The organism is Kitasatospora sp. NBC_01300 (assembly GCF_041435235.1).
In the GTDB taxonomy this organism is placed as follows: Bacteria; Actinomycetota; Actinomycetes; order Streptomycetales; family Streptomycetaceae; genus Kitasatospora.
Genome location: NZ_CP108408.1, coordinates 5,322,501 through 5,380,171, shown reverse-complemented (window position 1 = coordinate 5,380,171; position 57,671 = coordinate 5,322,501). Strand labels below are relative to the sequence as shown.

General features: G+C 72.4%; 49 protein-coding genes, 1 tRNA gene and 2 rRNA genes (2 of these 52 cut by a window edge). 29 read left to right on the top strand and 23 right to left on the bottom strand.

Annotation, left to right across the window (positions count from 1 at the left end; translation table 11 throughout):
- The 3 genes in view from OG556_RS23890 to OG556_RS23880 are tightly spaced (at most 18 nt apart) and all read right to left on the bottom strand, a layout consistent with a single transcriptional unit that may run on beyond the window.
- A protein-coding gene (locus OG556_RS23890) for a DUF397 domain-containing protein (RefSeq protein WP_371519135.1) crosses the window boundary here: on the bottom strand, positions 1–13 show its 5' end (the start). The gene continues 179 nt to the left of window position 1, outside the view; only the first 13 of its 192 coding nucleotides appear in the window; the start codon lies at positions 11–13; the stop codon falls past the left edge of the window.
- An 18-nt stretch (positions 14–31) separates the two neighbouring features.
- Positions 32–163, bottom strand: coding sequence for a DUF397 domain-containing protein (locus OG556_RS23885; RefSeq protein WP_371519133.1), 132 nt, complete (start codon positions 161–163; stop codon positions 32–34).
- Entirely contained in the window at positions 126–1,073 is a 948-nt protein-coding gene (locus tag OG556_RS23880) for a helix-turn-helix domain-containing protein (protein WP_371519131.1), read from the bottom strand. The genes OG556_RS23885 and OG556_RS23880 overlap by 38 nt, the downstream gene beginning before the upstream one ends.
- Positions 1,074–1,235: 162 nt before the next feature.
- Between OG556_RS23880 and OG556_RS23875 the strand changes: the two genes are divergently transcribed.
- A complete protein-coding gene (locus tag OG556_RS23875; RefSeq protein WP_371519129.1) occupies positions 1,236–1,688 on the top strand; it encodes an ATP-binding protein in 453 nt (150 codons plus the stop codon).
- Between the two features lie 13 nt (positions 1,689–1,701).
- On the top strand, positions 1,702–2,277 hold the full coding sequence (locus tag OG556_RS23870; RefSeq protein ID WP_371519127.1) for a hypothetical protein: 576 nt from the start codon (positions 1,702–1,704) through the stop codon (positions 2,275–2,277).
- 163 nt (positions 2,278–2,440) lie between these two features.
- Here the strand turns inward: OG556_RS23870 and OG556_RS23865 are convergent, their stop codons facing one another.
- The gene (locus OG556_RS23865) at positions 2,441–2,902 is read right to left on the bottom strand and encodes a nuclear transport factor 2 family protein (RefSeq protein WP_371519126.1); all 462 of its coding nucleotides are present in this window, start codon (positions 2,900–2,902) and stop codon (positions 2,441–2,443) included.
- 288 nt (positions 2,903–3,190) lie between these two features.
- On the opposite strand from OG556_RS23865, the gene OG556_RS23860 reads away from it, so the two are divergent.
- Complete coding sequence (locus tag OG556_RS23860; RefSeq protein WP_371519125.1) at positions 3,191–3,709, top strand: hypothetical protein; 519 nt, start codon at positions 3,191–3,193, stop codon at positions 3,707–3,709.
- A gap of 126 nt (positions 3,710–3,835) precedes the next feature.
- Here the strand turns inward: OG556_RS23860 and OG556_RS23855 are convergent, their stop codons facing one another.
- Both OG556_RS23855 and OG556_RS23850 read right to left on the bottom strand, forming a co-directional pair.
- Complete coding sequence (locus OG556_RS23855) at positions 3,836–4,633, bottom strand: SDR family oxidoreductase (RefSeq protein WP_371519123.1); 798 nt, start codon at positions 4,631–4,633, stop codon at positions 3,836–3,838.
- Positions 4,634–4,779: 146 nt separating this feature from the next.
- Complete coding sequence (locus OG556_RS23850; protein WP_363618807.1) at positions 4,780–5,310, bottom strand: hypothetical protein; 531 nt, start codon at positions 5,308–5,310, stop codon at positions 4,780–4,782.
- A gap of 168 nt (positions 5,311–5,478) precedes the next feature.
- Here OG556_RS23850 and OG556_RS23845 point away from each other — a divergent pair, with 168 nt between their 5' ends.
- Positions 5,479–6,399 carry a sigma-70 family RNA polymerase sigma factor gene (locus OG556_RS23845; RefSeq protein ID WP_371519121.1) on the top strand — a complete coding sequence of 307 codons (921 nt, stop codon included), beginning with the start codon at positions 5,479–5,481 and terminating at the stop codon, positions 6,397–6,399.
- Between the two features lie 133 nt (positions 6,400–6,532).
- Here the strand turns inward: OG556_RS23845 and OG556_RS23840 are convergent, their stop codons facing one another.
- Complete coding sequence (locus OG556_RS23840) at positions 6,533–7,108, bottom strand: nucleosidase (RefSeq protein WP_371519119.1); 576 nt, start codon at positions 7,106–7,108, stop codon at positions 6,533–6,535.
- A 373-nt stretch (positions 7,109–7,481) separates the two neighbouring features.
- Between OG556_RS23840 and OG556_RS23835 the strand changes: the two genes are divergently transcribed.
- From OG556_RS23835 to OG556_RS23790, 10 genes are all read left to right on the top strand, one after another.
- Complete coding sequence (locus OG556_RS23835) at positions 7,482–8,975, top strand: hypothetical protein (protein ID WP_371519117.1); 1,494 nt, start codon at positions 7,482–7,484, stop codon at positions 8,973–8,975.
- A gap of 16 nt (positions 8,976–8,991) precedes the next feature.
- On the top strand, positions 8,992–9,966 hold the full coding sequence (locus OG556_RS23830) for a transporter substrate-binding domain-containing protein (RefSeq protein WP_371519115.1): 975 nt from the start codon (positions 8,992–8,994) through the stop codon (positions 9,964–9,966).
- Positions 9,967–10,158: 192 nt separating this feature from the next.
- Positions 10,159–11,514: a hypothetical protein gene (locus OG556_RS23825; protein ID WP_371519113.1), complete on the top strand. Its 1,356-nt coding sequence runs from the start codon at positions 10,159–10,161 to the stop codon at positions 11,512–11,514.
- A gap of 5 nt (positions 11,515–11,519) precedes the next feature.
- Positions 11,520–14,120: a tetratricopeptide repeat protein gene (locus OG556_RS23820; RefSeq protein WP_371519111.1), complete on the top strand. Its 2,601-nt coding sequence runs from the start codon at positions 11,520–11,522 to the stop codon at positions 14,118–14,120.
- Between the two features lie 3 nt (positions 14,121–14,123).
- Positions 14,124–15,458, top strand: coding sequence for a protein phosphatase 2C domain-containing protein (locus OG556_RS23815; RefSeq protein WP_363632523.1), 1,335 nt, complete (start codon positions 14,124–14,126; stop codon positions 15,456–15,458).
- 122 nt (positions 15,459–15,580) lie between these two features.
- On the top strand, positions 15,581–16,939 hold the full coding sequence (locus OG556_RS23810; RefSeq protein WP_063349411.1) for a VWA domain-containing protein: 1,359 nt from the start codon (positions 15,581–15,583) through the stop codon (positions 16,937–16,939).
- A 73-nt stretch (positions 16,940–17,012) separates the two neighbouring features.
- On the top strand, positions 17,013–18,248 hold the full coding sequence (locus OG556_RS23805; protein WP_371519108.1) for an FHA domain-containing protein: 1,236 nt from the start codon (positions 17,013–17,015) through the stop codon (positions 18,246–18,248).
- A gap of 143 nt (positions 18,249–18,391) precedes the next feature.
- Positions 18,392–19,309, top strand: a complete 918-nt coding sequence (locus OG556_RS23800) for an ABC transporter ATP-binding protein (protein ID WP_363588618.1) — start codon at positions 18,392–18,394, stop codon at positions 19,307–19,309.
- Positions 19,306–20,454, top strand: a complete 1,149-nt coding sequence (locus OG556_RS23795; RefSeq protein WP_363588617.1) for an ABC transporter permease — start codon at positions 19,306–19,308, stop codon at positions 20,452–20,454. The genes OG556_RS23800 and OG556_RS23795 overlap by 4 nt, the downstream gene beginning before the upstream one ends.
- A 98-nt stretch (positions 20,455–20,552) precedes the next feature.
- Positions 20,553–20,957 (top strand): globin, encoded by a 405-nt coding sequence (locus tag OG556_RS23790; protein ID WP_363588615.1) that lies wholly within the window; start codon positions 20,553–20,555, stop codon positions 20,955–20,957.
- A 48-nt stretch (positions 20,958–21,005) separates the two neighbouring features.
- Here OG556_RS23790 and OG556_RS23785 read toward each other — a convergent pair whose 3' ends face one another.
- From OG556_RS23785 to OG556_RS23765, 5 genes are all read right to left on the bottom strand, one after another.
- Complete coding sequence (locus OG556_RS23785; RefSeq protein ID WP_363588613.1) at positions 21,006–21,698, bottom strand: hypothetical protein; 693 nt, start codon at positions 21,696–21,698, stop codon at positions 21,006–21,008.
- 33 nt (positions 21,699–21,731) lie between these two features.
- Positions 21,732–22,175 (bottom strand): thioesterase family protein, encoded by a 444-nt coding sequence (locus tag OG556_RS23780; protein ID WP_063349408.1) that lies wholly within the window; start codon positions 22,173–22,175, stop codon positions 21,732–21,734.
- 109 nt (positions 22,176–22,284) lie between these two features.
- On the bottom strand, positions 22,285–23,949 hold the full coding sequence (gene ettA, locus OG556_RS23775; protein ID WP_079135893.1) for an energy-dependent translational throttle protein EttA: 1,665 nt from the start codon (positions 23,947–23,949) through the stop codon (positions 22,285–22,287).
- Positions 23,950–24,162: 213 nt separating this feature from the next.
- The gene (locus tag OG556_RS23770; protein WP_363632518.1) at positions 24,163–25,656 is read right to left on the bottom strand and encodes a Cys-Gln thioester bond-forming surface protein; all 1,494 of its coding nucleotides are present in this window, start codon (positions 25,654–25,656) and stop codon (positions 24,163–24,165) included.
- 353 nt (positions 25,657–26,009) lie between these two features.
- Entirely contained in the window at positions 26,010–26,609 is a 600-nt protein-coding gene (locus tag OG556_RS23765; RefSeq protein WP_371522850.1) for a single-stranded DNA-binding protein, read from the bottom strand.
- A 643-nt stretch (positions 26,610–27,252) separates the two neighbouring features.
- On the opposite strand from OG556_RS23765, the gene OG556_RS23760 reads away from it, so the two are divergent.
- Positions 27,253–27,328 (top strand) — tRNA-Arg (locus tag OG556_RS23760).
- A 382-nt stretch (positions 27,329–27,710) separates the two neighbouring features.
- Here OG556_RS23760 and OG556_RS23755 read toward each other — a convergent pair.
- Positions 27,711–28,328 (bottom strand): TetR/AcrR family transcriptional regulator, encoded by a 618-nt coding sequence (locus OG556_RS23755; RefSeq protein WP_371519104.1) that lies wholly within the window; start codon positions 28,326–28,328, stop codon positions 27,711–27,713.
- Positions 28,329–28,437: 109 nt separating this feature from the next.
- Between OG556_RS23755 and OG556_RS23750 the strand changes: the two genes are divergently transcribed.
- Positions 28,438–28,986: a GNAT family N-acetyltransferase gene (locus OG556_RS23750; RefSeq protein ID WP_371519101.1), complete on the top strand. Its 549-nt coding sequence runs from the start codon at positions 28,438–28,440 to the stop codon at positions 28,984–28,986.
- Between the two features lie 162 nt (positions 28,987–29,148).
- Here the strand turns inward: OG556_RS23750 and OG556_RS23745 are convergent, their stop codons facing one another.
- Positions 29,149–30,615 (bottom strand): MFS transporter, encoded by a 1,467-nt coding sequence (locus OG556_RS23745; protein ID WP_371519099.1) that lies wholly within the window; start codon positions 30,613–30,615, stop codon positions 29,149–29,151.
- A gap of 175 nt (positions 30,616–30,790) precedes the next feature.
- Between OG556_RS23745 and OG556_RS23740 the strand changes: the two genes are divergently transcribed.
- The 3 genes from OG556_RS23740 to OG556_RS23730 all read left to right on the top strand — a co-directional run bounded on the left by OG556_RS23740 (position 30,791) and on the right by OG556_RS23730 (position 33,097).
- Positions 30,791–31,480 carry a TetR/AcrR family transcriptional regulator gene (locus tag OG556_RS23740; RefSeq protein WP_371519097.1) on the top strand — a complete coding sequence of 230 codons (690 nt, stop codon included), beginning with the start codon at positions 30,791–30,793 and terminating at the stop codon, positions 31,478–31,480.
- Between the two features lie 35 nt (positions 31,481–31,515).
- Complete coding sequence (locus tag OG556_RS23735; protein ID WP_079135891.1) at positions 31,516–32,325, top strand: enoyl-CoA hydratase/isomerase family protein; 810 nt, start codon at positions 31,516–31,518, stop codon at positions 32,323–32,325.
- Positions 32,326–32,494: 169 nt separating this feature from the next.
- Positions 32,495–33,097, top strand: a complete 603-nt coding sequence (locus OG556_RS23730) for a hypothetical protein (protein WP_063349403.1) — start codon at positions 32,495–32,497, stop codon at positions 33,095–33,097.
- A 100-nt stretch (positions 33,098–33,197) separates the two neighbouring features.
- Here OG556_RS23730 and OG556_RS23725 read toward each other — a convergent pair whose 3' ends face one another.
- A complete protein-coding gene (locus tag OG556_RS23725) occupies positions 33,198–34,424 on the bottom strand; it encodes an acyl-CoA dehydrogenase family protein (protein WP_363588595.1) in 1,227 nt (408 codons plus the stop codon).
- A gap of 127 nt (positions 34,425–34,551) precedes the next feature.
- On the opposite strand from OG556_RS23725, the gene OG556_RS23720 reads away from it, so the two are divergent.
- The gene (locus OG556_RS23720; RefSeq protein ID WP_371519095.1) at positions 34,552–35,172 is read left to right on the top strand and encodes a TetR family transcriptional regulator; all 621 of its coding nucleotides are present in this window, start codon (positions 34,552–34,554) and stop codon (positions 35,170–35,172) included.
- Positions 35,173–35,257: 85 nt separating this feature from the next.
- Positions 35,258–36,718: a cellulase family glycosylhydrolase gene (locus tag OG556_RS23715; RefSeq protein WP_371519093.1), complete on the top strand. Its 1,461-nt coding sequence runs from the start codon at positions 35,258–35,260 to the stop codon at positions 36,716–36,718.
- A gap of 27 nt (positions 36,719–36,745) precedes the next feature.
- On the opposite strand, the gene OG556_RS23710 is transcribed toward OG556_RS23715, so the two are convergent.
- Positions 36,746–38,770: a M3 family metallopeptidase gene (locus OG556_RS23710; protein WP_371519091.1), complete on the bottom strand. Its 2,025-nt coding sequence runs from the start codon at positions 38,768–38,770 to the stop codon at positions 36,746–36,748.
- A 155-nt stretch (positions 38,771–38,925) separates the two neighbouring features.
- On the opposite strand from OG556_RS23710, the gene OG556_RS23705 reads away from it, so the two are divergent.
- Entirely contained in the window at positions 38,926–40,653 is a 1,728-nt protein-coding gene (locus tag OG556_RS23705; RefSeq protein WP_371519089.1) for a bifunctional 3'-5' exonuclease/DNA polymerase, read from the top strand.
- Between the two features lie 25 nt (positions 40,654–40,678).
- On the opposite strand, the gene dhaM is transcribed toward OG556_RS23705, so the two are convergent.
- Entirely contained in the window at positions 40,679–41,071 is a 393-nt protein-coding gene (dhaM, locus tag OG556_RS23700; protein WP_371519087.1) for a dihydroxyacetone kinase phosphoryl donor subunit DhaM, read from the bottom strand.
- A gap of 157 nt (positions 41,072–41,228) precedes the next feature.
- On the opposite strand from dhaM, the gene dhaK reads away from it, so the two are divergent.
- Complete coding sequence (gene dhaK / locus OG556_RS23695; RefSeq protein ID WP_371519086.1) at positions 41,229–42,224, top strand: dihydroxyacetone kinase subunit DhaK; 996 nt, start codon at positions 41,229–41,231, stop codon at positions 42,222–42,224.
- Between the two features lie 13 nt (positions 42,225–42,237).
- Positions 42,238–42,918 (top strand): dihydroxyacetone kinase subunit DhaL, encoded by a 681-nt coding sequence (dhaL, locus tag OG556_RS23690; protein WP_371519084.1) that lies wholly within the window; start codon positions 42,238–42,240, stop codon positions 42,916–42,918.
- Between the two features lie 76 nt (positions 42,919–42,994).
- Here dhaL and OG556_RS23685 read toward each other — a convergent pair whose 3' ends face one another.
- On the bottom strand, positions 42,995–44,167 hold the full coding sequence (locus OG556_RS23685) for a PP2C family protein-serine/threonine phosphatase (protein ID WP_371519082.1): 1,173 nt from the start codon (positions 44,165–44,167) through the stop codon (positions 42,995–42,997).
- Between the two features lie 160 nt (positions 44,168–44,327).
- Here OG556_RS23685 and OG556_RS23680 point away from each other — a divergent pair, with 160 nt between their 5' ends.
- The 3 genes from OG556_RS23680 (at position 44,328) to OG556_RS23670 (ending at position 48,033) form a co-directional block, all read left to right on the top strand.
- On the top strand, positions 44,328–45,266 hold the full coding sequence (locus OG556_RS23680) for a PrsW family intramembrane metalloprotease (protein ID WP_371519080.1): 939 nt from the start codon (positions 44,328–44,330) through the stop codon (positions 45,264–45,266).
- A 38-nt stretch (positions 45,267–45,304) separates the two neighbouring features.
- The gene (locus OG556_RS23675; protein ID WP_371519078.1) at positions 45,305–45,634 is read left to right on the top strand and encodes a heavy-metal-associated domain-containing protein; all 330 of its coding nucleotides are present in this window, start codon (positions 45,305–45,307) and stop codon (positions 45,632–45,634) included.
- A gap of 86 nt (positions 45,635–45,720) precedes the next feature.
- Positions 45,721–48,033, top strand: coding sequence for a heavy metal translocating P-type ATPase (locus OG556_RS23670; protein ID WP_371519076.1), 2,313 nt, complete (start codon positions 45,721–45,723; stop codon positions 48,031–48,033).
- 79 nt (positions 48,034–48,112) lie between these two features.
- Here the strand turns inward: OG556_RS23670 and OG556_RS23665 are convergent, their stop codons facing one another.
- From OG556_RS23665 to OG556_RS23655, 3 genes are all read right to left on the bottom strand, one after another.
- Complete coding sequence (locus tag OG556_RS23665) at positions 48,113–48,832, bottom strand: SDR family oxidoreductase (protein WP_350885419.1); 720 nt, start codon at positions 48,830–48,832, stop codon at positions 48,113–48,115.
- Positions 48,833–49,368: 536 nt separating this feature from the next.
- The gene (locus OG556_RS23660; RefSeq protein ID WP_063349392.1) at positions 49,369–50,658 is read right to left on the bottom strand and encodes a citrate synthase; all 1,290 of its coding nucleotides are present in this window, start codon (positions 50,656–50,658) and stop codon (positions 49,369–49,371) included.
- A 225-nt stretch (positions 50,659–50,883) separates the two neighbouring features.
- Complete coding sequence (locus OG556_RS23655) at positions 50,884–53,118, bottom strand: ATP-dependent RecD-like DNA helicase (RefSeq protein ID WP_371519073.1); 2,235 nt, start codon at positions 53,116–53,118, stop codon at positions 50,884–50,886.
- 222 nt (positions 53,119–53,340) lie between these two features.
- Between OG556_RS23655 and OG556_RS23650 the strand changes: the two genes are divergently transcribed.
- Positions 53,341–54,132 carry a VOC family protein gene (locus tag OG556_RS23650; protein WP_371519071.1) on the top strand — a complete coding sequence of 264 codons (792 nt, stop codon included), beginning with the start codon at positions 53,341–53,343 and terminating at the stop codon, positions 54,130–54,132.
- 101 nt (positions 54,133–54,233) lie between these two features.
- Complete coding sequence (locus OG556_RS23645; protein ID WP_371519069.1) at positions 54,234–54,686, top strand: N-acetyltransferase family protein; 453 nt, start codon at positions 54,234–54,236, stop codon at positions 54,684–54,686.
- 77 nt (positions 54,687–54,763) lie between these two features.
- Here OG556_RS23645 and rrf read toward each other — a convergent pair.
- A 5S ribosomal RNA gene (gene rrf / locus OG556_RS23640) occupies positions 54,764–54,880 on the bottom strand.
- Between the two features lie 87 nt (positions 54,881–54,967).
- A 23S ribosomal RNA gene (locus tag OG556_RS23635) occupies positions 54,968–57,671 on the bottom strand; it runs 417 nt beyond the window's last position.

Here is a 57,671-nt window from a genome sequence, read left to right as displayed (position 1 = left end):
GCCAGGTCAACACAGCCGCCTCCTTGGAGACTTACGCTGGAAAGTCGCCCTCACGGACGGCCGACACGAAGGCTTCCCAGGCGGCCGCAGGGAAAACAAGGACCGGGCCATGCGGGTCCTTGGAGTCACGCACGGGGACGAGGCCGGGGAATCCGGGGGCCACCTCGACGCAGTTGCCTCCGTTGCTTCCGCTGTAGCTGCTCTTGCGCCAGGCGGTCACATCGAGCTCGTCCCTCGTCATTTCTGAACCCTTCCAGCGCATCGGCGATCAGCGCGAGCGAGTCAGCTACTGGCAGTGCCGCCTCGTGGAGCAGATCATAGCTCCAGCGATGCCGCGCAACGATCGCCGGATCATCGCTCGAGTGCCCGCGATCGAGGCTCTCGGAGTACACGCAGGTGCGGCCATCGGGCATCTCCAACATCACCATGGACTTGTCGGCGTTGGCCGGTCGACGCGTGAATGGCACAACCTGGATGATCACGTTCGGAAGCCTCGAGATGTTCAGCAGGTGCTGCATCTGACGTCTCATCACTTTCGGGCCGCCGACGACAGTCCGGATGGCGCTCTCGTCCAGAATCACCAGCAGAGTCGGGCCATCCAACTCCAGGAACCGCCGCTGCCTCGCCAGTCGAGCTGTTGCTCGCTCTTCGATCACTTTGGGCTTTCCAGCCGCATCACTGACCGCCAGCACTGATTCGGCGTATTCGCGGCATTGCAGTAGCCCGTTCATCACCCCAACCTCGAAGGCCCTGACGGCCAGGGCCTCGGACTCCATGTCGACGTGACTCTGAAACCAGTCCGGATGTTCAATCCCGGCGTTCCAGTCCACCCTCCCCCAGAGCCGCTTCAGCGCACCGCCCGTGTTGAGCAGTTCGTCGGCCTTCTCCACCAGTTCCGGCGGCATGCGGCGCTGACCGGTCTCGTACCGGGTGATGTTCGTCCGGCTGCAGTGCAGCAGCTTGCCCAGTTCCTCCTGGGTGTAGCTGGCCAGCTCCCGGTAGAACCGCAGCTCCTCGCCGAACAGTTCGGCCGAGCTGGCCGTCAACTCCCGCTTGAACCGCCGATGTGCCACAGCCGGCCCCCTCACGCACCACGTGCCCCTGGCACCCGATTTCGGCCATCACCGTACCTCTGGAACCTCGATGATTGACACCAGAGCGCAATCATTCGCATGCACAGCGTGATTTCGCACTACCTTCGCGCGCCCCCCATCCGCCCCCCGAGGTGCCCCGCCATGCTCAAAATCCGTACCGCCCACCGCCCCCGCACGTTCGCCGCGCGCCTGGACTCCCGCACCGAATCCACCCCCATCGCACGGCAGTTGCTCCGCGCCTACCTCGCCGCGCTCCCCACCGGCGACCGCTACCGCGACACCGCCGAACTCCTCCTCGGCGAACTCTTCGCCAACGCCGTCCAACACACCGCCGACGCCCCCACCGACCGCCTCATCGAAGTCCGCTTCGCCCTCACCGGCGACCACCGCCTACGCCTCGAAGTCCACGACGCCGGCACCGGCCGCCCCTCCCTCCACACCCCCACACCCGACGACGAGCACGGACGCGGCGTCCTCCTCGTCAACGAACTCGCCGAGAAATGGGGCTGCTGCCCCCGCGCCGGCGGGGTCGGCAAGTTCGTCTGGGCCCTCATCGCCCCCGCCCCCGCCCCCGCCACCCTCCTCACCGTCTGAACAGGCACCCACCATGCGACTCCCCCTCACCGCCCGCCACCTGTTCGACACCGGCTCCACCCCCGCCGACACCTACGCCACCCTCGCCCGCCGCACCCGCCAACCCCTGCGCTCAGCCCGCGCCGTCTGCACCGCCCTCGGCATCCCCGCCGCCGAAACCCAACGCCGCCTCGACGACTGCTACGACGCCCTCCTCGCCAACCCCCGCCCCGGCACCGAGAACGACACCGGCGAACTCCTCGAAGCCCTCGGCGTCTTCGACATCCCCAAGCCTCTCGACGCCACCGAACTCGCCGTTGTCGACCTCTTCCTGGCCGCCATCGACGCCATGGGTGGCATCCGCGCCGGCCACCAACACGGCCTGGCCCGCTGGTTCACCACCGGGAACCTCACCGCCGCCTACCTCTCCCTCGCAGCCGCCCGCCCCCGCCCCACCACCGGCAACCCCACCCACTACTGGACCACCCTCACCACCGCCGGCGAACTCCTCCTCACCACCACCCCCGACCCCCGCCTCAAACCCGCCCTCACCCACTGCCGCACCCAAGCCCAAGCCCAAGCCCAAGCCGCCCACACAACCCACCCATGAACACAGAAAGTCGACCCACCCGACTTCCGGCACAAAATCGACCGCCCCCGACTCCGCGCCCGGCTACCCGGCCTCCGGCGTCGTCGCCCTGGCCCCGCTGCGGCCCCTCGCCCTCAAGGCGGTCACCGACGAACCCCAGGCGAACGAGTCCGCACTCAGGGTTTCAGTGGCGGTCGCCGAGGCTCGCGACCACGGCGGCCAGCCGGTCCATGGCGTGGGCCACACCGAGCCCGTCCATGTAGTCGCGGACGTGCACGATCCGGCCGTTGCGGACCCGGATCACCAGGAGGCCGGGGATGCTGAAGGCCTGGCCGGTCGTGGTCACGGTCCCGGTGACGACCTGCTCGACGGTGATCACCTCGGGGTCGGTGCTCTCGTGTACGGCGACTTCGCGGATCTCCTGCGGTTGCACCGGGCTGGCGCCCCAGGCCGCCCGGTAGCCCGCGCGGACCTCTTCGCGTCCCTGGTAGCTCGCGGGCATGCCGGGGGAGAGGAACGGGAACTCGTGGACGGCGTCGACGGTGTAGAGATCGGCCAGGTCGTCCGCGGACTTGTCGAGCATCGCCCGCTGGTAGCGGGCCAGGACCTCACGAGGGCCAGGGCTGGCGGAGGTTGTATCCGACATGACGCTTGGGCTCCGTTCGGTCACCACGCGACTGAGCTCTTTCGAGCGATGGGCCGGGACTTCAGGCGTTCGGATGCGGCCATGGCCTCCAAGATCCGCTTGTGACACCCGACTTGGAGTCCCGCTTGACCGCACCTTACGTGAAGGTCGACGACGGGATCGGAGGAACGCGATGGATGGGGCGCCCGCCCCGGGGCGGGCGCCGGGCGGGAATTCACTCGTGCGCGGGCAGGTCGGGTCTACTGGTGACCCAAGAACCTTTTTTCACCGATCAGTTGGGGGATCCCTGTGTTCCGCAGCAGCGAGCCGCGCAAGTTCCACATCCCCACCGACCGCGAGACCGCCGAAGAATGGGGCGGGCGGATCGCCGTCCTGCGCGACGTGCCGCCCGAGTGGTTCGTCCTCCTCGGGCGGATGGGCAGCGACGGCTACCTCTGTCACATCGACCTGAACTACCACCTGAACCACGAGCTCATCGCGATCGTCCAGACCTCCCGGCCCGTCCCCGACGGCTTCCGGGTGAAGTCCCTGACCACCCCCGGGTCGCAGCTCTTCAACTTCCTCGGCAACTCCGGCCGCATCGACCCGCGCCACCACCTGGGCCCGCTCGACCCCGAATCCATCAGCGCCGGCGAGATCCGCCTGGACGGCGAGCCCGTCCCCGTCGAGATCCACCACAGCCACGGCTGCCGCAGCGCCCTGATCCCCCGCCTCCCCGGTCAGGAGGGCTACGTGATCGTCACCGCACCCGACGAGCACTGGGCGTCCGTCCTCGATCTGCTCCTTCAGCCCCCGTCGGCGTTCTGACGCTGCCTCAATACATCACCCCAAGGTGGGGTTTGGCTCAATGAACCCCACCTTCCGTGCCGAGAAGCGAACGGGGTGGCGGCGCTGAGGGCTGCCACCCCGCCGACCTTTCGACACCCAGAGGGATTACGCGGGCGGGATCGGACCGAGGAAGGTGCCGCCGGAGGCGTCGATGGTCTGGCCGGTCACCCAGCGGCCCTGCGGGCCCGCCAGGAAGCCCACCACGTCCGCGACGTCCTCCGGCTGGCCGATCCGGCCGAGTGCGGTGATCGATTCGAGCCCGGCCATCGCCTCGGGGACGCCCGTCCACTGGGACGTCATGTCGGTGAGGATCACGCCGGGGTTGACGGTGTTCACGGTGATCCCGCGCCGGCCGAGCTCGTTGGCGAGCGGTGCGGCGAGGGCCACCAGCGCCGTCTTGCTGACGGTGTAGCCGATCTGCACCGGGGAGCCGATCCGGGTGGCCGCCGAGGCCACGTTGACGATCCGCCCGCCGTCCCGCAGCAGCGGAATCGCCCGCTGGATCACGAAGATCGGCGTGCGCACGTTGATCGCCATCAACCGGTCGAACTCCTCCTCCGTGAGCTGCCCGATCGACCCGGCCAGGTGGATGCCCGCGTTGTTGACCAGGATGTCCAGGCCTGCCCCGCCGTCCCCACCGGGCTCGCCGTGCTCCGCCAGCCCGGAGGCGAGGCCCTCGAACAGCTGGTCCAGCGCGCCGTTCTCGCCGAACCGGGCCCGCACCGCGAACGCCCGGCCGCCTGCCTTGGCGATCAGCTCCACGGTCTCCGCGGCGGCCGCCTCGTTGCCGCCGTAGTGGACCGCGACCAGCGCCCCGTCGGCGGCGAGCCGCTGTGCCACCGCCCGCCCGATCCCGCGCGAGCCGCCCGTCACCAGTGCCGTCCTGCCGTCCAGTTCGCCCACGATCGCCTCTTTCCTCGTGCCGCCCCCGGTCGGATCCGGGGCCGGTCTCCCGCCGTCACGACCCGATGCCGGACAACCCTTCATGTATGCCCGGGGCCGGATAGCTGATGCCACCCGCCCGCACGACCACCCGCACGACCACCCGCTCAGGCCCGGAACAACGGCTCGTACGCGCCGCCCTCCTCGGCGTTGAGCAGGACGTACGCGGGCCCGAGTCCGACCGCGACCTCCCGCAGCCGGGCCAACGCCGCTGCCACGCCCGGGACTTCGAGGCCGAGCGCGGCGGCGGCCGCGTCCCGCTCCGCGTACAGGCCGGGCTCGTCCTCCAGGTACTCCTCCGCGGCCTCCGCGCTCTCCTCCACCGTCAGCCGCGGGCAGTCCCGCCACCACGGCACGGCCAGCAGCAGCCGGACCAGCTCCGGCAGCCCGACGGCCAGCACCGCCGCGCCGCCCTCCGAGTCGGCGTACAGGACGGGACGCTCCTCGCCGCCCTCCCCGCACAGGAAGAAGGTGCCGCCCGCGCCGTCCTTGGCCACCGGCTCCAGGGCCTCGCCGGAGGCGAGCACCACCTCCTCGACGTGCGGGTAGTGGTCGAGGCTGAGGTCGCCCGGCCAGGCCAGGTAGTCGAGGGCGGCGGGGTTGGCGCGGATCGCGTCGAGCAGCGGGGTCGTCGGCATGGCGGCCAGCCTAGAACTCGGCGGTGACACCCACGACGGCAGCCGATCGGGGGTGTTCGCCAGCCCTCGTCTCCGACTCGCCCCGGGTGGGGAGTTGATCTCCACGGCGCAGCCGTTGTTGGGTGGCTCCTGTTGCTCTGACCCCCAGCGGCGAAGGAATGTGACACGGTGGACGAGAAATTACCTCCGGACGAGCGGGCCGCACTGTTCGAGGCGCAGCGGCCCCGGCTGCGGGCCGTGGCGTACCGGATGCTCGGCTCGGTGAGCGAGGCCGAGGAGGCCGTCCACGAGGCCTGGCTGCGCTACGACCGCACCGACGCCTCCGACGTGCAGAACCTCCCCGGCTGGCTGACCACGGTGGTCTCGCGGGTCTGCCTCAACCTGCTGCGCGGCCGGGAGCTGCGCCGCGAGGAGCCGCCGGAGGCCGAGGCCGGTGAGCCGGGCCCGACGCGCATCCCGGACCCGCTGCTGCGGCGCGAGGGCGTGGCCGACCCCGGGCAGGAGGTGCTGCTCGGGGACTCGGTGGGCCTGGCGCTGATGGTGGTACTGGAGTCGCTGGCCCCGGCCGAGCGGGTCGCCTTCGTGCTGCACGACCTGTTCGCGGTGCCGTTCGCCGAGATCGCCCCGCTGATCGAGCGGACGGCGGCCACGACCCGCCGGCTGGCCGACCGGGCCCGCCGCCGGGTTCAGGACCAGGCACCGGCGCCCGACCCGGACCCGGGCCGTCAGCGGGCCGCCGTGGACGGCTTCTTCGCGGCCGCCCGCGCCGGCGACCTGGGCGCGCTGGTGGCCGTGCTCGCCCCGGGCGTGGTGCTGCGCTCGGACGGCGGCGCGGTGCGGTCCGGGCACCCGGTGGTGCTGGCGGGCGCGACCGCCGTGGCCGACCAGCCGGTGCTGTGGGGCGGGCTGTCGCCGTTCGCCCGCCCGGCGCTGGTCAACGGCGCCGCGGGCGCGGTGGCGATCGGCGAGGGCGGGCGGCCGCTGTCGGTCATGGCGTTCACCGTGGTGGACGGCGCGATCGCGGCGATCGAGGTGCTCACCGATCCGGAGCGGCTGGCGGCGCTGGACCTCTCGGCGTTCCGCGGCTGAACGCGGCGGGCGACGGTCCGCGGCTGAACCTGGCGGGCGAGGTTCCGCGACTGAACGCGGCGGGCGAGAGGGAGGCCGACCGCCCTCTCACCCGCCCGCGCCGGTCGGCGCCGCGCGTCCCCGGGACGCGCCGTCACCAGCCCTGCGCGACGATCCAGTCGGCGAGGTGGCGGGCGCAGGCGTCGACCGACTCGCGCCAGGTGTGGCTCGCGCCCTCGCCGGCCTCGTCGCTGACGTGCTTGACCAGGCGCACCGGCACCCCGAAGCGGTGGGCGACGGCGGCGACGGCGTAGCCCTCCATGTCGACCAGGTCGGCGTGCTCGGCGAGCCGGTCGCGGGCCGCCGGGTCGGAGACGAAGAGGTCGCCGGTGGCCAGCACCGGCCCGTCGCCCTTGCCGACCACCAGCGGGGCGCCGTAGCTGCGGCCGGTGAGCGCCAGCAGGGCCGGGGTGTCGAGGTCGTGCTGGATGACCTGGACGACGTGGTGGGTGCCCTCCCAGCCGGGGCGCAGCGCGCCGGCCGTGCCGAGGTTGATCACCTCGGACGGCTTCTCGCCCTGGGCGAGGACGGTGGCCAGCGCGGCGGTGGCGTTGATCTTCCCTATTCCGGTGAGCAGGACGGGCAGCCGGTCGTCGAGGTGGGCGGCTTCCTCGCGCACGGCGACGACGAGCAGCGGGCGGTCGGGCGTGATCGTTCCAAGCAGGCGCATGCCGCCCATCGTACGGAGGGTGCCCGCCGAAACCGGGTGCACCGACCGAGCCGGGGCCGGTGGCGTCACGGCGGGACCGCCCCCGCCGCCGGTCCTGGGGTCCGTCCTCGGCTCCCCGCGCGCCGACGCGGCAACCGGACCTCGCCGCTCCGGCCTGTCCGAGGAACCGCATAGGGTGCATCCCGCGTCGGACGGTTCACCGCCGGCCGCCGGGCGGCGGGGGCCCCGGAGGCGTGCGGGACCCATGCGGGGCACGTGCGGGGCAAGCTCAAGATCGGCGCAATTCGGGTGTGGCCACGGGGAGTCACGGCCATACTGCTGGCATCGGCCGGGCCCCGGACAGCGGGCCCGACCCCTGGGGAGGATGAGGCGGGTGGCAACACCAGTAGGTAACGGCGCACCGGGCGCCGTGGTCCCGGCACGGCCGAGCGGCCCGCCGGGCACGGCACCGGCCGTGCCGGGCGTCCGGGGCGTCCCGGTGTCCGGACCCGGCGCCGCGCCGGCCCGTCGGCCGTCGGCCGGGCCCGCGCCGCGCGGCCTGTCCGGCCTGCGGGCGCGGCTGGCGAACGCCACCCGGACGGCGCCGGGCCGGCTGCGACTGGCCGGGGCGGTGCTCGCGGTGCTGACCGTGGCCTTCGGCGCGCTGACCGCCTGGCAGTTGGAGACCAAGGCGGAGGCCGCCGACCGGGTGGTCCAGCACAGCCAGCCGCTGAGCAAGGACGCGGCCGACATCCACCGCCTGCTGGCCCGCGCCGACACCACGGCGGCCACCGGCTTCCTGCTCGCCGGGGCGGAGACGAAGACCGTGCGCGGCGACTACGAGGGCGATCTGGCCTCGGCCACCGACCTGATCACCAAGGCCGCCGCGCAGACCACCATCGGCTCCCCCGCGTACCAGAAGCTCACCGAGCTGAGCGAGCAACTCCCCGTCTACGCCGGCCTGGTGGAGACCGCTCGGGCGAACAACCGGCTGGGCCTGCCGCTCGGCGGCGCCTACCTGCGGTACGCCTCCGAGCAGATGCAGGGCACCCTGCTGCCGCGCGCCGCCGAGCTGACCGCCATCGAGAACGACGAGCTGGACAAGGACTACGCCGAGGCGAAGTCCAGCCCGTGGGCCGCGTACGGCCTGGGGGTGCTCACCCTCGGCGCGCTGGTCTGGGTGCAGCTGACGCTGTTCCGCCGCACCAACCGGGTGTTCAACCCCGGCCTGCTCGGGGCCACCGCCGCCGTCCTGGCCGGGGCGCTCTGGCTGGCCGTCACCGGCCTGACCACCAACGCCGCGCTCCAGCAGAGCTGGAAGCAGGGCGCGCAGCCGCTGCGGGCCCTCAACACCGCCCGGGTGCAGGTGCTTTCCGCCCGGCTGGCGGAGAACCTGAACCTCGTCGCCCGCGGCTCCACCACCGCGTACGCGGACCAGTGGACGACGATCACCCGGCAGCTCGCCGGGGGCGAGCCCGCGAACGTCCCGATGGAGCAGCACTCCGGCTCGCTGCGCCAGGCCCTCGACCTGGCCCCCGCGGACGCCCGGCAGCAGATCGGCGAGGCCGACCGGCAGTACGGGACGTGGCGCACCCGGCACGACGCGGCGCACGCCCTGGAGACCCAGCAGGCCGACTACCAGGGCGCGCTGCAGGCGACCGTGACGGCGGACCCGGCCGCCGAGGCGAACACCGCGGACGGCGCCTTCAAGGCCACCGACAAGGCGCTCGACCAGGCCGCCACCACCGAACAGGACCACTTCGAGCGCTCCGCCAAGGGCACCGAGGGCGACCTCCGGCTCGCCGCCCTCGCGGCCGCGCTGCTCGGCGTGGTGGCCGCAGCCGCCGCACTGCGCGGCCTGGGCCGCCGACTGGCCGAGTACCGGTAGAGGGGGGAACGGACACATGCGCAGGAGAACCGCAGGCACCAGGTCGGCCGCCGTGCTGGCGCTGCTGGCCGCCGGCGCGGCCGTGCTCGGCGGGGGCGGGCCGTCCGGCGCCGCGCCCGCGTCCGCCACGGGCGCACCGCAGGCCGTCCGGTCGACCGGGCAGGAACAGGCCGGGCAGGACCAGGCCGAGTCCTGCGACCTGACCAGCACCGTGCCGCCGAGCACCGTGGACGGCCCGGCGGTGAAGGCCATCAAGGCCAAGGGCACCCTGATCATCGGCGTGGACCAGAACAGCTACCGCTGGGGCGCCCGCAACCCGAACACCGGTGAGCTCGAAGGCTTCGACATCGACCTCGCGAGGGCGATCGGCGCGGCCGTCATGGGCGACCCGGCCAAGGTGGTGCTCAAGCCGGTGTCGACCGCCGGCCGGGTCGACGCCCTCACGGGCAACCAGGTCGACCTGATCGTCCGCACCATGACGATCAGCTGCGCCAACCTGAAGAAGGTCGCCTTCTCCCGGTCGTACTTCAACATCAAGCAGCGGGTCCTGGTGCCCCGGTCGTCCACGGCCAGGAACCTCGACGAGGCGATCAACGGCAGGACGGTCTGCGCCGCGGACGGCTCGGTGGCCAAGGACGTGCTGAACGCGAAGAAGAGCGCCAAGCAGCTCGTCCTGGTGACCAACCAGCTCGACTGCCTGGTCCGCATGCAGCTCGGCAAGGTCGACGCCACCATGACCGACGACGAACTGGCGGTCGGCCAGGCCGCGCAGGACCAGACGGTGAAGGTGGTGGACGGCTTCGAACAGCCGGAGACGATCGGTGTCGCGATGCGCCAGAACAGCACCGACCTCACCGCCCGGGTCAACCAGGTGATCTCCGACTACTACGCGGACAAGGACAAGGGCTGGCAGAAGTCGTTCGAGCAGTGGGTCCAGCCCTACCTGCCCGAGAACTCCAAGGACCCCGGCCTGTACTGGCCGGCCCGCTGACGCACCGGGCGGCGCACGGGCGTCAGCAGGCCGTTGACGCGGTCTTGACGCCCACCGCCCGCTCCGCCCGAACGGCCACCGGCTAGGGTTCGGGACGATCACCACGGGGAGACCGGTGGTGGGCACGGGGGATGTCGTGGGATCGCACGTCAGGTACGTCGGGATCGCACGCGAGGAAGGAAGGACACGGCGTTGGCGGCTTCGGCTGGCCCGGTACTGAGCCGGGAGGAGGTGGACCGCGCGCTGGCGCGCCTCGGCGCGGAGCGGGACGCGGTCGAGTCGGCGCTGCTCGCCCTCCAGGACCATCCGGGCCTGCGGCTGCTCGACGGCGCCGAACTGGCCGGGCGCACGCTGGAGCGCTGGTCCGTCGCCGGGAAGGGCCTGCCGCTGCTCTGGGCGCTGTTCGACCGCTACGCGGAGGCACTGGCCTCGGCGCGCGCGGTACGGGCCCGCAAGGCCAAGCCCGGCGCGCCCGAACTCGCCGAGCTGAGCGAACTGCTCACCGGCGACGCGGTGACCGTCCCCGGCGGCGCGCTGCCGGACGGCCCGCAGCTGCTCGGCGCGCCCGCCCGGCTGGTCGAGCGGATCAGCCTGGACACGCTGATGACCCGGATGAACTCCTGGTACGCCACCGTGCTGGAGGTGGTCAGCGCCGCCGACGCGGTCTGGTCGGCGCTGCCGGCCCGGATCGACCTGCTGCTGGCCGAACTCCACCGGGTGGGCAACCTCGCCGCCTCGCTCGGCGTGCGGGCCGGCGGCCACCCGCTCGCCGACGACCTGGCCGGGCTGGACGCCGACCTCACCGGGCTGCGCGCCGAGGTGCGCGAGGACCCGCTGGCGCTGTGGCGCCCGGCCCGGGTGCCCGCCCAGCGCGGCACCGTGCCGGAGGGCGGCGCCTTCGCCACCCCCGCCGGGGTGGTGGACACCGAGCGGTTCGACCGGGCCGGGCGGGCGCTGGACGGCGTCCGGCTGGAACTGGAGAACCTGCTGCGGCTGCGCGACGACGCCGAGGAGCGCCTCCAGGGCGTCGGCGACCTGCTCCAGCGGGCCGACGCCACCCTGGCCGAGGCCCGCCGGGCGCGCGGCGAGGTGCTGGCGAAGATAGCCTCCAGCGACGTCCCGGCGGTGCCCGGGCCTGCCTCGGCGCTGCGCGAACGGATCGTGACGGCACTGGAGTTGCGCCAGGGCGGCCAGTGGGGCCGGTTGGCGCCGCTGCTGGACACGCTGGAGGACGCCGCCGCCAAGGAGCTGGCCCGGGCCCGGCAGTCGCTCACCGAGGTGACCCAGCCGCTGGCCGTCCGAGCCGAACTGCGCGGCCGGCTGGACGCGTACAAGGCGATGGCCGCCCGGCTGCGGGTCTCCGAGGACCCGGAAGTGATCGAGCGGTACGAGAAGGCGCGCTGGCTGCTGTGGAGCGCGCCCTGCGACCTGCGGGCGGCGGCCGCCGCGGTGGCCCGCTTCCAGCAGTCGCTGCGGCCGGCGCAGGCCGAGGCCGCACAGGAGACGACCGGCCAGACGCCGGTCGACGGACAGGTCCAGGGGGGCTGAGGTTGATGGGCGGGACGTGCGTACGGCCGGAGTGCTCCGGCAACGGCAGGATCGACGCGGACGGCTACTGCGACGAGTGCGGGCTCGCCCCGGCCGCGGTGTCCTCCAAGGCTTCCGGGGCTTCCGGGGCCTCCAAGGCCACCGGGGCGCCGGCCGCCGGCCCCGGCGCGCCCTGCCCGAGGGACTGCTCCGGCACCATCGACGCCGACGGCTACTGCGACGAGTGCGGCCTCACCCCGCCCGGCGGCGACACCGGCGTCACCCAGCCCTACGTCCCGTCCTCCCGGCTCTCCACCGACTCGGCGCGCAGCGGCTCGATCCGCTCGACCCGCACCGGCTCGGCCCGCTCGATGTCCGGCCGCTCCCGCTCGCACCGCTCGACCCGCACCGGCAGCAGCCGCTCGGTCTCGGTGCGCAGCACCCGCGGCAGCGTCAGCGCGGGCACCCGCAACCGGCTGGGCGCCGGCCTGGTGACGGTGCCGACCGTCGAGACGGCCGATCCGTCGCTGGCGGTGCTGGAGAACCCGGAGGTCCCGGAGCGCAAGCGGTTCTGCTCCAAGTGCGAGACCCCGGTCGGCCGGGAGAAGAACGGCCGGCCGGGCCGCCCGGACGGCTTCTGCACCAAGTGCGGCACGCCGTACTCGTTCACGCCCAAACTGCGCCGCGGCGACCTGGTCGGCGGGCAGTACGAGGTGGTGGGCTGCCTGGCGCACGGCGGCCTCGGCTGGATCTACCTGGCGATCGACCGGCGGGTCAACGACAAGTGGGTGGTCCTGAAGGGCCTGCTGGACACCGGGGACGAGGACGCGCTCGCCGTGGCCGTCGCCGAGCGCCGCTTCCTGGCCGAGGTGGACCACCCGAACATCGTCCGGATCATCAACTTCGCCGAGCACCTGGACGTCGGCTCCGGCTCCACCGACGGCTACATCGTGATGGAGTACGTCGGCGGCAAGTCGCTCAAGGACATCGCCAACGACCGCCGCACCCCGGACGGCCGGCGCGAGCCGCTGCCCGTCGAGCAGGCGATCGCGTACGCGCTGGAGGCACTGCCCGCGCTCGGGTACCTGCACAGCCGGGGCCTGATCTACTGCGACTTCAAGATCGACAACGTGATCCAGAGCGGCGACGCGCTCAAGATCATCGACATGGGCGCCGTCTGCCGCCTCGACCACGACGGCCCGATCTACGGCACCGTCGGCTACCAGGCCCCGGAGATCGCCACCCACGGCCCCTCCCCCGCCTCCGACCTCTACACCGTGGCCCGCACCCTCGCGGTGCTCACCTTCGACTTCCAGGGCTACAGCACCACCTACCGGGACACCCTGCCCGGCCCCGAGGACGTCGAGGTCTTCGCCCGCTACGAGTCGTACTACCGCTTCCTGGTCCGCGCCACCGACCCGGACCCGGCCCGCAGGTTCTCCTCCGCCGACGAGATGGCCGACCAGCTCACCGGCGTGCTGCGCGAGATCCTCGCCCTCCAGGACGGCCGGGCCCGGCCCGCCCTGTCCACCCTCTTCGGCCCCGAACTACGCGTCGTGGACACCGAGTTGGTCATGCCCACCGAGCAGCCCGGACAGCTCCTGGTGACCGCCCTCGACCCGGCCGCCGCCGCCCTCGCGCTGCCCGTCCCGCGCGTCGACCCCGGCGACCCCAACGCCGGCTTCCTCGCCACCCTGCTCGCCACCGACCCCGAGGAGGCGCTCGCCGCCCTGGCCGGCGCGCCCGCCCTCTCCATCGAACGGCGGCTGCGCGAACTGCGCGCCCACCTCGAACTCGGCCGCCGCGCCGCCGCCGAGGAGGCCCTCGACGCCCTGGAACGGGAGTACCCGGACGACTGGCGGGTCGTCTGGTACCGCGGCCTGGTCGCCCTGGTCGGCGCCGTGCACGGGCTGCACGGCTCGGACGGCCCTGGCAGCTCGATCGCCCTGGTCGGCGCCGTGCACGGGCCGGACGGCCCGGACGGCCCGGCTTCGCCCGACGAGGCCGGGCTGCGCGCCGCCGCCGAGGCCTTCGACGCGGTCTACGACGCCTTCCCCGGCGAGGCCGCCCCCAAGCTGGCCCTCGCCATCTGCGCCGAGCTCCTCGGCGACGGCGGCGACGCCGCCGAGTTCTACCGACTGGTCTGGACCACCGACCCGGCCTACCTCAGCGCCGCCTTCGGGCTCGCCCGGGTCCGGCTGGCCGAGGACGACCGGCCCGGTGCCGTCCGCGTCCTGGAGTCCGTCCCGGCCACCTCCAACCAGTACACCGCCGCCCGGATCGCGGCCGTCCGCGCCCGGCTGCGCGAACGGCCCGCCACCGACCCGCTCGCCGCCGACCTCGGCGCCAGCTCCGACCAGCTGACCGCGCTGCGCCTGGACGACCGCCGCCGCGAGGAACTGGCCGTCGAACTGCTCGGCGCCGCCCTCGGCTGGGTCACCGCGGGCTCGACCGGCGCCCAGCAGGGCGGCGGCACCACGGTGCTGGGACGACCTGCGGTGGAGCGGGAACTGCGCTTCGCCCTGGAACAGTCCTACCGGGTACTCGCCCGGTTGGCCGACCGGGCCGAGACCAGGATCGAGATGGTGGAGCGGGCCAACCGCGCCCGCCCCAGGACGTGGGTGTAGCCGATGCCGCAGCAGACCGTGTGCCCGAGCTGTTCCGAACCGCTGGAGCCGGAGGACGCCTACTGCGGCGCCTGCGGCGCCAGCCGGGACGGCCGGACCGCCCCGGGCGCGATGCCCGCGAACTGGGCCACCGCCCGGGCCGAGGGCGTCCCGCCCCAGCACGGGCCGGTCTGCGCGCACTGCGGGCTGCCGCAGGTCACCGCGGACGGCTACTGCGAGGCGTGCGGCGGCGCCCAGCCGCGCCCGCGCGACCACATGGAGAAGTCCCTCGCGGGCGTCGCCGGGGTCAGCGACCGCGGCGTGCGCCACCACCGCAACGAGGACTCCTTCACCATCGCCGCCACCTCGCTGCCCGGCGGCGAGCCGGTCGTGGTCGCCGTGGTCTGCGACGGCGTCTCCTCCTCCGACCGGCCGGACGAGGCCTCCGAGACCGCCGTCGACGCCGCCTCCGAGTCGCTGCTGAGCGCCCTGGAGGCGGGCCGCGAACCCACCGCCGCCATGCGCCAGGCCATCGCCGACGCCGCCGGGGCCGTCGCCGACCTCGCCCAGGCCGGCCCCGGGCCCGCCCGGCCCGACCTCAACGCGCCCGCCTGCACCTACGTCAGCGCCATAGCCTCCGGCGGCCGGATCACCATCGGCTGGGTCGGCGACACCCGCGCCTACTGGATCCCGGACGACCGCGCCGGCGCCGAGCCCTTCCGGCTCACCCAGGACGACTCCTGGGCGGCCCGGATGGTCGAGGCCGGGCTGATGAGCGAGGCCGAGGCGTACGCCGACCCGCGCGCCCACGCGATCACCGGGTGGCTCGGCGCCGACGCCGAGGAGGTCGTCCCGCACACCCTCGACTTCACGCCGCACGTCCCCGGGGTGCTGCTGATCTGCACCGACGGGCTGTGGAACTACGCCGAGGCCGCCACCGACCTGGCGTACTTCGTCCGGCCGGACGCCCGCACCGAACCGCTCGCGGCGGCACAGACCCTGGTGAAGTTCGCGATCGCCGCCGGCGGCCACGACAACATCACCGTCGCCGTCCTGCCGATCGACCCGCCGGCCGCGGGCGCCGCTGCCGGCGTCGGTGCCGGTGCCGAGGACCAGGGCGAGGACGAGGACGACCCCCGGACCGCCACCGCGCTCGACCTGCCGCTGATCACCGCGGCGGGTGCCAGGCGCGCCGCCGAGGAGGACGAGGACTACGAGCCGACCCTGCCGGACCTCCCGGTGATCGGCTCCCCCGCCGCCCCGCTGCCCCCCGCCGCCCCGCCGGCGCCCCCCGCACCGCCCACCGCTCCCGCCGCACCCACCGTCCCCCCGCAGCCGCCGCACCCGCCGACGGCCTGACCGGACGCCGCCCGCCCGGGACCGACCCCGGCGGTCACCCGGCCCGCCGGCCCGCCCCCGACGCGGCCGGCCCCCACCGACCGATCCGTACCGACGACCCTTCCGACGGGAGCCACCGGCCCATGGCAACACTGGCGAAGCCGAACCTGCCCAGGTTCGACGTGGAGATCTTCCAGAACGAGTACCTTGCCGACGGCGCCCGCGAGGTCAACGCCATCGTCACGGTCACCGCGACCGGCGGCGGCACCTCCGGCGGCCGCCCGCTCGGCATCGCCGACGCGGGCGGCCCGCAGAGCGCCGACACCGCCGCGGCCGTGGTGATCCTGGTGGACTGCTCGGGCTCGATGGACTACCCCAAGACCAAGATCAACGGCGCCCGCGAGGCCACCGCCGCCGCCATCGACGCGCTGCGCGACGGCACCGCCTTCGCCGTGGTCGCCGGCACCCACGAGGCCCGCGACATCTACCCCGGCGACGGCACCCTCGCCACCGCCTCCGCCACCACCCGCGGCCACGCCAAGGAGTCCCTGCGCCGCCTCACCGCCGCCGGCGGCACCGCGATGGGCACCTGGCTGGCCAAGGCCGACAAGCTCTTCCTGACCCGCCGCGACATCGCCATCCGGCACGCCGTCCTGCTCACCGACGGCAACAACGAGCACGAGTCGGCGGTCGACCTGGAACGCGCCATCGAGCGGGTCACCGGACACTTCACCGCCGACTGCCGCGGCGTCGGCACCGACTGGCGGATCGACGAGCTGCGCAAGATCTCCTCGGCGCTGCTCGGCACCGTCGACATCGTCGCCGAACCCTCCGGCCTGGCCGAGGACTTCCGCTCGATGATGGCCGGCGCCATGGGCAAGCAGGTCGCCGACGTCGCGCTGCGGATCTGGACCCCGGCCAACGCCGCGGTCAAGTTCGTCAAGCAGGTCGCCCCCGCGGTCGAGGACCTCACCGCCCGGCGCGCCGAGGCCGGCCCCCGGGCCGGCGACTACCCCACCGGCTCCTGGGGCGACGAGAGCCGCGACTACCACGTCTGCGTCGAGGTCCCGGCCGCCTCCATCGGCAACGAGATGCTCGCCGCCCGGATCAGCCTGGTGCTGCCCCCGCAGGTCGGCAGCGGCACCCCCGAGGTGCTCTCCCAGGGCCTGGTCAAGGCGGTGTGGACCGACGACCTGGCCTCCTCCACCCGGATCAGCCCGCAGGTCGCCCACTACACCGGGCAGGCCGAGCTGGCCTCCTCCATCCAGGAGGGCCTGGAGGCCCACCGGGCCGGGGACGTCGACACCGCCACGTCCAAGCTGGGCGCCGCCGTCCGGATCGCGCACGCGACCGGCAACGAGGGCACCTACAAACTGCTGCAGAAGGTGGTGGACGTGGTGGACCCGAAGGAGGGTACGGTTCGGTTCCGTAAGAACGTGAGCGAGGCCGACTCGATGACCCTTGAGACCCGGTCGACCAAGACGGTGCGTGTGAAGAAGTGACCGCTGAAGACGTGACCGGGCCGACGACCCGGTGCGACGCCGCCCCAAGCCGGCTCGATGTGAGGGGGAACTGATGCCGATCTGCCCGAGGGGCCACGAGTCGCAGGCCGAGGACTGGTGCGACTTCTGCGGCTTCCCGATGACTCCGCCGGCCCCGACGCCGCCCGGAGCCCACCCGGGAGCCCACGGGGCCCACGGGGCCCACCCGGGGGCGTACGGCTCCCACCCGGTGCCCGGGGCACCCGCCTCGCCCGAGGCACCCGACTCGTTCGAGCAGTCCAGGCACCCGGACCACCGCGGCACGCCCTACGGCGCGCCGCTGTCGCCTCCGCCGATGCCGCCGGGGAGCGTCCCGCCGCAGCCCGGCGCGATGCCGCCGCCACCGGCCCAGGGCCACCCCAACCTGACCGAGGGCCTGACGGTCTGCCCGATCTGCCGCAGCCCGCAGACCGGACGGTTCTGCGAGGAGTGCGGGTACGACTACGAACTCTCCACCCCCTCGCGCCGCCAGCCGCCGCCGCTGAACATCCCGGCGGCGTACGGCGGCGCGCCGGCCGCACAGCCGCCGTTCGGCCAACCGCCGTACGGCCAACCGCCCCTCCCGCAGCAGCCGCAGCCGCAGCACACCCAGCACCCGCAGCAGGCCCCCGCGCCCGCGCACACCTACGGCTACCCTCCCTCCCTGCCCGCCAACGGGCAGGAGGGGCCCACGCCGGAGGGCGCGTTCCCCGAGGCCCCCGTCCGCGAGGACTCCGGCCCGGTGTACGCCGAGCCCCCCGGCCCGAACAACCGCGGCGGCGACTTCGGCACCTCGTTCCACCTCGCCCCGCCGCATCAGCAGCAGCCGCCGCAGCAACCCCAGCAGCCGCAACCGACGGCCGCCCCCGCGAAGCCGCTCCGGGCCAACTGGATCGCGGTGGTCTCGGCCGACCGCGAGTACTTCACCGAGATGATGGCCCGCAGCGGCCCCGAGGCGGCCGGCCTGTTCTTCCCGCCGTACTGCCCCGAGCGGCGCATCCCGCTGACCGGCCGCGGCCAGCTGCGGATCGGGCGGCGCAGCCAGCACCGCGGCACCGTGCCGGAGATCGACCTGTCGGTGCCGCCGGAGGACCCGGGCGCCTCGCACCAGCACGCGATGCTCGCCGAACAGGCGGACGGCAGCTGGGTCCTGGTGGACCAGGACTCGACCAACGGCACCACCGTGAACGGCGGCGCGGAGCCGATCGCCCCGCACACCGCCGTGCCGCTGAACGACGGCGACCGGATCCACATCGGAGCCTGGACGACGATCACGGTGCACCGCGCCTGAAAGGCCGTCGGCAATAACTCCGGCCGGGCCGGGCGGAATTCAACTTCCGCCCGGCCCGGCTTGTTCCCGATTCCTCAAACGATCCACAAATTCGTCGCCACCGACGTGCACAGGGACCTTCGCAAGCCCTAGGCTCAGGCCACATGACTGCAGCTATATCCGCCGACGGCATCCGTCAGCGGTACGGGGACGTGCAGGCCGTCGACGGGGTGTCCCTCACCGTCGAGGCCGGCGAATTCTATGGAATCCTGGGCCCCAACGGCGCCGGGAAGACCACCACGATGGAGATCCTGGAAGGCGTCCGCAAGCCGGACGAGGGCCGGGTCGAGCTGCTGGGACTGGCGCCCTGGCCGCGCAATCCGAAACTGCTGCCGCGCATCGGCGTGCAGTTCCAGGCCTCCGCCTTCTTCCGGAAACTGACGGCCCGGGAGACCATCCGCACCTTCGCGTCGTTCTACGGGGTCGGCCCCAAGCGGGCCGACGCGATGCTGGAGCGGGTCGGCCTGACCGACAAGGCCGACGTCATGACCGACCAGATGTCGGGCGGTCAGGCGCAGCGCCTGTCGATCGCCTGCGCGCTGGCCCACGACCCGGAGATCGTCTTCCTGGACGAGCCCACCACCGGCCTCGACCCGCAGGCCCGGCGCAACCTCTGGGACCTCCTGCGGGACATCAACGGCGAGGGCCGCACGGTCGTCCTGACCACCCACTACCTGGACGAGGCCGAGGTGCTCTGCGACCGGGTCTCGATCATGGACCACGGGAAGATCCTGCACACCGGCGCCCCGGCGACGCTGATCCGCGAGATCGACGACACCGTCCGGATCAGCATCGCGTCCGGCCAGCTGTCCGTCGAGCGCGCCCGTGACCTGCTCACCACGGCCGGCGCCGACATCGCCGCCCTGGAGGACGACAGCGTCTCGCTCTCCGTCTCCACCCGCCTCCCGGCCCCGGTCCTGAGCGTCCTGGCCGAGCAGAACGCGCTGCGCGGCCTCGAAGTGCGCGGCGCCACCCTGGAGGACGTCTTCCTCCAGCTGACCGGACGGGAGTACCGCGCATGACCGCCAGCACGTCCACCGAGCCGAAGACCCCCGCCCGGCGCGACGGGTCGAGCGGCGGCGCGAGCGCCGAGCGGGAGCGGGTCAGCGCGTTCTGGAGCCTGTCCCGCGCGATGCTGCTCGGCATGAAGCGCGACCGCACCGCGACCTTCTTCATCCTGCTCTTCCCGCTGGTGTTCCTGGTGTTCTTCGGCACCGTGGGCAAGGGCTCCGGCAGCCCGCACGCCAAGGTGGCGCAGGTCGGCGCGGTGAAGCTGTTCGACTCGATCCAGGGCGAGGGCCGGGTCGACCTGGACAAGGTCCTCACCATCACCAGGACCGACGACGCGGCCGCCACACTGGAGAAGGTCCGCAAGGGCGACTTCGACGCGATGATCGAGCAGGGCCCGGACGGCAAGGTCGAGCTGCGCTTCAGCGCCGCCGACACGGTCCGTGCCGGCGCGCTCCAGGGCATCGTCAACTCGGTGGTCCAGAGCGCCAACCAGGCCGCCACCGGCCAGAAGCCGGCCTACGTGCTGGACGCCCAACAGGTAGAGGACCAGTCGCTCAAGCCGATCCAGTTCCTCACCCCCGGCCTGCTCGGCTGGGCCGTCGCCACCGGCGCGGTGTTCGGTGCCGCGCTGACCCTGGTCGGGTGGCGCAAGAGCAAGGTGCTGCGCCGGCTGCGGCTGGCCCCGGTGAGTGCGGGCACGGTCATCAGCTCCAGGATCCTGGTCTCGCTGCTGACCTCGCTCCTCCAGACCACCGTCTTCCTGACGGTCGCCACCAACTTCTTCGGGCTCAAGCTCACCGGCAACTGGTGGCTGGTCATCCCGCTGGTGGCCTGCGCGACGCTCGCCTTCATGTCGATCGGCCTGCTGGCCGGTTCGGTCGCCAAGACCGAGGAGGCGGCCAACGGCATCTCGCAGATCATCGTGCTGCCGATGTCCTTCCTGTCCGGCGCGTTCATCCCGCTGGACAGCGCGCCCGGCTGGCTGGAGACCATCTCCAAGGTCATGCCGCTGCGCTACCTGGTGACGGCCGCCCAGTCGGTGCTGACCCGCGGCGGCGGCGTCATGGACGCCCTGCCCACCATGGGCGGGCTGCTGCTCTTCGCGGCCGTGCTGACCGGCGTCGCCTGGAAGCTGTTCAAGTGGGAGGACGTGTGACCGCCGCCCCGGTCGCCTGAGCCCCGACACACGCCCTGCGGGGTCGTACGCCTTTGGTCCCGGTGTACGACCCCGTCGGCGTCTGCGACCATGGTCGGGTGAAAGAGATCCGGCGAGGAACGTTCAGCGAGGAGACCTTCTTCGACCAGGTCGGCGGCGAACCGACCTTCCGGCGACTGGTCCACCGGTTCTACCAGGGCGTCGCCGAGGACGAGTTGCTCCGGCCGATGTACCCCGAGGAGGACCTCGGCCCGGCCGAGGAGCGGATGGCCCTGTTCCTGATGCAGTACTGGGGCGGCCCGCGCACCTACAGCGAGCAGCGCGGCCACCCCCGGCTGCGGATGCGGCACGTGCCGTTCAAGGTCGACCGCGCCGCGCACGACGCCTGGCTCAGGAACATGCGGGCCGCCGTGGACGACCTGGCCCTGCCGGCCGAGGCCGAGCAGCAGCTCTGGGAATACCTCACCTACGCCGCCGCCTCGATGATCAACACCCCGGGCTGAGCCCCGGGCCGGGCCCGGTTACCGGATCGGGCTGAGCCCCCGGCTGGGTTACCGGAGCGCGCTGAGCCCCAGCCCCGCGCCGGGCGCGGCCGCCGTCCGGACCGCCACCGAACCGGCCGGGGCGCTCAGCCGCAGCCAGCCGCCCGCCCGGTGCACGGTGAGCGGGGCCCCGGGCTTCAGGAAGCCGATCACGTACGCCGCGTGCACCGCCCGCAGCGGCAGCTCCGGCAGCACGGAGACCGGGCGGGACCAGATCTCGTCGGCCAGCGCGTCCAGCACCGCACGGCCGCGGTGGTGCGCCGGGACGGCCTCGCTGCGCTCACGGAACTCCCGCACCCCGGCCATCAGTTCCGGGTACACCTCGGCCGCCGGCGGCGCCCCGACCGGCCGCCAGCCGGTGCGCGGCGGCAGCAGCCCGGCCCAGGCCGGTCCGGTCACCGGGGCGGGCAGCTCGACGGCACCCGTCCCGGCGTCCACGCCGTCCAGCAGCTGGCCCGCCGAGACCGTCAGATCGGTCGGCTCGGCCGGCCCGGTCAGCCGGGCGGTGCGGATCGCCAGCGCGCCCGAACCGCCCAGCGGCAGCCGGCCGAAGACCGCCAGCACGCCGTCCTCCCCGGCCGGGGCCACCGCCTGCAACCGGACGGCCGCCGCCTTGTCGAAGCGCAGCAGGCGCAGCAGGAACGCGGAGAGGTCGGCGGCCTCCCCGGCGTCGGTGAGGGCGAGGCGGGCGGTGATGGTCAACGCGGGTCAGCTCGAATCGTCGGAGGTGGGTGCTCAGGCGGCGACTACGGCGGGCTCCTCGTCCATGAAGCGGGACAGGAACTCCCGCTCCACGGGCGAGATCCGGCGCGGCCGGCCCTCCGCCAGGTCGTAGGGCACGACCACGGTGGACGCCTGGACGTACACCGTCTCGGTGCCGTCCTCGGCGACGTCCTTGATCTCGTAGGACACGGTCAGCGAGGCGCCGCCGATGCGGGTCACCCTGGTCTCGACGGTGACCGGCTCCGGCCGGTGCACCAGCGGGCGCTTGTAGTCGATCTCGTGGCGGGCCACCACCGAGCCGCCCGCGAACTCCCCCGCCCCGGCCTCGGCGGCCTGGGTGAACATGAAGTCGATCCGGGCCTCCTCCAGGTAGCGCAGGAAGACCACGTTGTTGACGTGGCCGAACGCGTCCATGTCGGACCAGCGCAGCGGGCAGGCGTAGATGTGGCGGGCCACAGGTGTTCTCCTCGACGTCCGGTCGCCCGCCGCCGTGCGGTGGCGGCGGGCCGGCGGCCGGCAGGCCGCCCCGAGGGGCAGTCTGCCGGGCCGCCGTGACGGCTGGGTGTCAGCCGCGGGTCAGCTTCTTGTACGTGGCCCGGTGCGGGCGGGCCGCGTCGGCGCCGAGCCGCTCGATCTTGTTCTTCTCGTACGACTCGAAGTTGCCCTCGAACCAGAACCACTTGCTCTCGCCCTCGTAGGCGAGGATGTGGGTGGCCACCCGGTCCAGGAACCAGCGGTCGTGGGAGATGACCACGGCGCAGCCGGGGAACTCCAGCAGGGCGTTCTCCAGCGAGGAGAGCGTCTCGACGTCGAGGTCGTTGGTGGGCTCGTCGAGGAGCAGCAGGTTGCCGCCCTGCTTGAGGGTGAGCGCCAGGTTCAGGCGGTTGCGCTCACCACCGGACAGCACGCCGGCCGGCTTCTGCTGGTCCGGGCCCTTGAAGCCGAAGGCCGACACGTAGGCGCGGGACGGCATCTCGACCTGGCCGACGTTGATCCAGTCCAGACCGTCGGAGACGACCTCCCAGAGCGTCTTCTTCGGGTCGATGTTGGCACGGCTCTGGTCGACGTAACTGATCTTGACGGTCTCGCCGACCTTGACCACGCCGGAGTCCGGGGTCTCCATGTCCTGGAGCATCTTGAACAGCGTGGTCTTGCCGGCGCCGTTGGGACCGATGATGCCGACGATGCCGTTGCGCGGCAGGGTGAAGCTGAGGTCGTCGATCAGGATCTTCTCGCCGAAGGCCTTGGAGAGGTTCTCCACCTCGATGACGATGCTGCCCAGACGCGGGCCCGGCGGGATCTGGATCTCCTCGAAGTCCAGCTTCCGCATCTTGTCCGCCTCGGCCGCCATCTCCTCGTAGCGGGCCAGACGGGCCTTGGACTTCGCCTGGCGGCCCTTGGCGTTGGAGCGGACCCACTCCAGCTCCTCGCGGAGCCGCTTGGCGCGCTTGGCGTCCTTCTGGCCCTCGACCTTGAGGCGGGACTGCTTGGACTCCAGGTAGGTGGAGTAGTTGCCCTCGTAGCCGATGGCGCGGCCGCGGTCGAGCTCCAGGATCCAGCCGGCCACGTTGTCCAGGAAGTACCGGTCGTGGGTGACGGCGACGACGGTGCCGGGGTACTTGGCCAGGTGCTGCTCCAGCCAGTTCACCGACTCGGCGTCCAGGTGGTTGGTGGGCTCGTCGAGGAGCAGCAGGTCGGGGGACTCCAGCAGCAGCTTGCAGAGCGCCACGCGGCGCTTCTCGCCACCGGAGAGCTTGGTGACCGGCCAGTCGCCGGGCGGGCAGCCCAGCGCGTCCATGGCCTGCTCCAGCTGGGCCTCCAGGTCCCACGCGTTGGCGTGGTCCAGGTCCTCCTGGAGCTTGCCCATCTCGTCCAGCAGGGCGTCCGAGTAGTCGGTCGCCATCAGCTCGGCGATCTCGTTGAAGCGGTTGAGCTTCCCCTTGATCTCCTTGACGCCGTCCTCGACGTTCTCCAGGACGGTCTTGGTCTCGTCGAGCGGCGGCTCCTGGAGCAGCATGCCGACGGTGAAACCGGGCGAGAGGAAGGCGTCGCCGTTGGAGGGGTGCTCCAGGCCGGCCATCATCTTCAGCACGGTGGACTTGCCCGCGCCGTTGGGGCCCACGACGCCGATCTTCGCCCCGGGGAGGAAGCTGAGCGTCACGTCGTCAAGGATGACCTTGTCTCCGTGCGCCTTGCGCACCTTGCGCATCGTGTAGATGTATTCCGCCACGTGAGATCGCTCCGGCGTCGTCGGGAGTATTCGGCTTGCAGCCTTCCATTGTGCCGCACCCGGCCGGGAGCCCCGAACGCCCGGTGTGCCCCACGGGGGTATCCGCAGCGCGGGGTTGAACGGCGAAGGCCCGGCCCCCGCAGCGGGTGCGGGGGCCGGGCCGGGTGCCGTCAGGGCCTCAGGAGGTCAGCGCCTCCGGGCCTGCGGGGCGGTTCAGGCGGCGGTGCGACCGTGGCGGCCACGGCGGCGCAGGACGAAGACCGCGGCGCCACCGGCCAGGACCAGGCCACCGGCGACGGCGGCGAGGATCGGGGTCGAGTCACTGGCACCGGTCTGGGCCAGGCCACCGGTGCCCGGGGCGGAGCTGGTCGCGGCCGGGCTCGGGTGCGCGCCGGCGGCGGTGCTGGCACCGGCCGACGGGGTGCCGGCCTGGCTCGGGGTGCCACTCGGGGTGCCGGTCGGGGCGGTGCTCGGGGCGGTGCTCGGGGTGCCGGTCGCGGCCGGGGTCGACGGGCCGGAGGTCGGCGGGGTCACGCCGGTCTTGCAGTCCAGGACGCCCTTGAACTCCTTGGCGAAGCCGTTCGGGCCGGTGACGTTGATGTCGTAGGCGGCCTTCTCGGCGACCGGGACGAGCACGTTCTCGGTCTTGCCCGGCTGGACGGTCAGCTGCTTGCCCGGCTTGACCGTGACGGTGGCGGCCTCGTCACCGCCGTTGGTGACGGTGACGCGCACGCCGTTGTTCTCGCACTCGACCTGGGCGGTGCTGTCGACCAGCGCGCCCGCGCCCTGCTTCCAGGTGGCCTTGGCACCGGCGGAGACGCTGAGCTTGCTGGAACCGGCCAGGATCATGCTCTGGCTGTGCCGCTTCGGGTCGTAGCCCTCGCTGAGGAAGACCCGGCCGCTGGGCACGACGGTGTCGGCGGCGGCGGCGAGGGCGACCGAGCCGTCCGGGGTGCCGGCCGGCACGTCCAGGAACAGCTGGGTGTCCTTGATCGGACCGGTCAGGGTGGCGCCGACCGGCTTGCCGTCCTTGTCCACCACCTTGACCTTGTCGGCGGCGTCACCGGTGACGGTGAGCTTCACCTCGGCCGCGCTGGACTTGAGGGTGAAGGGGCCGAGCTTGTTGCCGGACTTGCCGGAGACGGAGTCCGGGTTGAGGGTCAACGAGGGGTTGGGCTCGGCGGCGATGCCCTTGTTGGCGTCGCCGAGCAGGTAGTCGCGCAGCTTCTTGGCCTTGGCGTTGCGCGGGGTGGCGTTCTTGTTGTCCGAGAACTTCCAGATCGCGGCCTGGGTGCCCGCGGCGGCGTCCTCGGCGGTCAGGCCGTCGACGCCGACGGTCTTGCCGAGCGCCGTCAGGTCCTTGACCTGCGGGTAGGAGTTCTCCAGGATCCAGCGGATCTTGGAGGCCGCCTCGACCTTGTTCTTGCCGCCGAGGGAGCTCGACTTCCAGTCCGACTCCTGGTACTTCGCGGCGCTGTCCAGGTAGACCGGGTTGTCGAAGTCGATGCAGTAGGTCTGGATCTCGCCGTTGGACGTCTTGAGGGTGAACAGACCGCCGTCGACGGTCCCCTTGCCCTCGACGTCGATCTTCTCGCCCAACATCGTGTTCTGGAGGACGGCCTTGACGCCCGCACCCGGGGTGTCCGCCGCGGCCGCCGCACCGGCCGCGAACAGGCCCCCGCCCAACACCAGGCTGGTCGTGAGCATGACAGTGGTTATGCGGGGGAGACTCCGCGCCTGCCTCTGGAACATCTGGGATCCCTCCGGGCCGGGCCGCACCGATGGACAGCCCGCCGACTTGCCGTGCCGCGCGCGCCCCCTGTGGCGCTGCTGCGGGTATGAACCAGACGAATCCTATTGAGCCCCGCAGGCCCCGAAACCCCCATGCGAAATCAGGACGATTCCGTATCTGGATCGTTATCAACCCCCTCAGTTTCGACACAAGCTGACGATCAGCCAGAATCTCCTCGCGACTTTTCGTTATCCGGGCGAGATTGCGCGTGCGGGAGCAACAACAGTCTCGATCAACATATTTGTCGACAGTTAAGGTCATCGACCCGTCAGATCAGCGCAGCCTGCTCGCCACCTCCCCGCTCCCCCTCGGCCACCCGCCCCCGCTCCCCCGCCTCCGCCTCCGACGCCCCACCCGACACCGGCCGCACCGGCGGCGGGGGCTCCGGCGGGCGCGGCGCCGAGGCCACCGCCGAGGCCTTCCGCGCCTCCAGCGCGTCGGCGATCCACCCCGGCACCACCCCTCCGCCGGCCTGCGCCCCGGCCGGCCCGGCGGCGCCCGGCGGCTGCCCGCGCACCCCCGCCGCCCAACGGAACGCCGAGGTACCACGGGTGAGGTCGTGTCCGACCGATCGGGCGTCGATCTCGGCCCCGGTCCGCTTCACCTCGCCGTCGACCCACTCCCGCAACCGCAGCCGACCGCACACCAGCACCGGATCCCCCTTGGCGAGCGAACCGATCAGGTTGACCGCGAGCCCCCGCCAGGCCGTCACCGTCAGCCACTGCGTCTCGCCGTCCGCCCAGCACTCGCGCTGCCGGTCGTACCGGCGCTCGGTGCAGCCGAGCCGGAACCTGGCCATCGGCACCCCACTGCCCGTTTCGCCGTACGTCACCTCCGTCGCGACAATGCCGACGATCGTCACCTGCATCTCGTTCACGACACACTCTCCGTTCTCGCCGATGCACCGTACGGAATCGACCGGTGCGCGTTGAGAGTGTGCTTCGCGGGAAATCCACGCCAGGGAGTTCCGAAATCCTGTGGACAACTCGGCACCTCGGAAAACCGACGTCACTCGCAGGGGTGAATTTCGGCCTTTCGGCACCCCTTCACGCCCATCTCATCGCGGCCATGACAACAAACCGGCTGCTCGTCGCCCCCAACCGACACGCCCCGGAACAGCGCCGGCCGACCGTCCGCGCACGTCATCCGACCGGAGGAAGCCGAATACGGCCCCCCACCCGCACCGGTGACGACACATTCTCCGTGCCGAATCCATAACGGGTGGGGCGGCAGCCCCGTAACGACTGCACAACGTCCGGCTCGGAACACTCCCAGACCGCTGCACTCACGGCGTTCACCTGCGATTATCGGACCGCTCCACCGAACCGACACACCAACGGCGGTGTCGTCACACTCGGCCGAGGAACTGGGCACCCTTATCCTGTCCCCGACAGGCCGAGGGCCCACCGACCCCCACCCCCACCCTCACGGTACGGGGCCGGACACGCGCGCCCCCAGCGCTCGTCGCCCGACCCGGCCACGGTCACGCCCGCCCGGGCGCAGCCCGTCCCGCCCCCATAGCTCAGCGGATAGAGCACCCGCCTTCTAAGCGGTAGGTCGCAGGTTCGAATCCTGCTGGGGGCACCATCTCGGCATTCCCGCAGGCCGCCAGGCCGGCGGCCGCATTGCCCGGCCGCCACGGGCTCCCGGAAATCCCGCCCGCACGCCGTCCGATTGCCCGTACCCACCGCATCTAAGCCGTGACTATCCGTGTCATGGGCACTGCGATAACCGGCTGATCCGGATGACCGCCACTGCGGACCGGATGCGGAAGAAGACCCGAACAACCGAAATTCCGGGCGAATCACGCCCCGGGGACAATCCGCCCCGCCGACCCGGCCCGGAGCCGCCCGGTCCGGGAACCCGGCCGGGGCCCAACCGGCCGCTCGACCCGTGATCGCGAACCCGGCCGGCCGCTCAGCCGGCGGTGGCGAGTCTGCCGGCGGTGCGGGTCAGCCGGCGGTGCGGGTCAGCCGGTGGCGGCGAGCCCGGCCAGGTAGGCGTCCAGCAGGGCGGTCTGCCGCTCGGGCGGGAACTCCGCCGGGGCGAACAGCACCTGCACCACCAGGCCGAGCACGAAGGCCTGCGCGCCGGTCGCGAGCGCGGCGGCGTCGGCCCCGGCCGGGAGCTCCCCGAGCCGCTGGGCGTCCGCGACGTGCACCGCGAGGGCCTCGCGCGAGCGGGCGTAACGACCCGCGTGCGCGGCCGCGAGCGCGGGGTCCGACAGGGCGACGTCCCAGGAGCCGACCCAGATCCGGTTGCCGGCCACCGCCGCCCCGTCCAGCGGCAGGACGTCGAGCAGCGCGGCCCGCAGTCGGGCCAGTCCGGGGGGTGGCGGCGGGGTGCCGTCGGCGGGGGCGGTGCGCCGGGGCCGGGAGCCGGAGCGCCGGTCGAGTTCGTCCAGCGCGTGGCTCAGCAGGGCCCGCTTGTTGGGGAAGTAGTGCGTCAACAGGCCGGTGGAGGCGCCCAGTTCGGTGGCCACGGCACGCAGGGTCAGCCCCTCGAAGCCGCGGGTGGAGAGCACCCGCCACACGCCCTCGGACACTTCCAGGCGGCGGGCGTCATGGTCTCCACGGGCCGGTGTCATGGGGATCATCGTACATACCAAACGTTTGTTATGTATGGTTCCCAGCACACCGCGCATCCCGTGAACCGTGCACCACGTGCATCCCGTGCATCCCGTGAAAGGCCAGCCCATGTTTGCCGTACCGCTCGCCGAGAACGCCGAACTGCGCCCGCTGGAGCCGTGGCAGGCGGCCGAGTTCCTGGCCCACATCGACCGCGCCCGCGCCCACACCGCCCCGTGGATCCCCTGGGCCACCCGCTCCACCGACCTCGACTCCGCCCGCGCCACCCTCCAGCGCTACGCCGACCAGCAGGCCGCCGACAGCGGCCGGATCTACGGCATCTGGCGGGACGGCACGCTGGTCGGCGGCGTGATGTTCGTGAGCTTCAACGCCCAGAGCGGCGTCTGCGAGATCGGCGCCTGGACCGAGCCCGCCGGCGAGGGCGGCGGGCTGATCACCGCCGCCGTCCGGGTGCTGCTCGACTACGCCCTCACCACCCGCGGCCTGCACCGCGCCGAGTGGTGGTGCTCCGCCGGCAACGCCCGCAGCCGGGCCGTCGCCGAGCGGGTCGGCATGACCCTGGACGGCACCCTGCGCGAGTGGTACCCGCACAACGGGGTCCGCCACGACAAGCAGATCTGGTCGATCCTGGCCCCGGAGTGGACGCCCGGGGCCTGACCGGACGCGGCGGGGCCCGGTGGACACCCCCGTGTCCCACCGGACCCCGCCGCTCCCCGGGCCGTCGCCCCCCCCCCCGGCCCCGACCCCTCAGACCGCTCAGGCCCCTCAGGCCCGTCAGGCCCGTCAGGCCCGTCAGGCCCGTCAGGCCCGTCAGGCCCGTCAGGCCGCCAGCACCGGCGGCTCCGCGGCCGCCACCGTCCTGGGCACCCGCAGCGCGAGCAGCAGGACCAGCACCAGCAGGCCGCCGGCCGACAGGAACACCACGTCGACCGCGTCCGTGAAGCTGCGCAGCGCGTGCTCGCGGGCCGCGCCGCCGAGCGTCCGGACGGCGCCGAGCGGCAGGCCGGGCTCGCCGTCCGCGAAGACCCGGGCCAGCACGGTGCCGAAGAGCGCCGCGCCGAGCGCGCTGCCGAGGGTCTGGAAGAAGCGGATCCCGGTGGTCGCGACGCCGAGCTGGTGGCGGGGGACGGACTCCTGCACCACCGTGACCAGCTGGCCGATCAGCTGGCCCATCCCGAAGCCCAGCAGGACGAGTTCGCCGCAGACGGCCCACAGCCCGGTGGTCGGGCCGCTGAGGCCGAGCAGGAGCAGGGCGATCGCCGCACAGCCCGCGCCGGCCACCAGGAAGGTGCGCTCCGCGTGGCCGCGGGCGGTGAGCCGGCCGGCCAGCAGGCCGACCGCCGTCATCCCGCCCGCCATCGGGATCAGGTAGAGGCTGGCCGAGGTGGGGTCGATGCCGCGGGCGATCTGCAGGTAGAGCATCACGTAGACGATCGAGCCGGTCATGCCCATCCCGACCAGGCCCTGGATCGCGAATCCGAGGCGCACCACGCCGATCCGGAACAGCGACAGCGGCAGCACCGGCTCGGCGGCGGTGGCCTGGCGCCACACGAAGAGGCCGAGCGCGGCCAGGGTGGCGGCCACGAGCCCGAGGACCACCGGGGAGGTCCAGGCGTAGTCCTTGCCGCCCCACTCGGTGACCAGCAGCAGACCGGTCGCGAAGGCGGCGGCGAGGGCCGCACCGAGGAAGTCCAGGCTGCGGCGGCCGCCCGCCGGCGGCAGCTTGATCACCAGGGCGGTGCCGACCAGGACGAGCAGGCCGAGCGGCAGGTTGACGTAGAAGATCCAGCGCCAGCCGAGGTGGTCGGTGAACAGCGCCCCGATCAGCGGGCCGACCGCCATGCCGATGCCCGCGACGACTCCGCCCATCGCGCCGCCCTTGCCGCTGCCGCGCTCGGCCGGGTCCTTGAGGTGGGCGATGACCACCATGGTGACGCTCATCAGCCCGCCGCCGCCGATGCCCTGGACGGCCCGGAAGGCGATCAGCTGGCCCATCGACTGCGCGAACCCGCAGAGCGCCGAGCCGGCCAGGAAGGTGCCGACCGCGCCGAGCAGCACGCGCTTGGCGCCGTACAGGTCGCAGAGCTTGCCGTAGAGCGGCAGCAGCGCGGTCGCGGCGAGGGCGAACGAGCTGATCAGCCAGGGCAGTCGGTCGATGCCGTGGACGGGGTCGAGCTCCCGGACGATCGGCACGGTGGCCGCGGACACGATGTTCATGTCGAGCACGGCCAGCACGATCGTGACCAGGCAGAGCAGCATGCCCAGGTTGCGCCGGGTCGGTGTCATCAGGACAGGGGCGGCGGGTGCCATCGGTGAGTCCCCCCAGGGTCGGTGGAGTTCGGGCCGGGCCGGTGCGGCCGGCGGCGCGTCCTCACCATGGCAGTTTTTTTATACCTGGTCAATTCTTAAGCTCGGCTCAATCTTCATCCTGATCGATCTTTGATCCTGGTACAGTCGAACCATGGCGACGCACCCCGGCTTCAGCCCTGACGACGACCGCGACCTCGACGCCCTCCCGCTGCGCGAGCGCAAGAAGATCCAGACCGGCATCCGGATCTGGCGCACCGCCATCGGACTGTTCGCCGAGCGGGACTTCGACCAGGTCTCGGTGGCCGAGATCGCGGCCGCCGCCGAGGTGTCCAAGATGACCGTCTTCAACTACTTCCCCACCAAGGAAGACCTGGTCATGGCCCCCATGGAGCGACACCTCGACGAGCCGGCCCGGGTGGTCCGCGAACGCGCCCCCGGCACCTCGGCGGTGGCGGCGCTGCGCGAGCAGTACCTCGCCGCGCTGGAGCAGCACGACCCGGCCACCGGACTGAGCGACGAACCGCTCGTGCTCGACGTGGTCCGGCTGATCCACCGCACCCCGGCCCTGGCGATGCGCGCCACCGCCGGCTTCGGCCGGCACGCGCAGGGCCTGCTGACCACCGAACTCCTCGCCCAGGACCCGGCCCACGACGAGCTCACCGCGCAGATCGCCGCCGCCCAACTGCTCGCCGCCCGGCTGGCCCTGACCACCGAGAACCAGCGCCGGATGCTGACCGGCGAACGCGCCGCGGCCGCCCTGCCCGCCGCCCTCGACCGGGCCGCGCGCGCCTTCGCCCTGGTCGAGGGCGGCCTCGGCGACTACTGCGCCCTCGCCTCCTGAGAGAGTGGGCGCACCACGACCGCCCGGAGGTGCGCATGGACCAGCCGCTGCTCACGCGGGACCGCTCCGCCCTGCCCGCCCACGCCGAGGGCCTGCACGCGTACGTCGGCGAGGACGGCGTCGCCGTCCTGGAGTTCGCCCGACCGCACCGGCGCAACGCGGTGACCCTGGAGATCTGGCAGGCGCTGCCGAAGGTGCTGCTGCGCCTCGCCGAGCAGCCGGGGGTGCGCGCCCTGCTGGTCACCGGCGCCGGCGGCACCTTCAGCGCGGGCGCGGACATCGCCGAACTCGCCGAGGTGTACGGCGATCCGGAGCGCGCGGACGCCTACCACGCGGTCAACGTCGCCGCCGAGGAGGCGCTGGCGGCCTTCCCGCACCCGACCGTCGCCGTGGTGCAGGGCGCCTGCGTGGGCGGCGGCTGCCAGCTGGCCGTCGCGTGCGACCTGCGGTTCGTCGCCGAGGACGCCCGGCTGGGGATCACCCCGGCCAAGCTCGGCGTGGTCTACCCGGCGGTGCCGACCGTACGGCTGGCCCGGCTGGTCGGCCCGGCCCGCGCCAAGTACCTGCTGTTCTCCGGCGAGTTGGTGACGGGCCGCGACGCGCTGCCGCTGGGCCTGGCGGAGCGCGTCCTGCCGGGCGCCGAACTGGACGCCGCCGCGCTGGAGTTCGCCCGACTGCTGACCCGGCGCTCGGCCCAGACCATCGGCGCGGTGAAGGCCGCGCTGGCCGTCCCGGCGGAGCGGGCGGCGCAGGCGCTGGCGCCCTGGGAGCGCCGCTCCCGGGAGACCTCGGACGTGCCCGAGGGGCTGGCCGCGTTCCTGGAGGGCCGCCCGGCGCGGTTCTGACCGGGGCCGGGCACCAGATCCGGGCACCAGGTCCGGGCACCGGCCGCGCGGACGGGCTCGCGTACGATCATCCGATCGGTGCCGGGCCGTCCCGACGCCCCGCCCCGATGCCCCCGCCCTGACGTCCCCGTCACGCCGACCCCTTTGCGCACCCGGAGCACACACCCCGATGACGACCGAGGCCACGACCGCCCCCACCAGCCGGACGATCTGGGCCCGCCGGGTCACCGACGGCGTCGAGCCGAAGAACGTCATCATCGCGATGCTCCCGCTGATGGGCGTCATCCGCTACGGCTGGACGGGCCTCGGCTGGGCGGCCTTCGCGGCCCTGTTCGCGGCCGTCATCCCGACCATGTTCATCCAGCGCGGCATCCGCAAGGGCACCCTGGAGGACCGCCACGTCGGCCACCGGCAGCGCCGGCTGACCGTCATCCCGTTCATCATGGGCTCGGTCGCGACCAGCTTCGCCGTGATGCTCTGGCTGGACGCCCCGGCCGACCTGACCGCGATGGTGCTGGCGATGTTCGCCTCGCTGGTCCCGATCCTGGTGATCACCGTCTGGTGGAAGGTCTCCGTGCACACCGCCGTCGCCGCCGGCGCGGTGGTCTGCCTCGGAATCGCGCTCGGCCCGCTGTGGCTGCTGCTCGCGCCGCTGGTCGCGGCGATCGGCTGGTCCCGGGTGGTGCTGCGGGACCACACCACCGCGCAGACCATCGTCGGCGCGGCGGTGGGCGCGCTCACCGCCGGACTCGCCTTCTGGGCGGCCCGGTAGCCCAGCGGGCTCAGCAGGCTCGGCCGGCTCAGCAGGTTCGGCCAGTTCGGCAGGCTCGGCCGGCTCAGCAGGTTCAGCCGGCTCGGCAGGTTCGGCCGGCTCAGCGGATCGGCATCCCCGAGATCGCCCGCGCGATCACCAGCCGCTGGATCTCGCTGGTCCCCTCGAAGATCGAGTAGATCGCGCTGTCCCGGTGCATCCTCTCCACCGGGTACTCCCGGGTGAAGCCGTTGCCGCCGAGTATCTGCATCGCCTGCGCGGTGACCCACTTGGCCGTCTCGCCCGCGTACAGCTTGGACATCGAGCCCTCGGCCGCGGTGAACGGCTGGTTGTTGGCCGCCATCCAGGAGGCCCGCCACACCAACAGGCGGGAGGCGTCGATCCGGGTCTTCATGTCGGCGAGCTGGAAGGCCACGCCCTGGTTGTCGATGATCGGGCGGCCGAACTGCTCGCGGGTCCTCGCGTAGTCCAGCGCCACCTCGTACGCGGCCCGGGCGATGCCGATCGCCTGCGCGCCGACGGCCGGCCGGGAGGCCTCGAAGGTGGCCATCGCCGCGTTGCCCCTGCCCCCCGGGCGCTTGACCCCCTCGCGGGCCCGGGCCAGCCGCTCGTCCAGCTTCTCCTTGCCGCCGAGCAGGCAGCTGCCGGGCACCCGGACGTCGTCCAGCACCACCTCGGCGGTGTGCGAGGCGCGGATGCCGTGCTTCTTGAACTTCTGGCCCTGGCTCAGTCCGGGGGTGCCCGGCGGGACGACGAAGGAGGCCTGGCCCTTCGCCCCCAGCTCCGGGTCGACGGTGGCGACGACGACGTGGACGGCGGCGATCCCGCCGTTGGTGGCCCAGGTCTTGGTGCCGTTGAGCACCCACTCGTCCTTGGCCCCGTCGTACACCGCCCGGGTGCGCAGCGCGGAGACGTCGGAGCCGGCGTCGGGCTCGGAGGAGCAGAACGCGGCCACCTTGAGGTCGTCCGGGGTGCCGAACATCTGCGGGGTCCAGGTGCCGATCTGCTCGTCGGTGCCGTTGGCGAGCACCGCGACGGCGGCCAGCGTGGTGCCGACGATGGACAGCCCGATGCCCGCGTCGCCCCAGAACAGTTCCTCCATGGCGATCGGGATGCCGACGCCGGAGGGGTCGAAGTACTGCTGGGCGTAGAAGTCCAGCGAGTAGATGCCCAGCTTGGCGGCCTCCTGGATGATCGGCCAGGGGGTCTCCTCGCGCTCGTCCCACTCGGCCGCGGCGGGGCGGACGACGTCGGCGGCGAAGCCGTGCAGCCAGTCGCGTACGGCGAGCTGGTCCGCGCCCGGGTCCAGCGAGAACGTGCTGCTCATGGTGCTTGCCTCCGAAGAAGGGGTACGGCCGACCAGGGGGGTTACCTCGGGTAACATCGTCGGAGTCTGCTACTGATTGGTAACTGGTGTCAACGCCCGGTCAGACCCCGACCCCGAGGAGCAGCACATGTCCCGAGAGCCCCGCCGCGAGCAGCTGCTCAACGCCGCCGACCGGGTCATCCAGCGGGACGGCCCGACCGCCAGCATGAACTCCATCGCCGCCGAGGCCGGCATCACCAAGCCGATCCTCTACCGCCACTTCGGCGACCGGAACGGCCTGATCACCGCCCTCACCGAGCGCCACACCAGCGGCCTGCTGGCCGCCGTCCGGGCCGCCCTCGCCGAACCACTGGAGCGCCGCGACCGGGTCGAACACGTCCTGGACACCTACCTGGCCGGGATCGAGGCCCGCCCGCAGGTCTACCGGCTGCTCACCCACCCCGAACCGGGCGACCCGAGCGGCGCCGGCACCGCGCTCGCCCCCGCACTGCGGCAGATCGCCGCGGAGATCACCCGGGCCGTACAGAACCAGGTCGACCTCGGCGCCGACCGCGAACTGCTCGCCGAGGCCTGGGGCCGGGGCATCACCGGCATGGTGCTGGCGGCCGGCGACTGGTGGCTGGAGACCAGACCCTGCTCGCGCACCCGCATGGTGCAGGCGCTCGCCGACCTGCTCTGGGGCCGCCTGGCCGCCGCCGCGGACCTGCCCACCCCCGCCACCCCGGCCCCGACCCCGGACGCCGACTGAACTCCCCCTCCGCGCAAGGCCCTTGTGCGACACCCGGCACCGCGGGCATCATCGGGCCCCCACCCCCGCGCCGTACGAGGTCCCGATGCGCCTGCGCCGCACCGCCGCCGCCCTGCTGCTCGCCGCCACCACGGCCCTCACCGCGGCCCCCGCCACCCCCGCCGCCGCGCACGACGGCGCCCGCACCGGCCCGCCCGCGCGGTTCCCCGCCGCGACGGCCACCGGCCCCGACGGCCGCACCGCCTTCACCGACGCCCGGGGCCGCCGCCTCCAACTGCGCGGCTTCAACCTCGACAAGTACGCCGAGACCACCGAGGCCGACCTCAAGTCCCTGGCCGCGCAGGGCTTCACCCTGATCCGGGTGGCGGTCTCCTGGAACAGGCTGGAGCCCGTCCGCGGCCGCCTCGACCCGGCCGAACTGCACCGGCTGCGCCAACTCCTCGACTCGGCCGACCGGTACGGCCTGCTCGCCCTGGTCGACCTGCACCAGGACGTCTACGGGCCGGCGTTCGGCGGCGGCGACCGCGGCATCCCGCCCTGGGCCACCCGGGACGACGGCCTGCCGTTCACCCCCGACCCGAACGACTGGTTCGCCGGCTACTTCCAGCCCGCCGTCCAGGCCGCCTTCCGCCACCTCTACGACGACCCCGACCTGCGCGCCTGGCAGGCCGACTTCTACACCCGGCTCGCCCTCGAACTGCGCGGCCACCGCTCGCTGCTGGGGTACGACCTGTTCAACGAGCCGTTCGGCCCGGTGGACGGCGACCCGAGCGACCCGGCCGTGCTCGCCGCCGCCTCCGCCGCCCTCGAACAGGGCCGGCTCGCCGACATGTACCGCCGCCTGATCGCCGCCGTGCGCCGGGTCGACCATCGCGCCTGGCTGTTCGTCGAACCCACCGTCCTGGTCGGCCAGGGCGTGCCCACCCGGCTGCCCGGCTTCGACGACCCGCGCCCCGGCCCGCCCCGGCTCGGCTACGCGCCGCACTTCTACGACACCGCGGTCGAGAACGGCGCCGACTGGGACCCGGCCGGCGGCTTCGTCGAGCACTACACCGCCGCCATCACCGCCTACCCCGCCGCCCACCGGCTGCCCGTCCTGGTCGGCGAATGGGGCCCGCCCGACTCCCGCAGGCCGGGCAACACCCTGCTGGTCCGCCGGCAGGTCGCCGCGATGGACGGCTTCGCCGAGGGCTGGACCATGTGGTACTGGTGCCGCGGCACCGGCGGCTACTGCGCACTCGACCCGGCCGGACGCCCCGCCCCCGGCGACGAGCCCGCCTTCGGCCCGTACCCGGCGGCCGTCGCCGGGACGGACGTGCGCACCGACGCCACCACCGTCCGCTGGAGCGCCGACGGCACCCGGCACGCCAGCGAACTCGTCCTGCCCCCGGCGGCGTTCCCGCACGGCGCCGACGTCACCGTCGCCCCCGCCGCCGCCCGCGTCGACGTCGAACAGCCGGCCGGCGGGCGGGCCGGCGCCGTCCGGATCCGCCTCCCGCACGCCCGCCCGGGCACCCCGGTGACGGTCACGGTCACACCGCGCTGACCGCCACCGGGGCCGCCCTGGAAGGGGCTAGAGCAGGCCCCGCCGCGCCAGCAGCGGACCGGTCTCCGGCGCCCGGCCGACCACCGCGCGGAAGGACTCCAGCGGGTCCCGGCCGTAGCCGCGCGCCAGCAGCTCGCGCCGGAACAGCTCGCCGCTCTCCCGCACCGCACGCCCGTTGCCCTCGAACCACTGCACGGTGTCGGCGTCCAGCACCTCCGACCAGATGTACGCGTAGTACCCGGCGCTGTAGCCGCTGGCGAAGACGTGCTGGAAGTACGCCGTCCGGTAGCGCGGCGGGATCGCCGGCACCGCGATCCCGGCCTCCGCCAGCGCCCGTGCCTCGAACTCCTCGGCGTCCGCGATCTCCCGGCCCTGCGGCACGGTGTGCCAGGCCCAGTCCAGCAGCGTCGCCGCGAGGTACTCCACCGTCCGGAAGCCCTCCCCGAAGCCCTCGGCCGCCACCATCCGCTCGACCAGCTCGGCCGGCAGCGGCTCCCCCGTCACGTGGTGGCGCGCGTAGTTGGCCAGCACCTCCGGCCGGACCATCCACATCTCGTTGACCTGCGAGGGGAACTCGACGAAGTCCCGGGGCACCGAGGTGCCCGCGAACAGCGGGTACCGCACGTCCGAGAACAGCCCGTGCAGCGCGTGCCCGAACTCGTGGAAGAGCGTGCGCACCTCGTCCCAGGCCAGCAGCACCGGCTCGCCCGGCGCCGGGCGGGCGATGTTCAGGTTGTTGATCACCACCGGCCGCCGGCCGGTCAGCCCCGACTGGCTCACCAGCTCGTCCATCCAGGCACCGCCGCGCTTGGACGCCCTGGCGTGGAAGTCGCCGACGAACAGGCCCAGCGAAGCGCCGTCCTCCTCGAACACCTCGAAGACCCGCGCGTCCGGGTGGTGGGCCGTCAGGTCCGTCCGCTCGGTGAAGGTCAGCCCGTACGCCAGCCCCGCGGCGAAGAACACGCCGTCCCGGAGCACCCGCTCCAGCTCGAAGTACGGGCGCAGCACCGCCGCGTCCACCTGGTAGGAGCTCTGCCGGACCTTCTCCGAGTAGTACGCCCAGTCGTGCGCGGCGATCTCCTCGATCCCGTCCGCCGCCGCCAGCTTGGCCAGTTCGGCGGCCTCCCGGCGGGCGTTGGCCACCGCCGGACCCACCAGCCGGGCCAGCAGCCCGGACACCGCCTCCACCGTGCCCGCGGTCTCGTCCTCCACCACGTACGCGGCGTGGCTCGGGTGCCCCAGCAGCGCGGCCCGCTCGGCGCGCAGCCCGGCCATCCGGATCGCCAGCGGGCCGTTGTCCGCCAGGCCCCGGTCGAGCGAGGCCGCCAGCAGCCGCTCGCGCACCGACCGGTCGGTCAGCCGGGCCAGTTCGGGCTGGCCGGAGGTGCTCTTCAGGGACAGCACGAACCGGCCCTCGTACCCGAGCACCCGGGCGTTCTCCGCAGCCGCGGCGACCTCGTCCGCCGACAGCCCGTCCAGCTCCTCGGCCGCGTCCACGACCAGCGCGGCGGCCTTGGTGGCGGCGTTCACGTTCTGCTGGAACGTCGTGCCGAGCGCGGCGAGTTCGGCGTTCAGCTCGCGCAGCCGGGCCTGCTCGGCCTCGCCCAGCCGGGCACCGGAGCGCACGAAACGGGTGTGCCGGGTCTCCAGCAGCCGCAGGGACTCCGGGTCCAGACCCAGCTCGGCGCGGCGCCCGTACAGCTCCTCGATCCGCGCGAACAGGGCGCGGTCCAGGTGGATCGCGTCGTGGTGCGCGGCCAGCAGCGGGCTCACCGCGGTCTCCACCTCGTCGACCGGCTCGCTGGTGTCCGAGGCCGACTGGTTGCGGAACACCGCGTCCACCCGGCGCAGCAGCTCCCCGGAACGCTCCAGGGCGACCAGGGTGTTGTCCGGCGTCGGCGGCCGCGGATCCGCGGTGATCGCCGCGATCTCGGCCAGCTGCTCCGCCATCCCGCGCTCGTACGCGGGCAGGAAGTGCTCCGGCCGGATCTCGGCGAAGGGCGGCAGTTCGTAGACCAGGGGGCTGGGCTTGAAGAACGGGTTCTCGGTCATTTCGCCGACCATACGCGGTGTCACCCACCCTGCCTATGCGCCCCCGCCCCCGTTGTCGTACCCACCCGTTAACGTCAAGCCCGGACACCCGAACGACCGCACACCCGTGCCCGTACCCGCACGCCAGAACAGCGCGCCGGAGAGGAGACGCCCCCGTGGCACCCAGGACGGCCCTCGCCCCCGACCCGCACGGCCCCGGCGGCCGGCTCCAGCCGCTCGACGACGCCGGCGCCCCGCTCGGCCCGCCCGAGAAGGTCCCCGACCTCGCCGCCGCCGTCGCCGCCCGGGAGGCCGCGGGAAGCGACGTGCCGGGGCCCCGCTGGGTGTGGGCCGCCACCGACAGCGCCTACGCGCCGCTGCTGCCCCGGCTGCCCGACCGGCTCGCCCGCTGCCACGACCTGCGCCTGGTCGAGGCCCTGCTGCTGGCGCACGAGGGCCGGTTCGGCGCGCCCCGCTCGCTCGGCGCCGCCTGGTCCCGGCTGCGCGGCCTGCCCGTCCCGGACGACCTGCCCGAGCCCGGCTCCGCCGAGGCCGACGACGGGCAGGACACCCTGTTCGCGCCCGACCGGCTGCAACTGCCGCCCGGCGCCGACCCGCTGACCGCCGTGGTCGCCGTCCACGCCGAGCAGCAGCGCCGGATCGCCGCGATCGCCGACCCGGCCGCCCGGCACCGGTTCCGGCTGCTGGTCGCCGCCGAGTCCGCCGGCGCGCTGGTCGCCGCCGAGATGGCGCACGACGGGCTGCCCTGGCGCGCCGACGTCCACGACCAGCTGCTCACCGAACTCCTCGGCCCCCGCCCGACCGTCCCCGGCGCCCAGCCGAGACTGCTCGCCGACCTCGCCGCCGAACTCCAACGGGCCCTCGGCGGGCGCCCGTTCAACCCCGACTCGCACACCCAGGTGCTGCGCGCCTTCGCCGAGAACGGCATCCAGCTCGGCTCCACCCGCTCCTGGGAGCTCAAGGGCGTCGACCACCCGGCCGCCGCGCTGCTGATCCGCTACAAGGAGCTGTCCCGCATCCACGCCGCGCACGGCTGGGCCTGGCAGGACGCCTGGGCCCGCGGCGGCCGGTTCCGGCCCGAGTACGTGGTCGGCGGCGTGGTCTCCGGGCGCTGGGCCAGCCGCGGCGGCGGCGCGCTGCAGATCCCGCGCATCCTGCGCCGCGCCGTCGTCGCCGACCCGGGCTGGCTGCTGGTCGTCGCCGACGCCGCCCAGTTGGAGCCCCGGGTGCTCGCCGCCCTCTCCCAGGACGCCGGGCTGGCCCGCACCGCCGCCGGCGGCGACCTGTACGAGGCGCTGGCCGCCCACGCCTTCCAGGGCGACCGCGACAAGGCCAAGCTCGGCCTGCTCGGCGCCATGTACGGGCAGACCAGCGGCGACATCGGCCCGCTGCTGAACACCCTGCGCCACCGCTACCCCGCCGCGATGGGCTACGTCGAGGCCGCCGCCCGCACCGGCGAGGACGGCGGGGTGGTCGCCTCCCGGCTGGGCCGGGTCTGCCCGCCCGCCTCGGCCGAGTTCCTCGACCTCACCGAGTCCCCCGACACGGCCGGCGAGGCCGGCGGTCGGCAGGCCCGCGCCCGCGGCCGCTTCACCCGCAACTTCGTCATCCAGGCCAGCGCCGCCGACTGGGCGCTCGCCCTGCTCGCCGCCCTGCGCCGCCGGCTGGGCGAGCTGCCGGTGGCCGGCCCGGCGGAGCGCCCGCACCTGGTGTTCTTCCAGCACGACGAGGTGATCGTGCACACCCCGGCCAACCTCGCCGACGAGGTGGCCGCCGCGGTCGCCGAGGCGGCCGACGAGGCCCGCCGCCTGGTGTTCGGCGACACCCCGGTCCGCTTCCCGCTCACCACGGCGGTGGTCGACTGCTACGCCGACGCCAAGTAGCCGCCCCGGCATCACGGCCGCGGCCTCACAGCTTCCGGAACGAGCGGGCCTCCTCGGCCGCCGCGACCACCTCCGCCAGCGCCGCCCCGGTCGAGGCGGTGACGGCGGCCGCCACCGCGCCCTCCACGAACGGCGCGTCCACCAGCCGCACGCCCGGGCGCGGCTCGTCCTCCAGCACCGTGACGGCGGTGAGCACCGAGCTGCCGAGATCCGGCAGCACGACCACGCCCGCCCCGCCGTCCGCCTCGGCGACGGCCCGCGCGATCAGGTCGTAGCTGGTGCCGAGCCCGCCGTCCTCCGTCCCCGCCGCGCACACCACCCGCACGCCGCCCGAGACGAGTTCGGCGAGCAGCTCGCGCAGCCCGGCGGCCAGTCGGGCGCTGTGCGAGACCAGGACGATACCCACGTGTTCGCTCATGCGACCGACCCTACGACCGACCCCGCGGCCGACGCCGCTACTCCGGGAGAGTGACCCGAATCCCGCGTGTCGCACCCCGTGCCCACCACCCCCGTCTGGCGTAGCGTCGGGGCAGCAGCGTCCACGGCCGACGACCCGCACAAGGGAGCGAAGAGCGTTGAAGAAGCTGATCAACACCCCGGAGAACGTCCTGGAGGACGCGTTGGCCGGAGTCGCCGCCGCCCACCCCGAGCTGACGGTGGACATCCCCAACCGGGTGATCACCCGGGCCGCCCGCCCGGCCGGGCCCAAGGTCGCGGTGATCTCCGGCGGCGGCTCCGGCCACGAGCCGCTGCACGGCGGCTTCGTCGGCCCCGGCATGCTGGACGCCGCCTGTCCCGGCGAGGTCTTCACCTCCCCGGTGCCGGACCAGATGCTGGCCGCCGCCAAGGCCGTGGAGAGCGGCGCCGGCGTCGTCTTCATCGTGAAGAACTACACCGGCGACGTGATGAACTTCGAGCTCGCCGCCGAACTCGCCGCCGAGGAGGGCCTGGCGGTCCGCACCGTCCTGGTCGATGACGACGTGGCGGTCGAGGACTCCACCTGGACGGCCGGCCGCCGCGGCACCGGGGCGACCGTCATGGTCGAGAAGGCCACCGGAGCGCTGGCCGAACGCGGCGCCCCGCTCGACGAGGTGGCCGCCCTGGGCGAGCGGGTCAACGCCGCCTCCCGCTCCTTCGCCATCGCGCTCACCGCGGCCACCACCCCGGCCGCCGGCAAGCCCGGCTTCGACCTGCCCGAGGACGAGATCGAGGTCGGCGTCGGCATCCACGGCGAGCCCGGCCGCCGCCGCGAGAAGCTGCGCCCGGCCCGCGCGCTGGCCGCCGAGGTGGTCGACACCGTCCTCGCCGACCACCACCTGGCCCCGGGTGACGAGGTGATCGCCCTGCTCAACGGCCTCGGCGCGACCCCCCTGCTGGAGCTGTACATCGCCTACGGCGAGGTCGCCGCCCGGCTCGCCGAGCGCGGCATCACGGTGGCCCGCAGCCTGGTCGGCAACTACGTCACCAGCCTGGACATGGCGGGCTTCTCGCTCACCCTCACCAAGGCCGACCCGCAGCTGCTGGAGCTGTGGGACGCGCCCGTCGACACCCCCGCCCTCAAGCGGGCCTGAGCCGGGAGACGTCATGGACTTCGACACCCCCCTCGCCGAGGCCTGGATCCGCGCGATCGCCGCGGCCGTCGAGAAGGAGCAGGACCGGCTCACCGAGCTGGACTCGGCGATCGGCGACGGCGACCACGGCAGCAACCTCCGGCGCGGCTTCTCCGCCGCCCTGGCCGCCCTCGACGGCCTCCAGCCGGCCGGCCCGGGCGCCGTGCTCACCAAGGTGGGCAGCACGCTGATCTCCAAGGTCGGCGGCGCCTCCGGCCCGCTCTACGGCAAGGCCTTCCGCGCCATCGGCGCCGCCCTGCCCGATCCGGCCCTGTCCGATCCCGCTCTGCCCGGTTCCGCTCTGCCCGGCTCCGCCGACCCCGTCGGCCCGGCCACCCTCGCCGAGGCACTGGCCGCCGGCCTGGACGCCGTCCGCGCCCTCGGCAAGGCCGTGCCCGGGGACAAGACCATCGTCGACGCCTACACCCCGGCCGTCGCCGCCTTCCGCGCCGCGGCCGGCGCCGGGGCCACCCTCCCCGAGGCGGCGTCGGCGGCCGCCGACGCCGCCGACCAGGGCGCCCGCGACACCGTCCCCCTCCAGGCCCGCAAGGGCCGCGCCTCCTACCTCGGCGAGCGCAGCATCGGCCACCAGGACCCGGGCGCCACCTCCACCGCCCTGCTCTTCCGCGCCCTCGCCGACGTCACCGCGGCCTGAGGCACCCGCTCTCCTCGCGCGGGCGCCCGCGCGAGGAGAGCGTCCTCCGGCCCTCAGCCGTCGGGCCGTCCGGCCGTCAGCCGTCCGTCCTCGCGATCAGCAGCAGCAGGGCGTCGTCCCGCAGTTCCCCGCCCGTGTGCGCGAGCAGGTCCGCGTACACCCGTCCCACCGCCGCCTCCAGATCCCCCTCCGACCGCGCGGCGCCCCGCACCAGCGGCCCGACCCGCTCCGCCAGCGGGTAGAACTCCCCGCTCTTGCGGTGCCGTGCCTCGATCACCCCGTCCGTGCAGAGCACCAGGACGTCCTCCGCCCCGAACGGCTGGTCCCAGCTGGCCGGTTCGCCGGTCGCCAGCCGTCCGAGGCCGAGCGGCACCCAGGGGTCGGGGGCGTCCAGCACGTGCGCCCGCCCGTCGCCGTCGACCCGGATCGGCGGGACGTGCCCGTACTGCAGCAGTTCCATCACCCCGGGCGTGCGGAACTCCGCGAACAGCGCGGTGGTGAACTCCCCGTCCGGGACGTGCCGCTCGACGCTGGCCTCGATCCGCGCCGCGACGCCCCGCAGCCCTGCCTCGTCGTACGCGGCCTCCCGGAACGCGCCCAGCACCACGGCCGCGGTCTGCACGGCGGAGAGCCCCTTGCCCCGGACGTCCCCGACCGCGACCCGGGTGCCGTGCGGCGTCTCCAGCACCGAGTACAGGTCCCCGCCGATCCGTGAGGCGTCGGCCGCCGACACGTACCGGACGGCCAGCCGCAGCGGCCCGACGGCCGGCCCGGGCAGCCGCAGCAGGGCCCGCTGGGCGGCCTCGGCGACGGAACTGACGGCCGCGAAGGCCGCCGCGCGCCGCATCCGGATCTTGGCGACCCAGGCGGAGAAGACCGTCAGTACGGCGTAGCTGACCATCGCACCGTAGAGGAAGCGTGCGTCGTTGATGTTGTCGACCTGGTCGTAGTGGCTGAGCCCGAAGACGGCGAGCAGGCCGAGCGCGCAGACGGCGAGCAGTTCGCCCGGTCTGAGGGTGAGCGCGGCGGCGGCCGGGACGACGGTCATCAGCGGTGCCAGGTAGCGGTCCTTGCCGGAGAGGAGGTCAGCGAGTGCGACCAGGAGCACGGCGAGCAGCGCCGGGCTGGCCCGCCTCCAGAACGGCACGTCCTGGAGGTCGGCGGCCAGCAGGGCGCCGCGCCGCCGGTCCGGCGGCAGCCCGGCGGCGCTGGGGGCCGAGGGGGACTGGGCACGGCGGGTCGGGAACACATACCGAACATAAGGGACGTTCGCGGCGCCCACCCGCCCGCCTACCGCGTTTCCGTCCACCGCGTCCGCCGACCCGCCGCACGAGCGCCCCGATCGCCCCCAAATGCCCTATTTGTCATACAGTTCGACCAAAGCGGCTACCCCGAGGAGGCCCCGTCCGGTGTCCGGCTACCGCAACACCCCCCGCATCTCCGACGCCCCGGCCCGCACGACGGCCACGTCCGACCACTGGCTGAAGGTCTTCGCCGTCGGCCTGCTGCTCTGGGGCGCCACCGTCGTCGTCACGTTCCTCACCGGGAACAGCAACCTCGTCCCGACGATCGTGCTGCTCGGCAGCTTCCTGGTCCCGGCCACCCTGGTGATCTGGGCCTACGAGCGCTACGCCGGCGACCTCGGCCCGGACCGGCTCTTCGCCTGCTTCGGCGTCGGCGGCATCATCGGCGTCCTGGGCGCCTCGGTGCTGGAGAGCTACCTGGTCTCGCCCTCGGCCTGGATGTACGTCACCGTCGGCCTGATCGAGGAGGCGGCCAAGCTGGGCGCCCTGGTCATGGTGAGCCGCCGACTGCGGGTCAGCGGGCTGCGGCACGGGCTGGTGCTCGGCGCCACCGTCGGCGCGGGGTTCGCCGCGTTCGAGAGCGCCGGGTACGCGTTCAACGCCGTGCTGAGCAACCAGGGACTCTCGCTCGAGGACCTGGTCGAGACGGAGATCCTGCGCGGGCTCCTCGCACCGGTCGGCCACATCCTGTGGACGGCGATCGTCGGCGGGGTGCTGTTCAGCGAGCGCCGCGGCGGGCGGTTCCGCTTCACCACCCCGGTCGTCGTCACCTACCTGGGCGTATCGGTGCTGCACGCGCTCTGGGACAGCACGAGCGGCATCGCCGTCTGGCTGGTCGCCAAGACCACCGCGAGCTCCTGGCAGCGCGCGCTGTTCGAGCTCGGCCACATGCCCCACCCCAACAGCGAGCAGGTGCACCTGTACACCCTCTACGACACGGTCGGACTGCTCGTGGTCTCCTTGGGCGGGCTGCTCTGGCTACGGCTGCTGATCCGGCGCGAGCGCGCGCCGATCCCGGCCCAGCTCCCGGCCTCCCCGGCCTGAGGCGGTCCGGCGCATACGCTCGACCGGCGCACGCGTCCGTGACGCGTGCCACTTCACCCACCCCTCCCGGAAATACCCCTGAGGGGTATGGTGTTGTCAGAGTAGAGCCCGGGCCGACGCCCGGGGCGCCACACCTCCCGGAGGCCCGGATGTCCAGCACCACCACCTACACCGTGACCGGCATGAGCTGCGGCCACTGCGAGAAGGCGATCAGCGAGGAGCTCTCCGCCCTCACCGGCGTCACCGAGGTCGCCGCCGACTCCAAGGCCGGCACCGTGACGGTCTCCTCCCTCGCCCCGCTGGACGACGACCAGGTCCGCAGCGCCGTCGACGAGGCCGGCTACGAACTGGTCGGCCGCAGCGCCTAGGCCTCCCGGTACGCCCGTACGGCGGGGCCCGGGCAGCGGACCCCGCCGTACTCCCCCACCGAGGAGCTGCCGAGGAGCCGATCCGCATGAGCGAGCGAAGCGAACTGGTCACCACCGCCCCCGGCGTCCAGGGCACCCCCGTCGTCCGGGACCGGGTCGAGCTGTCGATCGGCGGCATGACCTGCGCCTCCTGCGCGACCCGGATCGAGAAGAAGCTCAACCGGATGGACGGCGTCGAAGCCACCGTCAACCTCGCCACCGAGAAGGCCCGGGTCGACTACGGCCCCGGGGTGACGGTCGAGGACCTGATCGCCACCGTCGAGCGCACCGGCTACACCGCCGAGCTCCCGCCGTCCCCGGCCCCCGCCCTCCCGACCGGCGCCGACGCCGACGCCAGTAGCGCTGCCGGTACCGGTGCCGACACCGCCGACCCGCTGTACGACCGGCTGCTGATCAGCGCCGTCCTCAGCGTCCCGGTGGTCATGCTGTCGATGATCCCGGCCCTCCAGTTCGCCAACTGGCAGTGGCTCGCCTTCGCCCTCACCGGCCCGGTCGTGGTCTACGGCGGTCTGCCGTTCCACCGCGCCGCCTGGACCAACCTCAAGCACGGCGCCGCGACCATGGACACCCTGGTCTCGCTCGGCACCCTGGCCGCCTTCGGCTGGTCCTTCTGGGCACTGTTCTGGGGCCACGCGGGCCTGCCCGGCATGCACCACGACTTCTCACTGGCGATCGGCGACACCGACGCCTCGTCCACCCTCTACCTGGAGACGGCCGCCGCCGTCACCGTGCTGATCCTGCTCGGCCGCCACCTGGAGGCCCGCTCCAAGCGCCGGGCCGGGGCCGCCCTGCACGCCCTGCTCGACCTCGGCGCCAAGGACGTCACCGTGCTGCGGGGCGGGGCCGAGGTCCGGATCCCGGTCGGCGGCCTGGCCGTGGGCGACCGGTTCGTGGTCCGGCCGGGCGAGAAGATCGCCACCGACGGCACGGTGGTCGAGGGCGGATCGGCGGTGGACGCCTCGATGCTGACCGGCGAGTCCGTACCGGTCGAGGTCGGCGTCGGCGACCAGGTCACCGGCGCCACCGTCAACGCCGGCGGCCGGCTGGTCGTCGAGGCCACCCGGATCGGCGCGGACACCCAGCTGTCCCGGATGGCCCGGCTGGTCGAGGAGGCCCAGAACGGCAAGGCCGCCGCCCAGCGCCTCGCCGACCGGATCTCCGCCGTCTTCGTCCCGGTCGTCATCCTGCTCGCGCTCGCCACCCTGGTCGGCTGGCTCCTGGCCTCCGACAGCCCCACCGAGGCGTTCACCGCCGCCGTGGCCGTGCTGATCATCGCCTGTCCGTGCGCCCTGGGCCTGGCCACCCCGACCGCGCTCATGGTCGGCACCGGCCGCGGCGCCCAGCTGGGCATCCTGATCAAGGGCCCCGAAGTGCTGGAGACCACCCGCCGGGTGGACACCGTCGTCCTGGACAAGACCGGCACCGTCACCACCGGCCGGATGACCCTGCTCGCCGTGCACACCGCCGAGGGCGTCGACGAGGCCGAGGCGCTGCGCCTGGCCGGCGCCCTGGAGCACGCCTCCGAGCACCCGATCGCCCGGGCGATCGCCACCGCCGCCGCGGAGCGGACCGGCACGCTGCCGCCGGTCGAGGACTTCCGCAACCTCCCCGGGAGGGGCGTGCAGGGCGTCGTCGAGGGCCGGGCGGTGGTGGCCGGGCGCGAGGCCCTGCTCGCCGACCGGGCCCAGCACCTGCCGCCTGTCCTGGCCCGCGCCAAGGCCGCGGCCGAGGCGGCCGGGCGGACCGCGATCGCGGTGGGCTGGGACGGCGAGGCCCGGGCCGTCCTGGAGGTCGCGGACGCGGTCAGGCCGACCAGCGCCGAGGCGATCGCCCGGCTGCGCGCGCTGGGCCTGCGCCCGGTGCTGCTGACCGGCGACAACCGGGCGGTCGCCGAGGCCGTCGCGGCCGAGGTCGGCATCGCCCCGGCCGACGTGGTCGCCGAGGTGCTGCCCGAGGACAAGGTCGCCGCCGTCAAGCGGCTCCAGGCCGAGGGCAGGGTCGTGGCGATGGTCGGCGACGGCGTCAACGACGCGGCCGCCCTCGCCCAGGCCGACCTGGGCCTGGCGATGGGCACCGGCACCGACGCCGCGATCGAGGCCGGCGACCTCACCCTGGTCCGCGGCGACCTGCGCTCGGCGGCCGACGCCATCCGGCTCTCCCGCCGCACGCTCGGCACCATCAAGGGCAACCTGTGCTGGGCCTTCGGCTACAACGTGGCGGCGATCCCGCTGGCCGCCGCCGGGCTGCTCAACCCGATGATCGCCGGCGCCGCGATGGCCTTCTCCTCGGTCTTCGTGGTCACCAACAGCCTGCGCCTGCACCGCTTCCAGCCCGCCTGACCCGCCCACGCGACGCGGAAGGGCCCGGACCGACCCCGGTCCGGGCCCTTCCCGGCGTCAGCGCGCCGGCGTCACCGCGTCAGCGCCCGAGCAGCTCGCCGCCATTGCAGTGCAGGATCTCGCCGGTGATGAACCCGGCCTCGGGCGAGGCCAGGAAGTGGACCGCGGCCGCGACCTCACCGGTCTCCCCGATCCGGCCCAGCAGGGTGCGGGCCGCCCGGCGGGAGACCTCGGCCTCGTCCAGCCGGGGACCGAAGAACTCGGTGCCGGCCACCGTCCCGGGCGCGACGATGTTGGCGGTGATCCCGGAGGTGCCCAACTGGGCGGCCAGGAAGTGGTTCCAGGCGTGCAGCGAGGCCTTCGCCGCGCCGAACGAGCCGGCCCCGCGCAGGGCGGCGATCGAGCTGATGGTGACCACCCGGCCGGCGCCGGGGGTGAGCCGGTCCCGGATCGACTCGGTGAGCAGCACCACGGTCAGCACGTTGCGCTCGAAGTCGCCGCGCCAGCGGGCCAGCAGGGCGTGCGGCCCGGCACCGATCACGGTCTCCCGGCTGCCGGCGTTGTTGACCAGGACGTCGATCCGCTCGGGAAGTTCGGCGAGCGCGGCCTCGACGGCGTCGGGGTCGGCGAGATCGCACACCAGCGGGGTGACGTTCGGCCCGAGGTCCGCCGCGGCCTTCTCCAGGACCGCGCGGCGGCGGCCCACGATCACGACCCGTTCGCCCGCCTCGGCGAACCGCCGCGCGACTTCGTACCCGATTCCCGTGCCACCGCCGGTGACAACGACGTTCCTGGCCATCTGCGCACTCCCTCCCCAGTTCCGCCGCCACGCTGCGAGGGTGCGGGACGGTCCGTACCGGAATGCCACGATTCCTATCACGCTCGGTTGCCGTGACTGCGGGGAGGGTGACGTCGCGCGCGCGGGAAGGTGTGATATGGGCTCGGCACGACGTGCACACGGAGCGTGGCGAGAGGCAGCTCACACCCCCCGGGCGTAACTTCTCGCACCCTGATACGTCTTAGGTTGGTAGTGCGGCAGTTTTCCGAGGGGCGGAGACGCGACGAACGGCAATGCGTCCCCGTGCTTCCACCGACTGCCGCCGACGGGGCTCCGGCGGGCCCCGGGACGGTCGTCGACCTTGACGGCCTTCGCGCACGACGCCGGGGTTGCGGCGGGTCAGGGACGCTTTGAGCGGCCGTCCCCGGCTTCGGCCCGGCCCCGGAGTCGTGCGCCGTACGGTTCCGTCCCCGCGCGGGCGCCCACCCGGGCCCACCGCACGGGGACGCGGAAGGGCCCGGCCGCCAGATGGCGACCGGGCCCTTCCGGGTGCAGCGTCAGCGGTCGCCGAGGGCGACGTAGTCGCGGATCTCGACGCCGGTGTAGATCTGGCGCGGACGGCCGATCCGGCTGGTCGGGTCGTTGATCATCTCGTGCCAGTGGGCGATCCAGCCCGGCAGCCGGCCGAGGGCGAACAGCACGGTGAACATGCTGGTCGGGAAGCCCATGGCGCGGTAGATCAGGCCGGTGTAGAAGTCCACGTTCGGGTAGAGCTTGCGCGAGATGAAGAAGTCGTCCTTGAGGGCGTGCTCCTCCAGCTTGAGCGCGATGTTCAGCAGCTCGTCGTTCTTGCCGAGCTGGCCGAGGACCTCGTGCGCGAGCAGCTTGACCTGCGCGGCGCGCGGGTCGAAGGCCTTGTAGACGCGGTGGCCGAAGCCCATCAGCTTGACGCCGGCTTCCTTGTTCTTCACCTTCGTGATGAACGCGTCGACGTCGCCGCCGTCCTTCTGGATGCTCTCCAGCATCTCCAGCACGGCCTGGTTGGCGCCGCCGTGCAGCGGGCCCCAGAGCGCCGAGATGCCCGCCGAGATCGAGGCGAACAGGTTGGCGTGGCTGGAGCCGACCAGGCGCACGGTGGAGGTCGAGCAGTTCTGCTCGTGGTCCGCGTGCAGGATGAGCAGCTTGTCCAGGGCGTTGACGATCACCGGGTTGAGCTCGTAGTCCTCGGCGGGGACGGCGAAGGTCATCCGCAGGAGGTTCTCGACGTAGCTCAGGTCGTTGCGCGGGTAGACGAAGGGCTGGCCCATCGCCTTCTTGTACGCGTAGGCGGCGATCGTCGGCAGCTTGGCGAGCAGGCGGACGGTCGACAGGTGGCGCTGGCCGGCGTCGAACGGGTTGTGGCTCTCCGGGTAGAACGTGGAGAGCGCGCCGACCACCGAGGACAGCATGGCCATCGGGTGGGCGTCCCGCGGGAAGCCCTGGAAGAAGCGCTTGACGTCCTCGTGCAGCAGGGTGTGCTGGGTGATCTCGCGGTTGAACTCGGCCAGCTGGTCCGCGTTGGGCAGCTCACCGTTGATCAGGAGGTACGCGGTCTCGATGAAGCCGCCCTGCCCTGCGAGCTGCTCGATCGGGTAGCCGCGGTACCGCAGGATGCCGTTGTCACCGTCCACGAAGGTGATCGCGGACTTGTACGCGGCGGTGTTACCGAAGCCGTTGTCCAGGGTGACCAGGCCGGTCTGCGGGAGCAGCTTCGAGATGTCGAAGCCGGCGTTGCCCGCAGTGCTCTCGACGACGGGGTACTCGTACTCGCCGTCCTGGTACCGCAGTACTACCGAGTTGTCGCTCACGTCTTCCTCACCGACGAAATGAATCCTCTTCCAAGGTGCCCTGACTGTCTCTACCATCCCCCATCTGGAGGACAGCCGCGCACCCGGGGTGGCCCGAAAGGGCCCGCCCCTACAAAACCTGCTGCCGCAGCCGGTACGAACCGGACAAGATCGGCACCACCCTAGGCTCTGCCGTAAATCTCTTCACGTCAAGAGAACATTAGAGGCAACCATCCTGTTGGATAATCATCCAGTTGCCAGTCGATGATCTAGCGCCGCATGCCGTCGACCTGCACTGACGGTCCGCACGGCCTGCGCGATCGCCTTCCGTGACCCCACCAGTACCACCAGTTTCCTTGCCCTGGTCACAGCGGTGTAGAGCAGGTTTCGCTGGAGCATCGTCCAAGCGGACATGGTGACCGGAATCACCACCACTGGGTACTCGCTCCCCTGCGAGCGGTGGATCGTGACCGCGTACGCGTGCGCCAGCTCGTCCAGTTCGTCGAAGTCGTACGGCACCTCCTCGTCCTCGTCGGTGAGCACCGTCAACCGCTGGTCGTCCACGCTGAGGGCGGTCACCACTCCCACTGTGCCGTTGAAGACCCCGTTGCGCCCCTTGTCGTAGTTGTTGCGCACCTGCGTGACCTTGTCCCCCACCCGGAACGTGCGCCCGCCGAACCGCCGCTCCGCCAACCCCTCCCGGGCCGGCGTCACCGCCCCCTGGAGCAGCGTGTTCAGGTTCCCCGCCCCGGCCGGCCCCCGGTGCATCGGCGCCAGCACCTGGACGTCCCGCCGCGGGTCGAAGCCGAACCGCTGCGGGATCCGCCGCGCCACCACGTCCACCGTCAGGCCTGCCGCCAGCTCCGCGTCGTCCTCCGCGAACAGGAAGAAGTCCGGCAGACCGTCCGTCAGCGGCGGCCTCCCCTCGTTGATCCGGTGCGCGTTCGTCACCACCCCCGACTGCTGCGCCTGCCGGAAGATCCTGGTCAGCCGCACCGACGGGATCGGGCCGCCCTGCGCCAGCAGGTCCCGCAGCACCTCGCCGGCGCCCACCGACGGGAGCTGGTCCACGTCCCCCACGAACAACAGGTGCGCCCCCGGCGGCACCGCCTTGACCAGCTTGTTCGCCAGGATCAGATCCAGCATCGAGGCCTCGTCCACCACCACCAGATCGGCGTCCAGCGGCCGGTCCCGGTCGTACGCGGCGTCCCCGCCCGGTTTCAGCTCCAGCAGCCGGTGCACCGTCGAGGCCTCCGCCCCGGTCAGCTCCGCCAACCGCTTCGCCGCCCGCCCGGTCGGCGCCGCCAGCACCACCTTCGCCCGCTTGGCCAGCGCCAGCGTCACGATCGACTTCACCGTGAACGACTTGCCGCAGCCCGGACCACCCGTCAGCACCGCGACCCGCTCGGTCAGCGCCAGCCGCACCGCCTGCTCCTGCTCCGGCGCGAGATCGGCCCCGGTGCGCTTCGCCAGCCACTCCAGCGCCACCGGCCAGTCCACCCCGCCGAACCATGGCATCCGGTCGGAATCCGAACGCAGCAACCGCAGCAGTTGGTTGGCCAGCGAGATCTCCGCCCGGTGGAACGGCACCAGGTACACCGCGGTGATCGCCTCGCCCGCCTCCCCCGGCACCGACTCCCGCACCACCCCCTCCGCCGCGACCAGCTCCGCCAGGCAGTCGATCACCAGGCCCACGTCCACCTGCAGCAGCTTCACGCCGTCCGCGATCAGCCGCTCCTCCGGCAGGTAGCAGTGCCCCTGGTCGCTGCTCTGCGACAGCGCGTACTGCAACCCCGCCTTCACCCGCTCCGGGCTGTCGTGCGGGATCCCCACCGCCTGGGCGATCCGGTCCGCCGTCAGGAAGCCGATCCCCCACACGTCCGACGCCAGCCGGTACGGCTCGTTCCTCACCACCCCGATCGAGGCGTCCCCGTACTGCTTGTAGATCCGCACCGCGAGCGAGGTCGACACCCCCACCCCCTGGAGGAAGACCATCACCTCCTTGATGGCCTTCTGCTCCTCCCAGGCCGCCGCGATCTTCTTCGTCCGCTTCGGCCCCAGCCCCGGCACCTCGATCAGCCGGCCCGGCTCGTTCTCGATCACCTCCAGGGTGTCCACCCCGAAGCGCTCCACGATCCGCTCGGCGAACCGCGGCCCGATCCCCTTGATCAGCCCCGAGCCCAGGTAGCGCTGGATGCCCTGCACCGTCGCCGGCAGCACCGTCGTGTAGTTCTCCACCGTGAACTGCCGCCCGTACTGCGGATGCGAGCCCCACCGCCCGTGCAGCCGCAGCGACTCCCCCACCTGGGCTCCCAGCAGCGCGCCCACCACCGTCAGCAGGTCGTTCCCGCCCCGGCCGGTGTCCACCCGGGCCACCGTGTACCCGGTGTCCTCGTTGGCGTACGTGATCCGCTCCAGCACGCCCTCGACCTGCGCGAGCTGGCGCGGCGCCTCCTGCCCCGACTGCGCCTGCCTGGCCACCGGGACCCCCTTCGACCGGTACGGGTGGACCTTTCGTTACGCACCGTACCGCCCGGCCACGACAAGCCCGCACCCGCGCCGGACCACCCCCGCGGCAGGACCGCCCCCTGGCCCCTGCCGAGCAGCGCCCCGCCGTGCAGCGCCCCCGCCGAGGTGCCAGGCTGGGACCCGGCAGGGGGGCACGATCGCGCCCGTACGGGCCCCGTCCGAGGAGCAGCGTCCATGCTCAACACCGCCTACCGCCCCGGCTCCCCCGACTGGCTCGACCTGGGCAGCCCCGACACCCGGGCCTCCGTCGACTTCTACACCGCCCTGTTCGGCTGGACCTTCGACCCGGCCGGCCCCGAAGCCGGCGGGTACGGCTTCTTCCAGCTCGACGGCCGGACGGTCGCCGCCCTCGGCCCGCTCGCGGAGGAGGGCTCCCTGCCCGCCTGGACGCTGTACTTCGCCACCCTCGACGCCGACCGCACCACCGAACTCGTCGAACAGGCCGGCGGGCACGTCCGGTTCACCCCCTTCGACGTCTTCACCGCGGGCCGGATGGCCGGCTACACCGACCCGACCGGCGCCGAGTTCGCCGTCTGGCAGCCGCACGACACCCGCGGCCTGGAGGTCGTCAACGAGGAGGGCAGCCTCTGCTGGACCGAGTGCTACAGCGTCGACGCCGAACGCGCCAAGACCTTCTACCGGACCGTCTTCAGCTGGCAGGAACAGGACGTGCCGCTCGAAGGCACCTCCTACACCGTCCTCACCCCCGCGGGCGCCGGCAGCGACGACGCCCACGGCGGCATCATGCAGCTCGGCCCCGAGCAGACCGCCCGCGGCACCACCTCGCACTGGCTCCCCTACTTCGAGGTCCCCAACGTGGACGCCAGCCTCGCCATCGCCGACAAGCTCGGGGCCACCGTGCGGATCCCCGCCATGGACGTCCACGGCGTGGGCCGCCTCGCCCAGTTCCACGACCCGCACGGCGCCGTCTTCGCCGTCATCACCAGTGCCAAACCCGGGGAGTGACAGCGCATCACCCCCGATCACCCCCGAGAAGGGGCCTGAGGGGGTGCTACGGGCAGTGGCAGCGGAGGTGCGGGGAAACCCGACGCGCCTATCCTCTGATCATGACTGACCTGACAATCCGCCGGGCCACCGCAGAGGACCTGCCGGCGCTGGTGGCCCTGCTCGCCGACGACGCCCTGGGCGCCACCCGCGAGAGCCCCGACGACCTCACGCCGTACCGTGCCGCCTTCGCCCGCGTCGACGGCGACCCGCACCAGCACCTGGTCGCCGCCGAGCGCGCCGGCCGAACCGTCGGCACCCTGCAGCTGACCGTGATCCCCGGCATCTCCCGGAAGGGCTCCACCCGGACCATCATCGAGGCCGTCCGCGTCCACGCCGACGAGCGGGGCAGCGGCCTCGGCACCGAACTGATCCAGTTGGCGATCGAGCGTTCCCGCGAACTCGGTGCCGACCTCGTCCAGCTCACCTCCGACACGACCCGCACCGACGCCCACCGCTTCTACGAGAAACTCGGCTTCGTCCCCTCCCACGTCGGATTCAAGCTCCAGCTCTGAGGCCTTGAAGTTCCTTGCCCCGGAAATGCAGAGAACCCCCATCCGGTTTCCCGGATGGGGGTTCTCTGTGAATGATTGTTCGGCGGCGTCCTACTCTCCCACAGGGTCCCCCCTGCAGTACCATCGGCGCTGTAAGGCTTAGCTTCCGGGTTCGGAATGTAACCGGGCGTTTCCCTCACGCTATGACCACCGAAACACTATGAAACTGTCAACCGCACCAACCCCGTAGCCAAACGGGTTGGGGTCGTTGTTTCAGAACAACACAGTGGACGCGAGCAACTGAGGACAAGCCCTCGGCCTATTAGTACCGGTCAACTCCACCCCTCACAGGGCTTCCATATCCGGCCTATCAACCCAGTCGTCTACTGGGAGCCTTACCCTCTCAAGGAGGTGGGAGTGCTCATCTCGAAGCAGGCTTCCCGCTTAGATGCTTTCAGCGGTTATCCCTCCCGAACGTAGCCAACCAGCCATGCCCTTGGCAGGACAACTGGCACACCAGAGGTTCGTCCGTCCCGGTCCTCTCGTACTAGGGACAGCCCTTCTCAACACTCCTACGCGCACAGCGGATAGGGACCGAACTGTCTCACGACGTTCTAAACCCAGCTCGCGTACCGCTTTAATGGGCGAACAGCCCAACCCTTGGGACCTACTCCAGCCCCAGGATGCGACGAGCCGACATCGAGGTGCCAAACCATCCCGTCGATATGGACTCTTGGGGAAGATCAGCCTGTTATCCCCGGGGTACCTTTTATCCGTTGAGCGACGGCGCTTCCACAAGCCACCGCCGGATCACTAGTCCCTACTTTCGTACCTGCTCGACCCGTCAGTCTCACAGTCAAGCTCCCTTGTGCACTTACACTCAACACCTGATTGCCAACCAGGCTGAGGGAACCTTTGGGCGCCTCCGTTACTCTTTAGGAGGCAACCGCCCCAGTTAAACTACCCACCAGACACTGTCCCTGATCCGGATCACGGACCCAGGTTAGACATCCAGCACGACCAGAGTGGTATTTCAACGACGACTCCACAACAACTGGCGTTGCTGCTTCAAAGTCTCCCACCTATCCTACACAAGCCGAACCGAACACCAATATCAAGCTATAGTAAAGGTCCCGGGGTCTTTCCGTCCTGCTGCGCGAAACGAGCATCTTTACTCGTAATGCAATTTCACCGGGCCTATGGTTGAGACAGTCGAGAAGTCGTTACGCCATTCGTGCAGGTCGGAACTTACCCGACAAGGAATTTCGCTACCTTAGGATGGTTATAGTTACCACCGCCGTTTACTGGCGCTTAAGTTCTCAGCTTCGCCTGGACGAATCCAAGCTAACCGGTCCCCTTAACGTTCCAGCACCGGGCAGGCGTCAGTCCGTATACATCGCCTTACGGCTTCGCACGGACCTGTGTTTTTAGTAAACAGTCGCTTCTCGCTGGTCTCTGCGGCCACCCCCAGCTCTGGCAGCAAGTGCCGTCACCAGGAATGGCCCCCCTTCTCCCGAAGTTACGGGGGCATTTTGCCGAGTTCCTTAACCATAGTTCACCCGAACGCCTCGGTATTCTCTACCTGACCACCTGAGTCGGTTTGGGGTACGGGCCGCCATGAAACTCGCTAGAGGCTTTTCTCGACAGCATAGGATCATCCACTTCACCACAATCGGCTCGGCATCAGGTCTCAGCCTCAATGAGTGACGGATTTGCCTATCACTCGGCCTACACCCTTACCCCGGGACAACCACCGCCCGGGCTGGACTACCTTCCTGCGTCACCCCATCGCTCACCTACTACCCTCTTGGGTCACCGGCTCCACCACGTCCCATTGTCCGAAGACTCCGGGCCGGCTTCACGGGCTTAGCATCAAGAGGTTCAGCGTTGGCGCTTCAAAGCGGGTACGGGAATATCAACCCGTTGTCCATCGACTACGCCTGTCGGCCTCGCCTTAGGTCCCGACTTACCCTGGGCAGATCAGCTTGACCCAGGAACCCTTGGTCAATCGGCGCAAGAGTTTCCCACTCTTGTATCGCTACTCATGCCTGCATTCTCACTCGTATACCGTCCACGACTGGTTTCCACCGCCGCTTCACCCGGCACACGACGCTCCCCTACCCATCACAGCAGGCGTTGGCCCTTCATGCTGCAATGACACGACTTCGGTGATGTGCTTGAGCCCCGCTACATTGTCGGCGCGGAATCACTTGACCAGTGAGCTATTACGCACTCTTTCAAGGGTGGCTGCTTCTAAGCCAACCTCCTGGTTGTCTCTGCGACTCCACATCCTTTCCCACTTAGCACACGCTTAGGGACCTTAGTCGGTGTTCTGGGCTGTTTCCCTCTCGACCATGGAGCTTATCCCCCACAGTCTCACTGCCACGCTCTCACTTACCGGCATTCGGAGTTTGGCTAAGGTCAGTAACCCGGTAAGGCCCATCGCCTATCCAGTGCTCTACCTCCGGCAAGAAACACGTGACGCTGCACCTAAATGCATTTCGGGGAGAACCAGCTATAACGGAGTTTGATTGGCCTTTCACCCCTAACCACAGGTCATCCCCCAGGTTTTCAACCCTGGTGGGTTCGGTCCTCCACACGGTCTTACCCGCGCTTCAACCTGCCCATGGCTAGATCACTCCGCTTCGGGTCTTGGGCATGCAACTCAGACGCCCTATTCGGACTCGCTTTCGCTACGGCTACCCCACACGGGTTAACCTCGCTACACACCGCAAACTCGCAGGCTCATTCTTCAAAAGGCACGCAGTCACGGCCGTGATCCGAAGACCACGACGACGCTCCCACGGCTTGTAGGCACACGGTTTCAGGTACTATTTCACTCCGCTCCCGCGGTACTTTTCACCATTCCCTCACGGTACTATCCGCTATCGGTCACCAGGGAATATTTAGGCTTAGCGGGTGGTCCCGCCAGATTCACACGGGATTTCTCGGGCCCCGTGCTACTTGGGAGATGAGCAAGCAAGCCGTACAGATTTCGTCTACGGG

Excerpts from the sequence above, each read along its gene's own strand:
- OG556_RS23770 (WP_363632518.1), bottom strand. The coding sequence starts at position 25,656 with ATGCTCACGACCAGCCTGGTGTTGGGCGGGGGCCTGTTCGCGGCCGGT.
- OG556_RS23815 (WP_363632523.1), top strand. The coding sequence starts at position 14,124 with ATGCCGCAGCAGACCGTGTGCCCGAGCTGTTCCGAACCGCTGGAGCCG.
- OG556_RS23670 (WP_371519076.1), top strand. The coding sequence starts at position 45,721 with ATGAGCGAGCGAAGCGAACTGGTCACCACCGCCCCCGGCGTCCAGGGC.
- OG556_RS23765 (WP_371522850.1), bottom strand. The coding sequence starts at position 26,609 with ATGCAGGTGACGATCGTCGGCATTGTCGCGACGGAGGTGACGTACGGC.
- OG556_RS23745 (WP_371519099.1), bottom strand. The coding sequence starts at position 30,615 with ATGACACCGACCCGGCGCAACCTGGGCATGCTGCTCTGCCTGGTCACG.
- OG556_RS23650 (WP_371519071.1), top strand. The coding sequence starts at position 53,341 with ATGCTCAACACCGCCTACCGCCCCGGCTCCCCCGACTGGCTCGACCTG.
- OG556_RS23720 (WP_371519095.1), top strand. The coding sequence starts at position 34,552 with ATGTCCCGAGAGCCCCGCCGCGAGCAGCTGCTCAACGCCGCCGACCGG.
- OG556_RS23755 (WP_371519104.1), bottom strand. The coding sequence starts at position 28,328 with ATGACACCGGCCCGTGGAGACCATGACGCCCGCCGCCTGGAAGTGTCC.
- OG556_RS23735 (WP_079135891.1), top strand. The coding sequence starts at position 31,516 with ATGGACCAGCCGCTGCTCACGCGGGACCGCTCCGCCCTGCCCGCCCAC.
- OG556_RS23730 (WP_063349403.1), top strand. The coding sequence starts at position 32,495 with ATGACGACCGAGGCCACGACCGCCCCCACCAGCCGGACGATCTGGGCC.
- OG556_RS23870 (WP_371519127.1), top strand. The coding sequence starts at position 1,702 with ATGCGACTCCCCCTCACCGCCCGCCACCTGTTCGACACCGGCTCCACC.
- OG556_RS23875 (WP_371519129.1), top strand. The coding sequence starts at position 1,236 with ATGCTCAAAATCCGTACCGCCCACCGCCCCCGCACGTTCGCCGCGCGC.
- OG556_RS23850 (WP_363618807.1), bottom strand. The coding sequence starts at position 5,310 with ATGCCGACGACCCCGCTGCTCGACGCGATCCGCGCCAACCCCGCCGCC.
- OG556_RS23865 (WP_371519126.1), bottom strand. The coding sequence starts at position 2,902 with ATGTCGGATACAACCTCCGCCAGCCCTGGCCCTCGTGAGGTCCTGGCC.
- OG556_RS23795 (WP_363588617.1), top strand. The coding sequence starts at position 19,306 with ATGACCGCCAGCACGTCCACCGAGCCGAAGACCCCCGCCCGGCGCGAC.
- OG556_RS23725 (WP_363588595.1), bottom strand. The coding sequence starts at position 34,424 with ATGAGCAGCACGTTCTCGCTGGACCCGGGCGCGGACCAGCTCGCCGTA.
- OG556_RS23750 (WP_371519101.1), top strand. The coding sequence starts at position 28,438 with ATGTTTGCCGTACCGCTCGCCGAGAACGCCGAACTGCGCCCGCTGGAG.
- OG556_RS23665 (WP_350885419.1), bottom strand. The coding sequence starts at position 48,832 with ATGGCCAGGAACGTCGTTGTCACCGGCGGTGGCACGGGAATCGGGTAC.
- OG556_RS23800 (WP_363588618.1), top strand. The coding sequence starts at position 18,392 with ATGACTGCAGCTATATCCGCCGACGGCATCCGTCAGCGGTACGGGGAC.
- OG556_RS23645 (WP_371519069.1), top strand. The coding sequence starts at position 54,234 with ATGACTGACCTGACAATCCGCCGGGCCACCGCAGAGGACCTGCCGGCG.
- OG556_RS23740 (WP_371519097.1), top strand. The coding sequence starts at position 30,791 with ATGGCGACGCACCCCGGCTTCAGCCCTGACGACGACCGCGACCTCGAC.
- OG556_RS23830 (WP_371519115.1), top strand. The coding sequence starts at position 8,992 with ATGCGCAGGAGAACCGCAGGCACCAGGTCGGCCGCCGTGCTGGCGCTG.
- OG556_RS23715 (WP_371519093.1), top strand. The coding sequence starts at position 35,258 with ATGCGCCTGCGCCGCACCGCCGCCGCCCTGCTGCTCGCCGCCACCACG.
- OG556_RS23810 (WP_063349411.1), top strand. The coding sequence starts at position 15,581 with ATGGCAACACTGGCGAAGCCGAACCTGCCCAGGTTCGACGTGGAGATC.
- OG556_RS23820 (WP_371519111.1), top strand. The coding sequence starts at position 11,520 with ATGGGCGGGACGTGCGTACGGCCGGAGTGCTCCGGCAACGGCAGGATC.
- OG556_RS23805 (WP_371519108.1), top strand. The coding sequence starts at position 17,013 with ATGCCGATCTGCCCGAGGGGCCACGAGTCGCAGGCCGAGGACTGGTGC.
- dhaM (WP_371519087.1), bottom strand. The coding sequence starts at position 41,071 with ATGAGCGAACACGTGGGTATCGTCCTGGTCTCGCACAGCGCCCGACTG.
- OG556_RS23840 (WP_371519119.1), bottom strand. The coding sequence starts at position 7,108 with ATGCGCCTGCTTGGAACGATCACGCCCGACCGCCCGCTGCTCGTCGTC.
- OG556_RS23710 (WP_371519091.1), bottom strand. The coding sequence starts at position 38,770 with ATGACCGAGAACCCGTTCTTCAAGCCCAGCCCCCTGGTCTACGAACTG.
- dhaL (WP_371519084.1), top strand. The coding sequence starts at position 42,238 with ATGGACTTCGACACCCCCCTCGCCGAGGCCTGGATCCGCGCGATCGCC.